The sequence below is a fragment of the Phycisphaerales bacterium genome (assembly GCA_016699835.1).
In the GTDB taxonomy this organism is placed as follows: domain Bacteria; phylum Planctomycetota; class Phycisphaerae; order Phycisphaerales; family UBA1924.
Genome location: CP064987.1, coordinates 230114 through 287784 on the forward strand (window position 1 = coordinate 230114; position 57671 = coordinate 287784).

46 protein-coding genes, 1 tRNA gene and 1 pseudogene (2 of these 48 running past the window's edge) are annotated in these 57671 nt (G+C 64.9%); 25 read left to right on the top strand and 23 right to left on the bottom strand.

Features of this window, described 5'->3' with window-relative positions:
* Nucleotides 1–1245 carry the 3' portion of a UDP-glucose/GDP-mannose dehydrogenase family protein gene (locus IPK69_01000; protein ID QQS09238.1) on the top strand. 123 nt of this gene lie to the left of the window's left edge, so only the last 1245 of its 1368 coding nucleotides appear in the window; the start codon falls outside the window, past its left edge; it ends in the stop codon at nt 1243–1245.
* 77 nt (nt 1246–1322) lie between these two features.
* Here IPK69_01000 and IPK69_01005 read toward each other — a convergent pair whose 3' ends face one another.
* On the bottom strand, nt 1323–1985 hold the full coding sequence (locus IPK69_01005; GenBank protein ID QQS09239.1) for a hypothetical protein: 663 nt from the start codon (nt 1983–1985) through the stop codon (nt 1323–1325).
* Between the two features lie 200 nt (nt 1986–2185).
* On the opposite strand from IPK69_01005, the gene IPK69_01010 reads away from it, so the two are divergent.
* The 4 genes from IPK69_01010 (at nt 2186) to IPK69_01025 (ending at nt 6697) form a co-directional block, all read left to right on the top strand.
* On the top strand, nt 2186–2986 hold the full coding sequence (locus IPK69_01010) for a site-specific DNA-methyltransferase (protein QQS09240.1): 801 nt from the start codon (nt 2186–2188) through the stop codon (nt 2984–2986).
* A 189-nt stretch (nt 2987–3175) separates the two neighbouring features.
* Complete coding sequence (locus tag IPK69_01015) at nt 3176–3766, top strand: hypothetical protein (protein QQS09241.1); 591 nt, start codon at nt 3176–3178, stop codon at nt 3764–3766.
* A complete protein-coding gene (locus IPK69_01020) occupies nt 3687–5759 on the top strand; it encodes a hypothetical protein (protein ID QQS09242.1) in 2073 nt (690 codons plus the stop codon). Before IPK69_01015 ends, IPK69_01020 begins: the two co-directional genes overlap by 80 nt.
* A gap of 86 nt (nt 5760–5845) precedes the next feature.
* Nucleotides 5846–6697 carry an N-acetylmuramoyl-L-alanine amidase gene (locus IPK69_01025; protein QQS09243.1) on the top strand — a complete coding sequence of 284 codons (852 nt, stop codon included), beginning with the start codon at nt 5846–5848 and terminating at the stop codon, nt 6695–6697.
* A 115-nt stretch (nt 6698–6812) separates the two neighbouring features.
* On the opposite strand, the gene IPK69_01030 is transcribed toward IPK69_01025, so the two are convergent.
* Nucleotides 6813–7676 (bottom strand): YggS family pyridoxal phosphate-dependent enzyme, encoded by an 864-nt coding sequence (locus tag IPK69_01030; protein ID QQS09244.1) that lies wholly within the window; start codon nt 7674–7676, stop codon nt 6813–6815.
* A gap of 258 nt (nt 7677–7934) precedes the next feature.
* On the opposite strand from IPK69_01030, the gene IPK69_01035 reads away from it, so the two are divergent.
* From IPK69_01035 to IPK69_01045, 3 genes are all read left to right on the top strand, one after another.
* Nucleotides 7935–8420 carry a redoxin domain-containing protein gene (locus IPK69_01035; GenBank protein ID QQS09245.1) on the top strand — a complete coding sequence of 162 codons (486 nt, stop codon included), beginning with the start codon at nt 7935–7937 and terminating at the stop codon, nt 8418–8420.
* A gap of 106 nt (nt 8421–8526) precedes the next feature.
* Nucleotides 8527–10233, top strand: coding sequence for a 2,3-bisphosphoglycerate-independent phosphoglycerate mutase (locus IPK69_01040; protein ID QQS09246.1), 1707 nt, complete (start codon nt 8527–8529; stop codon nt 10231–10233).
* Nucleotides 10234–10274: 41 nt separating this feature from the next.
* Complete coding sequence (locus IPK69_01045; GenBank protein ID QQS09247.1) at nt 10275–10955, top strand: acyloxyacyl hydrolase; 681 nt, start codon at nt 10275–10277, stop codon at nt 10953–10955.
* Between the two features lie 182 nt (nt 10956–11137).
* Here the strand turns inward: IPK69_01045 and IPK69_01050 are convergent, their stop codons facing one another.
* Both IPK69_01050 and IPK69_01055 read right to left on the bottom strand, forming a co-directional pair.
* Nucleotides 11138–12112 (bottom strand): diguanylate cyclase, encoded by a 975-nt coding sequence (locus IPK69_01050; GenBank protein ID QQS09248.1) that lies wholly within the window; start codon nt 12110–12112, stop codon nt 11138–11140.
* Nucleotides 12109–12450 (bottom strand): Hpt domain-containing protein, encoded by a 342-nt coding sequence (locus tag IPK69_01055; GenBank protein ID QQS09249.1) that lies wholly within the window; start codon nt 12448–12450, stop codon nt 12109–12111. Before IPK69_01055 ends, IPK69_01050 begins: the two co-directional genes overlap by 4 nt.
* Nucleotides 12451–12719: 269 nt before the next feature.
* On the opposite strand from IPK69_01055, the gene IPK69_01060 reads away from it, so the two are divergent.
* Both IPK69_01060 and IPK69_01065 read left to right on the top strand, forming a co-directional pair.
* Entirely contained in the window at nt 12720–13859 is a 1140-nt protein-coding gene (locus tag IPK69_01060) for an AAA family ATPase (GenBank protein ID QQS09250.1), read from the top strand.
* Nucleotides 13860–14175: 316 nt separating this feature from the next.
* Nucleotides 14176–15183 carry a type II secretion system protein gene (locus IPK69_01065; GenBank protein QQS09251.1) on the top strand — a complete coding sequence of 336 codons (1008 nt, stop codon included), beginning with the start codon at nt 14176–14178 and terminating at the stop codon, nt 15181–15183.
* A gap of 9 nt (nt 15184–15192) precedes the next feature.
* Here the strand turns inward: IPK69_01065 and IPK69_01070 are convergent, their stop codons facing one another.
* Nucleotides 15193–16056 carry a hypothetical protein gene (locus tag IPK69_01070; protein QQS09252.1) on the bottom strand — a complete coding sequence of 288 codons (864 nt, stop codon included), beginning with the start codon at nt 16054–16056 and terminating at the stop codon, nt 15193–15195.
* 77 nt (nt 16057–16133) lie between these two features.
* On the opposite strand from IPK69_01070, the gene thiS reads away from it, so the two are divergent.
* The 5 genes from thiS (at nt 16134) to IPK69_01095 (ending at nt 20155) form a co-directional block, all read left to right on the top strand.
* On the top strand, nt 16134–16334 hold the full coding sequence (thiS, locus tag IPK69_01075) for a sulfur carrier protein ThiS (protein QQS09253.1): 201 nt from the start codon (nt 16134–16136) through the stop codon (nt 16332–16334).
* 139 nt (nt 16335–16473) lie between these two features.
* Nucleotides 16474–17277: a thiazole synthase gene (locus IPK69_01080; protein ID QQS10382.1), complete on the top strand. Its 804-nt coding sequence runs from the start codon at nt 16474–16476 to the stop codon at nt 17275–17277.
* Nucleotides 17278–17432: 155 nt separating this feature from the next.
* Nucleotides 17433–17879, top strand: a complete 447-nt coding sequence (gene mscL, locus IPK69_01085; GenBank protein QQS09254.1) for a large conductance mechanosensitive channel protein MscL — start codon at nt 17433–17435, stop codon at nt 17877–17879.
* Nucleotides 17880–18103: 224 nt separating this feature from the next.
* Entirely contained in the window at nt 18104–18886 is a 783-nt protein-coding gene (locus IPK69_01090) for a hypothetical protein (protein QQS09255.1), read from the top strand.
* Nucleotides 18887–18976: 90 nt separating this feature from the next.
* Nucleotides 18977–20155: a citrate synthase gene (locus IPK69_01095; protein ID QQS09256.1), complete on the top strand. Its 1179-nt coding sequence runs from the start codon at nt 18977–18979 to the stop codon at nt 20153–20155.
* Nucleotides 20156–20171: 16 nt separating this feature from the next.
* On the opposite strand, the gene IPK69_01100 is transcribed toward IPK69_01095, so the two are convergent.
* The 3 genes from IPK69_01100 to IPK69_01110 form a co-directional block, all read right to left on the bottom strand.
* The gene (locus IPK69_01100; GenBank protein ID QQS09257.1) at nt 20172–21914 is read right to left on the bottom strand and encodes a glycosyltransferase; all 1743 of its coding nucleotides are present in this window, start codon (nt 21912–21914) and stop codon (nt 20172–20174) included.
* 34 nt (nt 21915–21948) lie between these two features.
* Nucleotides 21949–22563 carry an aminodeoxychorismate/anthranilate synthase component II gene (locus IPK69_01105; protein ID QQS09258.1) on the bottom strand — a complete coding sequence of 205 codons (615 nt, stop codon included), beginning with the start codon at nt 22561–22563 and terminating at the stop codon, nt 21949–21951.
* Nucleotides 22564–22742: 179 nt separating this feature from the next.
* Nucleotides 22743–23408, bottom strand: coding sequence for a DUF1579 domain-containing protein (locus IPK69_01110; protein QQS09259.1), 666 nt, complete (start codon nt 23406–23408; stop codon nt 22743–22745).
* 189 nt (nt 23409–23597) lie between these two features.
* Between IPK69_01110 and IPK69_01115 the strand changes: the two genes are divergently transcribed.
* From IPK69_01115 to iscX, 3 genes are all read left to right on the top strand, one after another.
* On the top strand, nt 23598–25418 hold the full coding sequence (locus tag IPK69_01115) for a glutamine--tRNA ligase/YqeY domain fusion protein (protein QQS09260.1): 1821 nt from the start codon (nt 23598–23600) through the stop codon (nt 25416–25418).
* 116 nt (nt 25419–25534) lie between these two features.
* The gene (locus IPK69_01120) at nt 25535–25741 is read left to right on the top strand and encodes a dodecin domain-containing protein (protein QQS09261.1); all 207 of its coding nucleotides are present in this window, start codon (nt 25535–25537) and stop codon (nt 25739–25741) included.
* A gap of 36 nt (nt 25742–25777) precedes the next feature.
* Complete coding sequence (gene iscX, locus IPK69_01125; GenBank protein ID QQS09262.1) at nt 25778–25990, top strand: Fe-S cluster assembly protein IscX; 213 nt, start codon at nt 25778–25780, stop codon at nt 25988–25990.
* A gap of 27 nt (nt 25991–26017) precedes the next feature.
* Here iscX and IPK69_01130 read toward each other — a convergent pair whose 3' ends face one another.
* Nucleotides 26018–27529, bottom strand: a complete 1512-nt coding sequence (locus IPK69_01130; protein ID QQS09263.1) for a deoxyribodipyrimidine photo-lyase — start codon at nt 27527–27529, stop codon at nt 26018–26020.
* Between the two features lie 68 nt (nt 27530–27597).
* Between IPK69_01130 and IPK69_01135 the strand changes: the two genes are divergently transcribed.
* Both IPK69_01135 and pdeM read left to right on the top strand, forming a co-directional pair.
* On the top strand, nt 27598–30333 hold the full coding sequence (locus IPK69_01135) for a ligase-associated DNA damage response DEXH box helicase (protein QQS09264.1): 2736 nt from the start codon (nt 27598–27600) through the stop codon (nt 30331–30333).
* Nucleotides 30234–30938, top strand: coding sequence for a ligase-associated DNA damage response endonuclease PdeM (pdeM, locus tag IPK69_01140; GenBank protein QQS09265.1), 705 nt, complete (start codon nt 30234–30236; stop codon nt 30936–30938). The genes IPK69_01135 and pdeM overlap by 100 nt, the downstream gene beginning before the upstream one ends.
* 103 nt (nt 30939–31041) lie before the next feature.
* Here the strand turns inward: pdeM and IPK69_01145 are convergent, their stop codons facing one another.
* The 7 genes and pseudogenes from IPK69_01145 to IPK69_01175 all read right to left on the bottom strand — a co-directional run bounded on the left by IPK69_01145 (nt 31042) and on the right by IPK69_01175 (nt 40891).
* Nucleotides 31042–32811 (bottom strand): cation:proton antiporter, encoded by a 1770-nt coding sequence (locus IPK69_01145; protein ID QQS09266.1) that lies wholly within the window; start codon nt 32809–32811, stop codon nt 31042–31044.
* Between the two features lie 65 nt (nt 32812–32876).
* Nucleotides 32877–34880: a tRNA uridine-5-carboxymethylaminomethyl(34) synthesis enzyme MnmG gene (gene mnmG, locus IPK69_01150; protein QQS09267.1), complete on the bottom strand. Its 2004-nt coding sequence runs from the start codon at nt 34878–34880 to the stop codon at nt 32877–32879.
* Nucleotides 34881–34985: 105 nt separating this feature from the next.
* A complete protein-coding gene (locus tag IPK69_01155) occupies nt 34986–36443 on the bottom strand; it encodes an undecaprenyl-phosphate glucose phosphotransferase (GenBank protein QQS09268.1) in 1458 nt (485 codons plus the stop codon).
* 144 nt (nt 36444–36587) lie between these two features.
* Nucleotides 36588–37550: a DnaJ domain-containing protein gene (locus IPK69_01160; GenBank protein QQS09269.1), complete on the bottom strand. Its 963-nt coding sequence runs from the start codon at nt 37548–37550 to the stop codon at nt 36588–36590.
* A 201-nt stretch (nt 37551–37751) separates the two neighbouring features.
* Nucleotides 37752–38183: pseudogene (locus IPK69_01165) on the bottom strand (FKBP-type peptidyl-prolyl cis-trans isomerase).
* 660 nt (nt 38184–38843) lie between these two features.
* Nucleotides 38844–39824, bottom strand: coding sequence for a malate dehydrogenase (gene mdh / locus IPK69_01170; GenBank protein ID QQS09270.1), 981 nt, complete (start codon nt 39822–39824; stop codon nt 38844–38846).
* A 365-nt stretch (nt 39825–40189) separates the two neighbouring features.
* Nucleotides 40190–40891, bottom strand: a complete 702-nt coding sequence (locus IPK69_01175; GenBank protein ID QQS09271.1) for a fibronectin type III domain-containing protein — start codon at nt 40889–40891, stop codon at nt 40190–40192.
* A 1027-nt stretch (nt 40892–41918) separates the two neighbouring features.
* On the opposite strand from IPK69_01175, the gene IPK69_01180 reads away from it, so the two are divergent.
* From IPK69_01180 to IPK69_01190, 3 genes are all read left to right on the top strand, one after another.
* Nucleotides 41919–42725 (top strand): hypothetical protein, encoded by an 807-nt coding sequence (locus tag IPK69_01180; GenBank protein ID QQS09272.1) that lies wholly within the window; start codon nt 41919–41921, stop codon nt 42723–42725.
* 219 nt (nt 42726–42944) lie between these two features.
* Nucleotides 42945–43619 carry a flavin reductase family protein gene (locus IPK69_01185; GenBank protein ID QQS09273.1) on the top strand — a complete coding sequence of 225 codons (675 nt, stop codon included), beginning with the start codon at nt 42945–42947 and terminating at the stop codon, nt 43617–43619.
* A 225-nt stretch (nt 43620–43844) separates the two neighbouring features.
* Nucleotides 43845–44174, top strand: a complete 330-nt coding sequence (locus tag IPK69_01190) for a hypothetical protein (protein ID QQS09274.1) — start codon at nt 43845–43847, stop codon at nt 44172–44174.
* Nucleotides 44175–44287: 113 nt separating this feature from the next.
* Here the strand turns inward: IPK69_01190 and IPK69_01195 are convergent, their stop codons facing one another.
* Nucleotides 44288–46156, bottom strand: a complete 1869-nt coding sequence (locus tag IPK69_01195; protein ID QQS09275.1) for a hypothetical protein — start codon at nt 46154–46156, stop codon at nt 44288–44290.
* Nucleotides 46157–46348: 192 nt separating this feature from the next.
* Here IPK69_01195 and IPK69_01200 point away from each other — a divergent pair.
* Nucleotides 46349–46439 (top strand) — tRNA-Ser (locus IPK69_01200).
* A 169-nt stretch (nt 46440–46608) separates the two neighbouring features.
* On the opposite strand, the gene IPK69_01205 is transcribed toward IPK69_01200, so the two are convergent.
* Both IPK69_01205 and IPK69_01210 read right to left on the bottom strand, forming a co-directional pair.
* Nucleotides 46609–47334, bottom strand: coding sequence for a hypothetical protein (locus tag IPK69_01205; protein ID QQS09276.1), 726 nt, complete (start codon nt 47332–47334; stop codon nt 46609–46611).
* A gap of 823 nt (nt 47335–48157) precedes the next feature.
* Nucleotides 48158–49300 carry a hypothetical protein gene (locus tag IPK69_01210; GenBank protein QQS09277.1) on the bottom strand — a complete coding sequence of 381 codons (1143 nt, stop codon included), beginning with the start codon at nt 49298–49300 and terminating at the stop codon, nt 48158–48160.
* Nucleotides 49301–49790: 490 nt separating this feature from the next.
* Between IPK69_01210 and IPK69_01215 the strand changes: the two genes are divergently transcribed.
* Nucleotides 49791–51458: a hypothetical protein gene (locus IPK69_01215; protein QQS09278.1), complete on the top strand. Its 1668-nt coding sequence runs from the start codon at nt 49791–49793 to the stop codon at nt 51456–51458.
* Between the two features lie 114 nt (nt 51459–51572).
* On the opposite strand, the gene clcA is transcribed toward IPK69_01215, so the two are convergent.
* The 4 genes from clcA to IPK69_01235 all read right to left on the bottom strand — a co-directional run.
* Nucleotides 51573–53255 (bottom strand): H(+)/Cl(-) exchange transporter ClcA, encoded by a 1683-nt coding sequence (clcA, locus tag IPK69_01220; GenBank protein ID QQS09279.1) that lies wholly within the window; start codon nt 53253–53255, stop codon nt 51573–51575.
* A gap of 60 nt (nt 53256–53315) precedes the next feature.
* Entirely contained in the window at nt 53316–55040 is a 1725-nt protein-coding gene (gltX, locus tag IPK69_01225; GenBank protein ID QQS09280.1) for a glutamate--tRNA ligase, read from the bottom strand.
* A gap of 54 nt (nt 55041–55094) precedes the next feature.
* On the bottom strand, nt 55095–57281 hold the full coding sequence (locus IPK69_01230) for a S9 family peptidase (GenBank protein ID QQS09281.1): 2187 nt from the start codon (nt 57279–57281) through the stop codon (nt 55095–55097).
* A gap of 128 nt (nt 57282–57409) precedes the next feature.
* Nucleotides 57410–57671, bottom strand: the end of a protein-coding gene (locus IPK69_01235; protein ID QQS10383.1) for an ABC transporter ATP-binding protein. Its footprint extends 722 nt past the window's final position; the window shows 262 of its 984 coding nt (coding positions 723–984); its start codon lies off the right edge, out of view; the stop codon is at nt 57410–57412.

A 57671-nucleotide genomic window follows, 5' to 3' on the forward strand; every position in this document is an offset into this window, starting at 1 on the left:
GGCGTCTGCCCCATCTATGAGCCCGGCCTCACCGAACTCATGGAGAAGAACCACAAGGCCGGACGACTCCACTACACCCTCGACAAGAAAGCCGCCTACACCAACGCCGACATGATCTTCATCTGCGTCGGCACCCCCACCGGCGAGCACGGCCAGACCGATCTCAAATACGTCAACGCTGCCGCCGACGACATCGCCGAAGTCCTAAAGGCCCTGGGACCCAACCAGAAGCCCAAGGTGGTCGTCATGAAGTCCACCGTCCCCGTCGGCACGACCCTCGCCGTCCGCGACCGCATCCGCGCCAAGGTCGGCCCCTCCATCCCCTTCAAGGTCGCCGATAACCCCGAGTTCCTCAAGGAAGGCGCCGCCATCGACGACTTCATGAAGCCCGATCGCGTCGTCGTCGGCATCGAGGACGAGACCGTCGGCGAGGCCTTCAAGGAACTCTACGACCCCTTCGTCCGAAACGGGCACCCCATCTATCTCATGGACGTCCCCAGCGCCGAGATGGTCAAGTACTGCGCCAACAACTTCCTCGCCACCAAGATCTCCTTCATCAACGAGATGGCCAACCTCTGCGAGGCCTACGGTGCCGACATCAACCGCGTCCGCGAGGGCATGTGCTCCGACAAACGCATCGGCCACGCCTTCCTCTATCCAGGCCTCGGCTACGGCGGCTCCTGCTTCCCCAAGGACACCCTCGCCTGCATCATGATGGGCGACAAGTGCGGCATCGAGGCCACGCTCAGCAAGAGCGTCCACGCCGTCAACCAGAAGCAACGTGACCGATTCTTCGACAAAATGATCGCCCATTTCGGCGGCAAGACCGGCATCGGCGGCGGCGCGGCCGGCATGCAGGGAAAGAAAATCGCCTTCTGGGGCGTCGCCTTCAAGCCCAAGACCGACGACATCCGAGAGGCCCCCGCCCTCACCCTCATCCGCAAAGCGAACGGCTACGGCGCCACCTGCGTCGCCTTCGACCCCGTCGCCAACGAGAACGCCAAAGCCGAACTCGGCCCCACCGCCACCATCGTCGACAATCTCTACGACGCCGTCAAGGGCGCCGACGCCCTCGTCGTCTCGACAGACTGGGACGAGTTCAAGAGCCCCGACTTCGACAAACTCAAGAGCCTCATGAACACCCCCGTCATCTTCGATGGGCGAAACCTCTACCGCTTGAGTGCGATGCGCGACGCCGGGTTCACCTACTACAGCGTCGGCCGGGCGGTCGTAAAGGCCAAGTAACTCATCCTCTCGAATCGAAATGAACAGGCCGGGCATCTCGCCCGGCCTGTTGTTCATTCACAGTGTTGCCGGCACACTCACCGAGCCGCCAGCACGCCGGACATCGTCCCGATCGTGATACGATCCCCGGCACGCATCATCGGCACGACGCCCTGGTTTGGGTCATCGCCACCCTGATGGACCTCGATCCGCCCGGTGCCGAGCGAGTTTGTCACAACGGTCCCGATCACCACGCCGTTGTGCCGGACCACGAACTGCGCGTTCGGGAGCGCCCGCGAGACCTCGGCCTGGAACTTCCGCCGATCCACTCGGTACTCAAAGGCCAGTTTCCCCTCGACGCGGCCGCTCCGCATCCGAGCCTCAAGTCGAATCCGAACCTCGCTCGTCGCCGACGTTCCGCCACCCGACGCGCTCCCACCCGACGAGGCCCCGCCCGAGTTGCTGGTCCCGCCGCCGCTCGAACCTGAATTGCTGGATCCCGAATTGCTCGAACCAGAACTGCTCGAACCCGAGTTGCTGGATCCGGAGTTGCTCGACCCCGAACTGCTCGAACCTGAGCTGCTGGACCCGGAGTTGCTCGAGCCCGAGTTACTCGAACCAGCGCTCGATGAACCAGAGTTCCCCACATTCCGGTGGAAGAACCGCCCCCGGGTGCCGGACACATGCCCATCCGCAACCTGAACCAGAACCATCCCCGTCGTGGCAAGCGCGAACATCAGCAGTACGATCTTCGACTTCATGGTGCTTCCTTTCATGGGCCGAACGGCACACGGCCTTCGGACTCCATGCGAAAACCCAATCCGCGGCATGTCACGATTTTTTAGACCGACCAGTGTTTTCCAATCGAGTTTCTCCCCGATCCAGTGGCGTGTGCCCCAGGCCCGATACTCAGGCTGCCCTCGCCCCAGGACGCGATCCGACCCTACGCGTACGTTTCGGGGTGAAACAGGTCGCCACTCCCGTCGATTGGCTCGCTGGCGTAAAGCCCCTCGCACCGGCCTCCATCGACTTCCTCTACGCCGACCCACCCTTCAACACCGGCGCCGCCAAACGCACACCCCCAAACGCCCATAAGCGCTCGCTCGTGCCTCATGCCCAATGCCTCGTGGCTTCTTCTTATCCCGACTCCTGGCCAACCATCCCCCACTACATCGCCTGGCTCCGTGAACGCCTCACCGCCACGCTCCCCGCCCTCAAGCCCACCGGCGTCATCGCCATCCACTGCGACTACCGCACCTCTCACCACATCCGCATCCTCCTCGACGAACTCCTCGGCGACGACCACTTCGTCAACCACCTCATCTGGCACTACGGTCTCGGCGGCTCCTCCCCTCGCCGATTCGCCCGCAAGCACGACGACATCCTCATCTACGCCATCGACCCCGATCGCTACTACTTCGAACCGCCGATGGTCCCCGCGACCAGCAACCGCCTCAAAGGGAAACTCAAGAAGGCAACCGATGTTGTTCGCGTCCCTCTCGATGCGATGATCGACATCCCATCCCTCAATAACATGGCCAGCGAACGCACCGGCTACCCGACACAAAAACCCCTCGCCCTCCTCGACCTCCTCATCCGCGCCTTCTGCCCACAGGGCGGCACCGTCCTCGACCCCTGCTGCGGCAGCGGCACCACCCTCGTCGCCGCCATCAGCGCAGGCCGAAACGCCATCGGATTCGACATCTCCAAGAACGCGATCAAGGTCACGAACCAGCGACTCTACAGTCTCGTGGAGTCATGAGGATCACGACGGCATCTGCGAATGCCGCCGACCGGCACACGACACGCTCGCAGTTTCACCGACCACCTCTCGCGGCACACACGTCCCGCTGTGTCTACTCCGCCTTCAGTACCACTCCATGGAAACTCGAAGTCTGCCATTGCCTATTGCCCATTCCCCATTGCCTCTTCCCCCTCTAGACTTGCCCGCATGACCTGGTTCATGCGCTGGTACGGCCGGCGCATCGTCAACGTGAACGTCAACATCCTCGTCGCGGGGGCGCTCGCGCTCGCCATCACCGTGGGTGTCATGCACCTCTTCCAGGAATACGGCCTCGACTGGCGAATCCACGACGAACTCGCCGAGAAACTCGGGCCCCGCTGGACGCTCAAGCAGACCGCCATCATCTCTGTGGTCACCATCGTCGTTGATCTCATCGCCGACGTCGCCGTGTACTACCTCCTCCACTGGCTCGCCAACCACCTCCCAAGAAAACTCCCCAGGATCATCGAGCCGGCCTACGCCAATCTCAGTTTCGTGAAGGATGCCACCATCGTCCAGGCCCAGCGCATGGTCCTCTCTCCCGTGCTCTACGTCATCGCCGTCGGGCTGCAGTGGATCATGCTCCACAAAGACGCGTCGGTTGGCGTCGCCACCGCCGTCGGCTACGGCACGGGAATCCTCACCACACGCACGCTCCACACGACCTGGATGCTCTGGGTTGAACGCCGAGCTCGCCAAGACGCCGCGAAGGCCGTCGAGGATCGCGCCCATCCGCCCGCCGCCGAGCCGCGCGACTAGCCTCCACCCATCCATGTGCGGCATCGCGGGCATCCTCCGAGTCACTCCTCCCGACGCGCCGGCGATCGATCACGCCAACGCCATACCAGAAACATGGCTCGACGCGCTCGACGCCCGCATCCGCCATCGCGGACCTGATGGCCACGGGCGGTTCCGCGATCGCGCGATCCACACCGATGGCTCGACGATCGATGTCGCGCTCGTCCATCGCCGACTCTCAATACTCGACCATGCGCTGGGTGCGCAGCCGATGCTCGCCGGGCATGGCCCGTTCGCGCCCGGCACCGGTGTCACGCACGCCACGCCGCCGATGTACGTGCCGCCGAATCGCGACGACGCCGGCGAGATCGCCGCGATCGCGTTCAACGGCTGCATCTACAACCACCGCGCGCTCCGCGCCGAACTCGAATCACGCGGCGAACGCTTCGCCTCGGCCCACAGCGATACCGAGGCGATCCTCCGCGGATTTCGCGTGTGGCGTGAGGATGTCGCGGCACGGCTCGATGGCATGTTCGCCGCACTGCTGTGGGATCGGCGATCGGCGACACTGACGGCAATGCACGACGTGGCGGGCGAGAAGCCGCTGTATCGGCTGGACGTGGCGGACAAGGGCATCACGGCGTTTGCGAGCACGGTGCCGGCGCTGGTGGCGGTTGCTCGGCAGATTGAGGGATGTTTCACGTGGAACATTGATGCGGCGATGGCTTGGCGGTGGTTGACGCATGGGTTTGGGTGTGTGTCGATGTCGCTTGGTGGCGCGCGTGTGGGTGAGGTTGAGTGCGGGACTTTGGAGTGTTGCGCGCGCGATCGTGTGGTTCGGCGATTCTGGCGGCGGCCTGCTCGCGGGAGTGTGGCGCGGGTTTCTGTCGGCGAACTGGGCGAGATGGTGGATGCGTCGGTGCGCGCGCGGCTGGATGCGGATGTGGACGTGGGGATTTTTCTTTCAGGGGGGATCGATTCGGGACTTGTGGCGGCCTCTGTGGCGCGCGCGGGCGTGCGGGCGACGGCGTACACGGTGTCGATGGGGACAGCGGATCTGGACGAGCGCGCGTTAGCGGCACGGACGGCGCGGCGTTGCGGGCTGGAGCATCGGGTGCTGGAGTGCTCGATCGCTATGGACTCGGCGGCGGAGGATGTGCGGGCGCTGGTCAAGCAACTTGGGCTGCCGCTGGGCGATTCGAGCGTGCTACCGACGACGTGGATCAGCCGGGCGGTTCGGGAGGAGTGCCGGGTGGTGCTGACGGGTGATGGCGGGGACGAGTTGTTTTTCGGGTACGACCGGTATCGCGGGTGCGCGTGGTTGCAGGAGTTTGGCGCGGTGCTTCGGCGCGTGCCTCGAGGAGTGGCGGCGCGGCTCCCGGGACGATTGGGCGAGCGGGGTGTTCGGCTGGTTGATGCGGCGCGATGGGGCGGGTACGACGATTTGCTCGCGGTCTTCCCGAGAGGGGAGTTGCGGCGATTGGGTGGGCGGGACGGCGGCTCGGAACGCGATGCGGATGGCGATGTGAGAGATCCAGCGGGTGTGGACTTTGGTTCGTATCTGCCTGGGGATCTGATGCGGAAGGTGGACACGGCAACGATGTCGGTGGCGCTGGAGTCTCGGTCGCCGATGCTGGCTGGGGCGATCCGGGAGGCCGGGCTTGGGATGTCTTTGGAGGATCTGGGGGGCGGCGGCGTGTGGGGCGGGACGAAGCGGCTGCTTCGGGAACTGGCGATGGAGCGGCTGGACCCTGGGGTCGCACGGGGGCGGAAGCGCGGGTTTGGGGTGGCGATTGACGGGTGGTACCGGCGTGGGGGGACGCTGCGGGGCCTGTTTGACGAGGCCGTGATGGGCGATCGTGAGCGTCTGGACGGGCTGATTGGGGAGGTGCTGCCCTGGAGTGGTGTGGAGCGGCTGGTCGCGGAGCACGACTCAGGGACCGGGCGGCATGGACAGCGTCTGTTTGTGCTGACGAGCCTGGCGTTGTGGCTGGATTGGCTCAGGGGCGGGTAACGGGGTCTACCCTTTCCTTTGCCGGTGGGTTGTTCGGGATGGACACTGGACGGACCTCGGCGTGGATGCCGATATTGGGCTTACTCATGGATCACGAGACCCTCGCCACCCCACATCCCCACTCCACCCCCATGCTCAGCACCGACTCCCAACCGGAGTCGGCTCGCATCGACCACGACGGCGGATTGCCTGTGGATCGTCGATCGATCCTGGGCGGCGGGATTCTGTTTGGACTTTCGGCCTTGATGGCGGCATGCAATCGCGGGTCGCAGTATGTGACGAACCTGCCGACGCCGGTGTGGCCTGATCAGCAGCCCTCGCCGGTGAGCGGGTCATCGGGGCCGGTGTGCACGAAGCCGACATTCGTGGAGAATACCACGCCGGTGCAGCAACTGCCGGGGAGCCTGCCGAGCGGGGTGATCTCGCGTTCGCGATGGGCGGGGAATGGGCCTGTGATGAGCCGATCGAACCCGATGAACGGGATCAACCGGATCACGGTGCACCACGACGCGATCTCGGCGGCGTCGGGGATGTCGTTCGACGAGGCGGCGAGGCGGCTGGAGTCGATCCGTCGCGGGCACGTCTCGGGGTCGCACGGTTGGGCGGACATCGGGTATCACTTCTCGATCGATCCGCAGGGACGGGTGTGGGAGTGTCGGCCTTTGAACCTGCAGGGCGCGCACGTGTCGGACAACAACGAGCACAACATCGGCGTGATGCTGATGGGGAACTTCAACCAGCACGGGGCGACGAACGCGCAGTTGGCGGCGCTGGATCGGTTTGTGTCGGATCAGAGCCGGGTGTTCCGGGTGCCGATTTCGCGGGTGTACACGCACCGGGAGTTGCGGCCGACGGAGTGCCCTGGGGATCGGCTGCAGCGGTATATGGAGGGGACGCGGTCGTTTGGCGGGGTGATGCGGAAGATGGCGTTTGCGTGAGCGGGGTCGGGAACACAACGGGAAGCACGCGGACGCCTCAAAGCCCTCCCTCACGGTCGGGCTACATGCCTGATTTGAGATGTGCTCGTGCTCCAGGTTGCTGATTGAGTATGTGTCAATCGTCTGTGTCGTCGGTGTCGGGTTGTTCGCGGCCTGGGCCGAAGATTGAGGTTCCGACTCGGACGATGTTGGCGCCCTCGGCGATGGCGTCCTCGAAATCGCCGGACATTCCCATGGAGAGGATGTTGAACTTGCCCTCGCTGAGGCGGAGTTTTCGCATTTCTTCGAAGAGTTCGCGGCATCGCTCGAAGACGATGCGGGGCTCTGGGCCTTGGCCCTGGATGGGAGCCATGGTCATGAGGCCGCGGACGCGGACGTGGGCCATGGTCTCGATCTGCTCGGCGAGTGGGATAGCGGCGGGGACGGGGCAGCCTTGCTTGGAGGCTTCGGCGGAGCAGTTGACCTCGATGAGGACCTCGATGACGTGGTCGCGTTTGAGGCCGATGGTCTGGAGTTCTTCGGCGAGACGGAGGGAATCGACGGAGTGGATGAGTCGGACGAGTTCGGCGGCCTTCTTGGCCTTATTGCGCTGGAGGTGGCCGATCATGTGCCAGCGGACGGGGGTTGGCTCGGCGGCGTCGAGGAGTGTCTTGGAGGGGAAGAGGGAGTCGCTGGCGTCGGCACGGCGGGCCTGGCGTGAGTTCTGGAGGACCCGGAGGCGCTGGAGGTATTCCTCGGCCATGGCGGCGCGCTGGATGAGTTGCTGGACTTTGTTCTCGCCGAAGTCGCGGTGGCCGAGTTGCATGAGTTCGCGGATGTCTTCGGGATCGGCGAACTTGGTGACGGCGACGAGGATGATGTCTTCGGGCTTTCGGCCGGCGCGTCGTGCGGCGTTGGCGACGCGGTCCTTGACGAGGGCGTAGCGCTTGTGGAGGGATTCGGGGAGGCTTTGGGCCGGGTCTGCGTGGGTTGTGGGCATTGAGGACCACCTCCGTGGATTTCAATCGAGGGGGTCCTTCCGATGGACCCCTGTTGGCGTTGGCATTACCGAACTAGAGTACACCGGTTGTCGCGTCGTTTCAGGGCGAGAGAACTTGAGGCGTCTTTGATGGGATTGACGGTCGATTCTGAATGCAGAGTTCGGAGTTGAAGGAGTAGGCACAGGCGGGACGCCTGCGCCACGAGACTGGGTAGGGACCTTGAACCGGTGCGTTTGTGCACTGTTGGGAGATTGAAGTTGGCACAGCAGACCTTGACCGCGCGGAATTCCCCGATTGGCGTTGGCGATGTGGCGCCGGACTTCACGCTTGTGGATCAGGATCGGAAGGAGTGGACGCTCTCGGAGGCGGTGAAAAAGGGGGACGTGGTGCTGGCGTTTGTGCCGTTCGCCTTTACGGGGGTGTGCACGACGGAGATGAAGTGCGTGACGAGCGACATGGCGAACTGGACGGGGAAGGGGATGTCTGTTGTGGGGATCTCGTGCGACAGTTTCGCGGCGAACAAGGCGTGGAGCGAGCAGGAGGGGTACACGCATCCGATTCTGAGTGATCTGAAGCGCGAGGTGTGCAAGGCGTATGGGTTGTATTGGGCGGACCTGAACGTGGCGCAGCGGGGGACGGTGGTGATCGGGAAGGACGCTTCGGGGCGGGGGAAAGTGAAGCATGTCGAGGCACGGGACCCGAGCGCGGCGATGAACTGGAAGCATGTTCTCGAGAAGATCTGAGACTGTGACGCCAAGCGACATGGGCGGGTCGATTCGATGTTCATCCTGGGGTTCAGGTCGGACGTTGGCCTGAGACTGGTTGGCGGCGGATCGCTACGCTGTGGCTATGTCCACACGTCCGACGTCGATTTCCAACACGCCGTTTGTCTTGATTATCCGTGATGGTTGGGGGTTGAACCCCAATGAGTCGCATGCGGCGTTTGATGCGGTGCGGATCGCGCGGGAGCGCGGGCTGACGCCGACGGCGGATCGATTGATGGTGGGGTGTCCGTGGACGCTGATCAAGACGAGCGGGGAGGATGTGGGGCTTCCTGAGGGGACGATGGGGAACAGCGAGGTCGGGCACCAGAACATCGGGGCGGGGCGGGTTGTGGATCAGGAGTCGGTGGCGATCACGAAGGCGTGCCGGGCGGGTCTTGAGACGAATGAGGCGGTGATCGGGGCGGTGAACGCGGCGAAGGATCGGAGCGGGCGGGTGCACCTGATGGGGATCTGCTCGGACGCGGGGGTGCACGGGCAGTTGTCGCACTTGTATGCGTTGCTGGCGGCGTGCAAGGCGTTGGGCTCGCCGAAGGTGTATGTGCATTTGTTTATGGATGGGCGGGATACGGGGCCTTTCACGGGGAAGGGGTATGCGGCGCAGGTTCAGGCGAAGTGTGAGGAACTCGGGGTTGGGGTGGTGGCGTCGGTCATCGGGCGGTACTACGCGATGGATCGGGACAACCGGTGGGAGCGGGTGGAGAGGGCGTATGCGTGCCTGACGGGGAAGGGGGAGAGCGCGGCGAAGACGGCGATCAAGGAGACGGCGGGCGAGGCGATCGAGGCGTATTACGCGTCGCCGATGACGCCCAGCCAGGCGGGGGATGAGTTTGTGTTGCCGACGATGATCGGGTCGAGCAAGGGGGACGCGGCGGCGGGGCGGATCCGGTCTGGGGATTCGGTGATTTTCTACAACTATCGGGGTGATCGGCCCCGGGAGATCATCCGGGCGTTTGTGTTCGACATGTTCGAAGGGGCGGTGGCGGCGTCGCCGGATTCGGGGAAGAAGGGGTTCGCGCGGGACGAGAAGTTGGACGTGCACTTTGTGACGATGACGTCGTATGAGGAGGCGCTCTTGCCGTATGTGCACGTGGCGTTTCCGAAGGCGGCGAAGATGAAGAACATCGCGGGGGAGTATCTGTCGGCGATGGGGCTTGGGCAGTTCCGGTGCGCGGAGACGGAGAAGTATCCGCACGTGACGTTCTTCTTCAATGACTATCGGGAGGAGGCGTTCGCGGGGGAGAGGCGGGAGATTGTGCAGAGTCCGAAGGTGGCGACGTATGACCTGCAGCCGGAGATGTCGGCGAACGGCGTGTGCGAGGCGGTGCTGCGGCGTGTGAATGCCACGGATGGGGAGGATGTGATCGTCGTGAACTTTGCGAACGGGGACATGGTCGGGCACACGGGGAATCTTGAGGCGGCGATCAAGGCGTGCGCGACGGTGGACGCGTGCGTGGGGAGGATCGTGGACGCGACGCTGGCTCGGGGTGGGAGCCTGATCGTGACGGCGGACCATGGGAACTGCGAGCAGATGTATGACCCGGAGACGAAGTCGCCGCATACTGCGCACACGGTGTATGACGTGCCTGTGATCGTGGTGGGCGAGAAGTGGCGTTCGGCGATGCTGCGCGGGGACCGGGAGGGGAAGGGGTGGTTTGATCCGACAGTGCGGGCGTCGCGCGGGTGCCTGGCGGATATCTTTCCGACGGCGCTGGAGATGATGGGGCTGGGGCAGCCGGCGGAGATGACGGGGCGGTCGCTGCTGAAGTCGTAGCGAGCGTGCGAGTGGGTCAGGATGACGATGGAGGCGTGGATATGCGACATGGGGCATGGATGCTTGGTGTGGCGGCGGGGATGGCTTCGATGGCGAGCGGCGCGTTTGGTGAGGCGGCGTTGCGGCTTGTGCCAGCGGCACCGGAAGAGGTTTTGAGACCCGTGGAGATCGAGCGTGCGGAGCATGTGCCTGCGTCATTGAGTCTGGATCGCGCGATTGGTGATGCTGATGCTGCGTCGGACAAGCCTGCCTATGGCGAGGAGGGTGGGCGGTTCTGGGCGATCGGGGCGGGGATCACGCACGACTTTGTCGACGCGACGGACACGAACATCTTTTTCAGTTACCACTACTTCCTTGCGGATGGTGTGGAGTTCGTGGGCGAGGTTGGGGCGTGGTACTACAACCAGCCCGGGGATGATGCGTTTGCGTTGAACCCGGCGATGGTGTTCCGCTGGCACTTTCTGCGGCAAGAGGACTGGACGCTCTACGCGGACATGGGGATCGGGCTGCTGTTTGCATCGGACAATGTGCCCGATGGCGGGACGTCGTTTGATTTCACGCCGAGGGTTGGCGTAGGGATGACGTACGAAATTGACTGGGACACACGGTTCCTAGTGGGGCTGCGGTGGGCGCATGTTAGCAATGCGCGGATCTATGGGAACGATCAGAATCCGTCGCGAGATGGGCCGATGCTGTATGCGGGGGTGATCATTCGGTTTTGAAGGATGCGTGGGATGGAGTCGGGCTTGATGGTGTCGTGTCGCACCTGGGCCCTCCCTTACGGTCGGGCTGCTTGCATGGACACCGCGCGGAGCGTGTGGTACTTGGGAATGCCCACCTCGCGGAGCGAGGTGGTATTCGAGAAGGCGCACCACGCGTAGCGTGGTGGTACCCGGAGGCCGTGCTAGGCGACTTTGAGTCTGGCTTTGAGGACTTCGTCGGCGTGGATGGCGACAACGCGGTTTCGGCCGCTGCGTTTGGCGGTGTAGAGGGCTTCGTCTGCCATCTGGACGAAGTCTTCTGCGGTACCGGCAAAGACGGAATCTGAGCCGCAGACGCCGATGGAGATGTTGACGTGGCGTTCGGGGTGTCGGGGCCAGACGGTCTCCTGGCAGGCGACGCGGAGTCGCTCGCAGGTGGCGCGGGCGTCCTCGATGCCGGTCTCATTCATGACGACGACGAACTCCTCTCCGCCGTAGCGGCATGCGATGTCGGTGTGCCTGAGTTCACGGTTGAGCATCTTGGCGATGCCCTGGAGGACGATGTCGCCGACGGGGTGGCCATAGGTGTCGTTAATGGATTTGAAGTTGTCGGCGTCGATCATGGCGACAGAGAAGGGCCGGTTGCTGCGGAGGGACCTGGCGAAGTCCTCCTCGACGCGGCGGTCGAAGTACTGGCGGTTCCAGAGTCCGGTGAGGCCGTCGACCTGGGCACGCTGGGCGAGCATGCTGATGAGGTTGTGCATGCGGAGCGAGGATCGCATGCGGACTCTGAGTTCGGAGATGTCGAAGGGCTTCATCACGTAATCGACGGCGCCGAGGTCGAAGGCGGTGACTTTGTCGGCGGCGGTGTTGAGGCCCGAGAGGACGATGACGGCGATGTCGCGGGTCTCGTGGCGGTCCTTGAGGAGTCGGAGGACCTGGAAGCCGTCGATGCCGGGCATGTCGAGATCGAGGAGGATGAGGGCGGGGGATCGGACGGCGGCGATCTGGAGTCCTTCTTCGCCGCTGGTGGCGCTGATGAACTCGACGTCCTCCTGGCGGAGTCTCGCCTTGAGGAGCCTATGGACATCGTGCGAGTCATCGATGATGAGCACGACGGGACGGATGTCCTCGGGCTGCTTGCTCGGGCCCATGATGGAGTCGTGGACGTGGCTCATGGCTCGACGATGGCCCTCCGGCAGAGTTCGACGAGTTCGTCGACCTGGGACGCGAGGGATCGGACGTGGTCCTCGGCGTTGGTGTTGAGGGCGAGGATCTGTGATTCGAGCGAGGCTGCGGCCTGTCCTATGGGCGCGAAGCCATATCCTGCGGAGGCGCCCTTGAGTTGATGGGCGAGTCGCTGGAGGGTGTCGAGGCTGCGCGACTGGTAGGCGTTGATGACAGAGTCGGCCCGGGCGGGGAGTTCCGAGACGAACAACTCGACGAGTTCCTTCATGTCCGGGTCGGCGGCGAGGTCGCTTCGCAGGGGAACTCTGGGCTGATCGGGGGTCGGCATGTTCACCTCCACGCGCGGCGTCGGCCCACCGGAGGCCCGACATCGGTTCTGCATCGACGCGTGGGGATTTCGGCTTTGTTATGCCGCTGGAGTGGATCGCGTGGGCGATGGCACAGGCGGCAATTTCGGCACAAGCACTCTGATCGCCCCACCAGTTGGAGTGGCGTCGCGGGACTTCTCGGACGAATCGGCTTCTTCAGGTTTGGGAGGCGTCGGGATGGCCCTAGGATCGACCCGTTCGGGTATTTTGGCCTCATCGGAGACCGGCGATGCGCACGATTGTGACGGGACAGATCGGTGTGGACAAGAAGCCTTATCTGGACGCGGCGGCGAAGTTCGCGGGTGGGCAGGGGGAGACGGTCTCGACGTATCACGTGGGCGACCTGATGTATCGCGAGGCGCGGGACGTGCGGCCTGGGCGGATCCTTGATCTGCCGATCTCGCGGCTGGATTCGTTGCGTCGGGCGGCGTTCAAGGACATCATCGCGGAGAGCCGGGACCAGAAGAACGTGGTGGTGAACACGCACGCGACGTTCCGCTGGCGGCACGGGTTGTTCTGCGCGTTCGACTATGACCAGATCCAGAAGTTTGAGCCAAGCACGTTCATCTGTCTGGTGGACAACATCGAGGTCGTGCACGATCGGCTGCACAAGGAGCACGAGATCGACGCGACCTTGAAGGACTGCATGGTGTGGCGTGAGGAGGAGATCCTGGCGACGGAGCTCATGAGCAGGGCAATACCTGAGAGCAAGTTCTACATCCTGTCGCGCGGACGGCACGAGCCGACGACGCGGACGATGTTCCGCCTGGTGTGCCGGCCGGAGATGCGGAAGGTGTATCCGAGTTTTCCGATGAGCCACGTGATGGACATGCCGGAGGTCTTGGCGGAGATTGATGCGTTCCGTGCGGCATTGGCGGAGCACTTCATCACGTTTGATCCGGGTGACGTGGACGAGAAGTTGCTGCTGGATCGGGGGATCGAGGCGGCGCGCGAGGGGAAGGAGTTCATCGAGGTGAAGCCGCACACGTTTGGCGGCGGGAAGAGCGCCGGTGACGATCCGATCCGGGTTCGCGTGCGTGAGATTCTGGATATTGCCGGGGATGTGGATGGGCAGATCTACATGCGTGACTTCAAGTTGATCGATCAGTCGGACATGATCGTGTCGTACATCCCGGAGTTGCCAGGCGTTGGGGGGAAGGACATCCCGGGGCTGTCGAGCGGGGTGGAGCGGGAGTTGCACCACGCGTTCGAGCACACGAAGGAGGTGTTCGTGGTGTGGAAGCCGAAGAAGGCGCCCAGCCCGTTCATCACGGAGACGGCGACGAAGATATTCGGGAGCACGGAGGAGGCGCTGAAGTACTTTGAGCAGAACGGGTACTTCACGCAGAAGAACCTGTTTGGGAACTGAATCGGGCCGGGACGTAGGGATGTGTGAGGGGATTGTTGGACGGGGCTTGGTATTGCCAACACGATATGTTTGTGCTTTGGCAGGGTGTGCGGGACGATATTTCGCTACGCATGGGTAATTTCTCCACGCTGGTTGCGGGGTTGGGCCGGGTCTGGTAGGGTGTGTTCGTCATTGTCTCGTTCGGGTCGGCCTTTAGGGGCTGTTGGCGGGTGTTCACGCGTTCTGCGGTGGGTGCCTGCGGTGGCGGATGTCTCGGAGCACCTCGGCGTTCTGCCGAGGAGAGTGGCTTGGAGTGTTCGCGAAGAAGGAGTGTCGTATGACTTTCTCCCAGAATCGTGCGTGGCGCGTTGGTCGCGGGTTCACCCTGATTGAACTTCTGGTGGTGATCGCGATTGTGGCGCTCCTGATCAGCCTGCTGTTGCCGGGTCTCTCGCACGCGAAGCGGCTGGCGAAGATGCTGGAGGAAGAGAATCTTGCGTCGCAGCAAATGAAGGCGATGGCGAGCTATATCACCGATTACAAGGATCGGACGCTGCCGGCGGCCCCGCACTGGAACTGGGTGCACGCGACGAACTATGAGAGCATGTATCCCGCGGACGTGTCTCGCGGGCAGAACGTTCGTGTGTTCATGTGGCACTCGATCGCGAAAGTGTGGCCCTGGCATTTCCTGTCGTCGACATACTACCGGTTGGACGCGTTTCAGTTCGACAAGGCGACATACCTGGAGTTCCGGTCCAGGCCGAGCAATGGTCCTTCGAGCGGATTCACGGATTACCCGTCGAGTTCATTCCAGGGAGCGATGGCGTATCACCCGAGCTTTGGGTACAACGGTGTGTATGTGGGCGGGGCGTACACACATGGGGGCTTCCGTTCGGGGCGTGCGGGACCGAATCCGCGGGTGTCTGGCGGGGACTTTTATCTGACCAAGGCGGCGGATGTGCGGTACACGGATAAGTTGATGATTTTCTCGTCGTCGCGAGGCGGCGATGTGCGAGATGGAGGGTTCTGGGGTTGGGGCGCGAGCAAGCCCGACAGCGGTGTGAAGCGTCCGGGATACTGGCTCGTGACGGCTCCAAAGCCACACCCGGTTGGTCGGGGCGCCGGCGCGTATACGTTGGGGTGGGGCTGGTCGTCTGCGAGCAACAAGTACAGCGATTCGGCGGTGCCGAGCACGTGGGGGATGCTGCACCCTCGGCACTTCCAGAAAGTCACGAGCGTGATGTTCGATGGACACGTGGAGATGCTGACGCTGGAGCAGTTGCGTGACATGCGTCGCTGGTCGAACTATGCGGACCGGGCGGACTGGAACTTCCAGCCGCGGTAATGCCGGCGACTACTTTGTATCCATGGGCGCCGGCTTGATGGCCGGCGCCTTTTTTCTTTCCTCGACGGCCTTGGTGTAGGCGTAGAAGACCATCGCGGCGGGCATGAAGGCCTTTTCGCCGGCGGTGCGGGCGAGGGCGTCGAGGTTGGTGATCTTGCCCTGCTCGATGTCGAGGCGGAGATCGACGATGAGGTTGTTTACCACGGCGACCATGCTGCGGAGGATCTGGTACTCGGCGGGGGTGCGGGGGGCGTACTTGGAGATGACGGGGAGATGGAGCGGGAGGACGAAGTACCAGTTGCCATCGGCGGCTTGTTTCAGGGAGATGCCGACGGGCGGGAGGATGGGCTGGTTGTCCCAGCGGAGGGAGACGGTCTCGTCATCGACGTAGGCGGTGGTGAGGCGGGTGTCGGCCTCTTCGAGCCAGCCGTAGGGATCGACGAAGAGGCGCTTGAAGGAGTCGTCGAAGTCCTGGCGCTGCTCGGAGCCTTCTTTGGGGGTAGGGCCACGGCGGGTATTGGACTGGGAGCGGGTGATCGCGGACATGAGTTTGGCGGCGCCGCCCGACTCTGCGTCCTGGCGGATCTTGTCCTTGAGCGTGGCGACCTCGGCGGGGAACTTCTGGTCGATGGCGAGAGTGAGTTTCTGGGTGTTCCTGAAGAAGATGCCGAGACGGTCGAGGACGAGGCGCATCTCGGGATCGTCGGTGTGGATGAGGGTGGCGAGTTTGTCGGCGTGGCCGTCACGGACCATGTCGCGAGCGGTGCGGAGGGTGGCCTCGGGGGTGGCCTGGCTGTAGATGGGCTCTTTCTCGCAGCCTGGGAGGATGGCGAGGATCGAGACGAGCAAGATCTGGAGCACTCGAGAACGCATGAAGGAATGGTACCGCGCGGCGGGGAATCGCCCAAGGTGAATCGGTGTGCGGGATGGGTGTGCCGTACGATTGCGGCATGCGGGTGATTGTGAATGGAACCGAGCGGGATGTGGCCGAGGGGATGACCGTGAAGGGGTTGATCACGGCGAGCGGGTTGGAGGGGAGGGCGTGTGCCGTGGAGGTGAACAAGCGGCTGGTCCCCCACCGCGAGCATGAGACTCGGGTGTTGGCGGCGGAGGATCGGGTGGAGTTGGTGACGCTGGTGGGTGGGGGTTAGTGAGTATGTAGAAGTATGTTGAGGCAGGCGGGCCGCCTGCCCCACGAGATTGGGTAGGGAGTTGAATGTGAGCGAATCGAAGGTGATTGTGGAGAGCAAGTGGAATGCGGCGACAGAGCCGGGCGCACAGGCGTGGACTCTGTCTGGGCGCACGCTGCACAGCCGTCTGTTTGTGGGGACGGGGAAGTATGCGACGGCGGAGTTGATGCGCGAGGCGTTGGCGGCGAGCGGGTGCGAGGTGGTGACGGTCGCTGTGCGGCGGGAGCGGCTGTACAACGAGCAGGGGAAGAGTCTGTTGGATTCTCTTGACCTTGATCGGTTGGTGGTGCTGCCGAATACGGCTGGGTGTTTCAGCGCTGAGGATGCGGTGCGTGTGGCCCGGCTGGGGCGGGATCTTCTTGAGCAACTGGGGAATCGTGGCGCCGACTGGGTGAAACTCGAGGTGCTTGGGGACAAGAAGACGCTGCTGCCGGACCCTGTGGGGACGATCGAGGCGACGCGTGAGTTGGTGGCCGATGGGTTCAAGGTTCTCGCGTACACGAGCGATGACCCGATCGCGGCGGTGCGGATCAAGGAGGCGGGTGCGGCGTGCGTGATGCCCGCGGGCAGCCCTATCGGGAGCGGGCAGGGCGTCTTGAATCGGGCGAACATCTCGCTCTGTATTGAACTGCTTCGGGAGGGCGATGCGACCTTCCCGGTGGTGGTTGATGCGGGGGTCGGGGCGGCGAGTGATGTGTCGGTGGCGATGGAGTTGGGGGCGGATGCGGTGCTGCTCAATACGGCAATTGCGCACGCGAAGGACCCGGTGCTGATGGCTCACGCGATGCGGCACGCGTGCCTGGCGGGGCGACAGGGGTTCAGTGCTGGGCGAATCCCGCGGAAGCGGTACGCGACTGCCAGCAGCCCCTGGGAGGGGTCGGTCGCGGCGATCCCCGGGGAGTAGGGGTCGCCTGGCGGACAATCCGGAGATGAGGTTGTCGGTGAAACGGCGAGTTTTGCAGGGTGACACCTGAGAGAGCCGATAACCATGTCGTGTCGGATCGATCCCCTGTTGTGGGGATGTCGGACACGGAACTACTTCATCAGCAAGGAGAGCGTATGGGTCTCATCAAGGAGTTTCGGGAGTTTGCGATCAAGGGGAACATGGTTGACATGGCGGTGGGCATCATCATCGGTGCCGCGTTCGGCGGGGTGGTGAACTCGCTGGTGAAGGACATCGCGATGCCGCTGGTGGGGACGCTGGGCTCGGTGGACTTCAGCAATGCGTACATCGGGCTGAATGACAAGGCCCGTGCGGCGATCGAGGCGACGCCGAACATGAAACTGGCCGATGCACAGACGCACGGGCCGATCCTGGCGTGGGGGAACTTTGTGACGCTGGCGATCAACTTCCTGATCCTGGCGTTCGTGGTGTTCATGGTGGTGAAGATGATCAACACGGCGAAGAAGAAGTTCGAGGCGGAGAAGGCCGCGCCGGCGCCGGCTGGGCCGACGAAGGACCAGCAGTTGCTGACGGAGATCCGTGACGCGCTGCGGTCACGCTGAGTGAATCACTTTCGGAGTTGATTCCACGCACGCCCCGGGGTTTTCCGGGGCGTTTTTTCGTTGGTGCGGAGTTGTTGCGCGGGCGCGGTGGAGTCTTGGTATCCTGATTGAGTTGCGAGTTGAAGTTGTTGCGAGAGATGGAGCGTGGTGTGAGTCACGGGAGTGAACATGGAGATGGGGTAGGAGTGGGAGCACCACGCGGAGCGTGGTGGTACGCGGGGAGGGTGCCCTGGTTCCGATTCGCGGCGTGTCTTGCGCTGGGGCTGGCGACGACGGCGGCGGTGGCGTGGGTTGGGGCGGTGCTGATTCCGTTGGAGCGGCTTGGTGGCGTGGTTTCGCTGGATGGAGATCATCTTGAGCCGTGGTGTCTGGAGGTGCGTGGGCCTTCGTTCTCTCGGTTTGTGTGGTTCGAGAAGGGGCGTGTATATAGCAAGCCCGGCGTGGGGCCGAGCGGGGCGAGTTCGGCGGCGGTGAGCAACTGGTCGTTCGCGACGAATACGAGGTCGAATCCGAGGTTCACCAGAGGGAAGGTGTCGATGCCCGGTGACGTTCGGAAGTTGCTGGAGCGCGGGCAGGACTCGTGGTGGGCGGTGGCGGAGGACCGGCGAGGGTGGCCGATGGCGGCGTTCAAGGGTCGTGTGTACGGGACGATGGATCGTGCATCGGCATCGGTGTATGTGGTGGAGGATGCGAGTCTGTGGGTGCCGAAGACTCCGTGGTCGGGGATTCCCTCGAGCACCGCATTGGCGACGATGCGGTTCATACCGCTACGGGTGTACTGGCCTGGGCTGGTTGTGGATGTGCTGGTGTTGGCGATGGCGTGGGGCGTGGTGTTTGCGGGCGTTCGCTGGGTGTGGCGGGTGACCTTGGGGAAGAAGCGGAGCGTGCAGGGGGCGTGTCCGAAGTGTGGGTATGACCTGCGCGGGGATCTGGAGGCGGGGTGTCCGGAGTGTGGATGGAATCGCGCGGGCTTGAGCGAGGAAGCACCTGAGTCCGGGCCGGCGTGAGGCGGGGGCATACAGTGCTTTTGGAACGGCGTCTCGATGTTGATGCCGAGTGATTTTTCAGAACTGCATGCAGGAATGAGGGGATTTTCGATGTCGACCGCCGCACAGAGCGCGTTCGCGAAGGGTCTTGAGGGGGTCATCGGTGGGCAGACGAGCATCTGCTCGATCGAGCAGAGCAAACTGATCTATCGCGGGTTTGAGATCCATGATCTCGCGGAGCACGCGACGTTCGAGCAGGTGGCGTTTTTGTTGCTTGAGGGTCACAAGCCGAGCAGCGATGAGTTGGCGCGGTTCACGAAGGAGATCGTGGCGGAGCGCGGGCTGCCGGCGTCTGTGGAGCAGTTTCTGGTGCATGCGGCGGCGCCCTTGAAGGAGGGGACGGCGGTGCCGATGGATGTGCTGCGGTCGGCGGTGTCGCTGCTGGCGCATGTGGATCGGGATTGCCAGGACAACTCGGCGGCGGCGAACCTTCGGAAGTCGAAGCGGCTCTTGGCGAAGATCCCGACGGTGATCGGGCACATGCAGAACGCGCTGGATGGGAAGGCGGCGGTGTCGCCGGACGCCTCGTTGGGACACGCGGCGAATCTCTTGTGGATGATGACGGGGGTGAAGCCGACGAAGGAGCAGGCTCGGGTGATCGACGTGTCGCTGATCTTGTATGCAGAGCACGAGTTCAATGCGTCGACGTTCACGAGCCGGGTTATTGCGGGGACGCTGTCGGACATGCACGGTGCGGTGACGGGGGCGATCGCGGCGCTGAAGGGTCCGTTGCACGGCGGTGCGAACGAGGCGGCGATGGAGATGCTCAAGGAGATCGTCGCGAGCGTGGGGAAGGATGGCATCGGGACGGGAAAGGTCGATGTGTGGATGGAACAGGCGTTCGCCAGCAAGCGGAAACTGATGGGGTTCGGGCATCGCGTGTACAAGAACGGCGACCATCGCGCGGGGATTCTGCACACCCTGGGCAAGAAGATGGCAGCGGGAGTCTCGGGGAATCCGGGCGGGATTCCGGCGGGGAAGTGGTTTGAACTTGGCGAGCAGGTGCAGAAGATCATGCTCACGAAGAAGAACATCCATCCGAACGTGGACTTCCCGTGCGGGATGACGTACTTCGTGATGGGGATCCCGGTGCCGCAGTACACGCCGATCTTTGTGGCGTCGCGGATCACGGGGTGGTGCGCGCACATCATGGAGCAGCACTCGGACAACCGGCTGATCCGGCCGTTGTCGATCTATACGGGTGAGGCGGAGAAGAAGTGGAACGGTTGAGTTCCGCGGCGTGATGCTATTGCGTGACGGCCGCCTCGGGCGCGGGTGTGAGCGGCTTGACCTCGACGCTTGATGCGCTTTCGTGGCCCAGAAGCGAGGCGTAGATGCGCTCGATGGCGGTCACGTGCTCTGTGTGCGTGGGGATGGAGAGACTCTCGCGGATCTGGTGGGGCGAGGGGAGGGTGAGGTGTCCCTGGATGATGCTGGTGATGGCGATTGCGAGGTCGTCGGGGTCGGCGGGGTTGACGAGGAGGCCGCTCTCTGAGGACTTGAGGAGATCGCGGCTCGCGCCGAGGCGAGAGGCGATGACGAATCGTCCTGCGGCGATGGACTCCAGGACGACGAAAGGGGAGTTCTCGAGGGCGCCGTTGGGGAAGATGCAAGCGTCGATGGCGCGGAGGGTGGCGATGAGGGAAGTGATGTCGTAGGCACCGAGGAAACGGACGGCGGTGGCGGCGTGCGCGTGTGCGGCGAGGCGACGGCGGAAGGGTGCGTCGTCACCCATGGCGTGGACGTCGAGGGTGAGGCGGGAGAGGACGCTCGGGTCGAGGCGTTCGATGGCGGCGATGAGAGTGGCGAGACCCTTGTGGGGGTAGGTGCTGCCGAAGAAGGCGAGGCGGAGGGGCGAGGGGGAATAGGGCGTCCAGCGGGCGAGATTATCGCGGTCGGGATCGAGGGTGTGCCGTCGGGCGAGGTCGAAGTGCGGCTGGCCTATGGGGAGGTGGCGTGTCTTCGCTGGGTCGGCACCGGCGGCGACGTGGACCTTGCGGAGGAAATCGCCCGGGCAGAGGATGGCGTCGGCGGCGTTGAGGGCGTCGATGGCGGCGCGGCGGCGGGTGCCGTAACGGTTGAGGACGCGGAGTTGGATGGTGCCGTCGAGCAGACGCTCGTGGACGTTGGGGTTCGGCGGGGTGAGGACGTGGGGAAGTGGAGGCCGTGTTTGTGAGATGGATGTGTGCGGGGTGAAAGACTCGCCGGCATGTTCGCGGATGGGGATGGGGTCGTTGGGCCAGGCGTCGGCGGCGCGGAGGCGTCTGCGGAGGGCGGCCTTGGCGGATTTGGCGGCCTGGCCTATGGAGGGGCCGAGCCAGCGGCGGGCGGTGAGTCTGGCTTTTCGGGCGAGTATCTCTCGTGAGACGGGCCTTTGGGGCATGCAGGTTTCGCAGCGCTGGCCGCCTTCGAAATCGTCGCAGACCTTGCGGACCTGGTGGAGCATGTCGACCTGGGGGCAGAGGAGGAAGTAGTTGTGTGGGGTGAAGACGACGCGTGTGCCGCTGGCCTTGATGGCGGGGATGAGATCGAATGGGAAGCCCTCGAGGGCGTGGACATGGACGACGTGGGGGCGGAAGGTGCTTAAAAAATCGAGGACGAGGGCGGTAAGGCGTGGCGAGGAGATCTGTGTTTCCGGGGAGGCGAAGTGCTCGTTGCCAGTGCTGAGGATTGGGCTGTTGAGGATGGAGAAGCAGGCGACGCCGCGCCAGATCTCGGTGGGCTGGATTCGGGTGACGGGGAGGAGGGAGTAGTCGATGCCGCTGCGGAGGAAGGCGACGAGGTGGCCCCGCTGTGCGAGTTCGCGGGCGAGTTCGGAGACGTAGAGGTTGTATCCCGAGCCTTCGCGTTCCTGGAGGGCGAGGCGTGCCCAGCCGAGCATGGCGATTCGGAGCGGTGGAGCGGGTGATTTCGCTGTGTTGGAGGTGGAGCGGCGCGAGACGGCCTCATGCTCGGCTTTGGTGATGCAATCACGGACTCGGCGGCTCATGGACACGCATGTAGGGTAGGGAGATTCGGCGTGGCTACCGAGCGTGGGCGTGGTAGGCGAGTCGGAGGGCGTTTTCGATGAGTATGGGGCCGAGGGGGGTCATGAAACTCTCGGGGTGGAACTGGACGGCCTCGATGGGGAGTTTGGTGTGGCGGATGGCCATGATCTCGTGGTCGTCGGCGCGGGCGGTGATGACGAGTTCGCGCGGGAGCGAGGGTTCGTCGATGGCGAGGGAGTGGTATCGGGCGACCTCGAGTGGCGAGGGGAGTCCCGCGAAGAGGCCCTGGTTGTCATGCGTGATGGTGGAGGTCTTGCCATGCATCAGGCGGCGGGCGGGGACGATGCGGCCTCCTGATTCGAGGACGATGGACTGCATGCCGAGGCAGACGCCCAGGAGCGGGTGGGAGCCGGTGGTGAGGATGTGGCGGACAATGGCGGGCGTGGTGTGGGCGTCTTCGGGGCGGCCTGGGCCTGGGGAGATCACAACGAGATCAGGGGCGAGTGTGCTGAGGTCAGCGATCGTGATGGCGTCGGCGCGGCGGACGAGGACTTCGGGCGCTTTGGCGATGCCCTCGATGTGTGCAGCGGCGAGGGCGTGGGCGAGGTTGTGAGTAAAAGAGTCGAAGTTGTCAATGAGGAGGATGCGCATCGCGTGATCGTTCTCTTCAGGTTGCTCGCACACAGAAGTTGAAGTTGGAGTAGTCACAGGCGGGATGTCTGTGCCACGAGAACAGGTAGAGATACTTGAAGTTCGCGTTGAGATTGTTGGACAAAAGCAACAGGCCCGCGGTGGCGCGGGCCTGTGGAAAAGACACGATTGAGTCGCGATTAGCGGGCGTGGCCGGCGGAAGCGGCCTTGCGGGTGTAGTTGATCTCCATGATCTTGTACTCCTTGCCCTCCATATCGGGGCCGAACATCTCGAGTTTGGAGTGGTTGTCATCGATGAAGGTCTGGACCTCGCGCATGGACTTGGGGCCGCCGGTCATGGGGCAGTTGAAGGTGTTGTTGTAGGAGAGGACCTTCTTGTCGGCGGAGAGTTCGCCCTTGCCGGTCATCATGCCGGTGCCCATGTTGTCGACCCAGATGGACTGGAAGGACTTGCTGACGTTGTCAAAGCCGTAGACGCCGAAGCCCTTGAACTCGCCCATGCCTTCCATCATGCCGTTGGTCTCGATCTTGATGAATCGGCCGTCCATCATGGGGGTCATGACGGTGGTGCAGGTGCTCTTGCTCTCGGGCATGCCGGGCATCATCCACATTGAGACATCGCCCTCCCAGGTGCCTGCGGATTTCGCGAGGAACTGGTGCATCTCACCGGGAGCGGCGGCCTGCATGCAGGCTTCCATCATCTTCTCCATACCCGGGGGCATGTCGGGCATGTCGTGCTTCGGGGGCTGGGGAACCTGGCCGACCTTGTCCTGGGCGATGGCAAGGGTGACTCCGATGCCGGCGGCGAAGGCGAGAGACAGCGCGATACCACTCTTGAGATTCATGTGCGGACCTTTCTTGTGTGTGTTTGGGCGTCGATGGCTCGCAACGCTGCGGCGGACGCCCTGTTCGCGAGAATACTAGTCCGGCCGAACAGGGAAGGGAAAGGGGCTTGGGAACGCTAGAATCACGCTTTCCTTGGCCAAACCGCACCCCGGACGCGAGAATCGTTCGCGTTCTTTGAGATTGTGGATATGTCTGACCACCACCCGGCAGGATCGCCTTCGCCCGAGACCGATCGTCCGTTGCACTTCATCGAGCAGATCGTGGAGGAGGACATCGCGTCGGGAAAGTGGGGCGCGTGGGCGGACGGGCGGGCGAGGGTGCACACGCGGTTTCCGCCCGAGCCGAACGGGTATCTGCACCTTGGGCACGCGAAATCGATCGCGCTGAACTATGGACTCGCGAAGAAGTATGGCGGGAAGTTCAACCTTCGCTTCGACGACACGAATCCCGCGAAGGAGGAGCGCGAGTATGTCGAGTCGATCATTCGCGACGTGAAGTGGCTGGGGGCGGACTTTGACGTTGGAGCGAACGCGGGCGGGTTGTTCTTTGCGAGCCACTACTTCGAGCAGATGTACGCTTGGGCGGAGGAGTTGATCGAGAAGGGGCGGGCGTATGTGTGCGGTCTGACCGCGGAAGAAGTGAGCGCGATGCGGGGCGATCTCAAGACGCCGGCGCGATCGCCGCATCGGGATCGATCGCCGGAGGAGAGTTTGAGGCTCTTTCGAGAGATGCGGGCGGGCAAGTTCCCGAACGGCTCGAAGACGCTGCGCGCGCGGATCGACTTAGCCAGCCCGAACTTTGTGATGCGCGACCCGGTGATGTATCGGATCGTGCACGAGCACCACCACAACACCGGAGACGCGTGGTGCCTGTATCCGATGTACGACTGGGCGCACTGCCTGGAGGACTCGATCGAGGGGATCACGCACTCGATCTGCACGCTGGAGTTCCGGAACAATCGGCCTTTGTATGACTGGTTCATCGACTCGATCAATATCGATCGGACGAGGGACGGGAGCGGCCGCTGGGGGAAGGTGATCCACCATCCGCAGCAGATCGAGTTTGCGCGGGGGAACATCACGTACACGCTGATGAGCAAGCGGTGGCTGCTGAAACTGGTGGACGAGGGGCATGTGCGCGGGTGGGACGACCCGCGCATGCCGACGATCTCGGCGGCGCGGCGTCGGGGCATCCCGGCGCGGTCGCTGGTTCGATTCTGGGAGGAGGCTGGCGTCACGACGCAAGTGTCGATGATGGACGTTTCGCGCCTGGAGCACACGGTGCGAGACGAGTTGAACCGGACGGCTCCGCGGGCGATGGGCGTGTTGCGCCCGCTCAAGGTCACGATCACGAACTGGCCGAAGGACGCGGCGGGGAAGTCGGTCGTGGATCACCTGGACTTTGTGGTGAACCCGGAGGATCCGGGCGCGGGGACGCGGAAGGTGCCTTTCTCGGGGACGCTGTACATCGAGCGTGAGGACTTTGAGGAGCACCCACCGAAGAAGTTCTTCCGGCTCGCCCCGGTCGGGAATGGCGGGCAGGAGGTGCGTCTGCGCTGGGCGTACTTTGTGAGGTGCACGGGCGTCGTGAAGAACGACGCGGGTGAGGTGGTTGAGATTCTGTGCACGTATGACCCGGAGACGCGTGGAGGCGATGCGCCGAAGAACGCGGACGGGACGCCGAGCCGAAAGGTGAAGGGGACGATCCACTGGGTGAGCGCCGACCACGCGATTGCGGCGGAGGTTCGGCTGTTCGATCGGTTGTACACTGCGGAAGAGCCTGGGGCGAGGACGGGGAACTCGATGGATGACCTCAATCCGAACTCGCTTGAGGTGGTGAAGGCGAGGCTGGAGCCTCACTTGGCCGGGGCGGGCGTGGGTGATGTCTTCCAGTTCGAGCGGCTTGGGTATTTTCGCGTGGACGAGGATTCGAGGGTGGGCGAGGCTGGCGGACTGGTGTTCAATCGGACGGTGACGCTGAAGGACACGTGGGCGAAGGAGAAGGCGTGAGCGACGTGAGTGGGCGTGGCCTGCAGGGGATGATAACCGGATTGGATTGGTGATTTGGCCGTAGTATTGGTTGATGTGGATCTGCTGTAGTGATTCTTGAACACCGAGGAGGCGCCATGAAGAGTGTCGCACGAGTGACGGAAATCATCGCGAGTTCGTCGAAGAGTTTTGAGGATGCGATCAAGAACGGCGTGACGAGAGCGAACAAGACGCTCGACAACGTGACGGGGGCATGGGTGCAGGACATGAAGGTGGACGTGAAGAACGGGAAGATCGCGGGGTATCGCGTGAACATGAAGGTCACGTTTGTGCTGAAGGACTAGCGATCGTGGTTGAAGGCGATTGATGGAGTTGCGGCGATGGGTGTGTCGTCGTTCGGGTGGCTGGATGTGCGGCGGATCGCCGAGGAGTTGGCGGATCGTCACGCGGACATCGATCCGCTCACGGTGAGTTTCCCGAGGCTGCGGGAGATGGTGGCGGGCCTCCCCGGCTTTGTGGCGGACCCGAAGCACAACGTGAACGAACGGATTCTGGAAGAGATCCAGCGGCTTTGGATTGAGGAACGCGAGTAGACGGGCGAACGATGAATTGGGCGAGGTTTATCGCGTCCGGAACGCCTCGATGGCTCGCGTGCGGGTGGTCGAGAGATCGACAATGGGGCGCGTGGGGTACTCTCGGGAATCGAAGAGTCCCCCACTGCTCGCGGATTTTGTCTTCCCACTCCATGGTTCGTGGATCGCGTCGCTAGTCACGCCACGGAGTTCGGGGATCCATCGCCTGATGTAGTCGCCCTCTGTATCGAATCTTCGGGACTGCGAGACGGGGTTGAAGATCCGGAAGTAGGGTGCGGCGTCGGTGCCTGTGCTGGCGGACCACTGCCAGCCGCCGTTGTTGCTGGCGAGGAAGCCATCGACGAGGTGGTTCATGAAGTGCTTCTCGCCGAGGCGCCAGTCGAGGAAGAGGTTTTTGGCGAGGAACATGGCGGTGACCATGCGGACGCGGTTGTGCATCCAGTTGGTGGCGCGGAGTTGTCGCATGCCGGCGTCGACGATGGGGACTCCGGTTCGGCCTTGTTTCCAGGCCTCGAGGAAGGCGGGGTTGTCGTCCCACTCGATGGCCTCGGTGGTGAGGTCGAAGGCGCGGTGCATGCAGACGCGGGGGAAGAGGCTCATGACATGGATGTAGAACTCGCGCCAGATGACCTCGGAGATCCAGGTCGAGGGGCCTGACTTTGAGGCAGTGGCGGAGGCGAGTGTCGCGACAGATGTGTTGCGGTTGAGACTCGCATCGATGGCGGCACGTATGCATGCATGTGGCGAGATCGTGCCGAGGGCGAGGTGCGGGCTGAGGCGACTGGTGGCGTCGAGGGATGGGATGTCGCGCGCGTCGGCGTAGTCGCGGACTCGATTGGCGACGAAGTGATCGAGCTGTGATCTCGCGGCTCGCTCACCGGCGGGGAAGGGGTGATACGCCGCATCGGTCGAGGAGAGTTGGAGTTCGTCGGGTGGTGTTGGGGTGAACTCGAAGCCGGCGATAGAGGTCGGGATCGGGTCCGGCGGCGTCGGCGTGGATGGTTGTTTCTTTGGGGCCTGAGTGGCCTCGATGAGTTCGGGGGAATCGGCGAGGCGGGCGATGAGGGCCTTCTTGAAGGGCGTGAAGACCTTGTAGGCCTCGCCGGCGCCGGTTCGGATCGTGCCCGGCTGGGCGAGGACGGCGTGGTTGTGGGCGCGGACCTCGCGGCCTGACTTTGTGAAGAGTGTCGTGACGATCTCATCGCGGCGTGATTCGTTGAGTTCGTACTCGGGTGTGAAGGCGAGACGATCGCACTCGTGCCTGGTGGCGATATCGAGGATCAGTCGCGGGATCTCGTCGGCGGAGGCGGCTGTACGGATGAGCAGCGGGATGTTCAGGCGTTCGAGGTCGCAAGAGAGTTCCACGAGGGTGCGGAGCATCAGGTCGATGCGGGACGGGGCGTAGTCGAAGGACTTCCACTCGGAGGGAGAGAAGACGTAGAGGGCGATGACGCCTTTGGACGAGGATCGTGTGGCCTCGGTGAGGGCGGGGTTGTCGTGGAGGCGGAGATCGGCGCGGAACCAGACGAGTGTTCGCATGGGGCATCGTTCGCCCGTCGGGGCACTCGGGATTCAACGTGTGTGGAGTGGACTGCTACGGTTTTGTCGTGACGACGGGACTCACGAGGATGGAGCGGTGGTTCGCGGAGCAGGGCTGGGAGCCATGGGCGTTCCAGCGGGCGGCGTGGGCGGCGCACGCGCGGGGCGAGAGCGGGATTGTGCAGGTGGGGACGGGGGCCGGGAAGACGTATGCGGCGTACATCGGGGCACTCGCGGAGTTGATCGATGAGATCGAGGGAGTTTCTTCGGGGGTGAGAGAGAGGAATACGAAGCGAGTAGGAGCGAATCTGGAAGATGGGGTTGGCACAGTCGGGACGCCTGTGCTACGAGGGCGTGGAGCTCGGACAACGAAGAGGCCGAAGGAATCTGGGATCGGGTTGCGGATTTTGTACTTGACCCCGCTGCGGGCGGTGGCGCGGGATATCGAGCAGGCGATGCGGCGGCCTGTGGATGATCTGGAGTTTGGGATTCGGGTCGAGTCACGCACGGGGGACACGTCGGCGTCGGTGCGAGCGCGGCAGCGGGAGGTGCTGCCCGAGGTGCTGGTGACAACGCCGGAGTCGTTGACGCTCATGCTGACGCGGGCGAACGCGCGCGAGCAGTTGCGAGACGTGCGATGCGTGATCGTGGACGAGTGGCACGAGTTGATCTCCACGAAGCGCGGGACGCAGACGGAGTTGGCGCTCGCGAGGCTGCGGCGTTTCTCTTGTGAGTCCGGCGACGGACGCGGGTTGCGTGTGTGGGGACTTTCGGCGACGCTCCCGAATCTGGAGGAAGCGGCTCGGGCGCTGGTCGGTGTGGGGGCGACGCCGACGATCGTGCGGGGCGACATGCCGCGGGAGGTGGTGATCGACTCGATCTTGCCCGGCGAGGGTCGGCGGTTGGCGTGGGCGGGGCATCTGGGGCTGACAATGCTGCCCGATGTTGCGGCGGCGCTCGACCCGGCGGTCTCCACGCTGGTTTTCACGAACACGCGATCGCAGGCGGAGCGGTGGTATCACGGGTTGTGCCTGCTGAGGCCCGAGTGGCAGGACGTGATGGCGCTGCACCACGGGTCAATCGATCGAGGAGAGCGCGAGCGCGTCGAGGCGGGGCTGAAGGACGGGAGCGTGCGGATCGTGGTGGCGACGAGTTCGCTGGATCTGGGGGTGGACTTCACGCCGGTGGAGCGGGTGCTGCAGATTGGGTCGCCCAAGGGGATTGCTCGAATCGTGCAACGTGCGGGGCGCTCGAGCCATCGGCCGCGGACGCCGTGCCGGATCACGTGCGTGCCGACGCACGCGCTGGAGTTGGTGGAGATCGCGGCGGTTCGGCTGGCGCTGTCGAAGGGCGATGTGGAGCCGCGCCAGCCTTTGGATAAGCCATTGGACGTGCTCGTGCAGCACCTGGTGACGTGCGCGATGGGCGGGGGGTTTGTCGAAGAGGAGATGTTCGAGGAGGTGCGGTCGGCGTGGAGTTATCGAGAGTTGACACGCGATGAGTTCGACTGGGCGATGGCGATCGTGCGGCATGGCGGGCCGGCGCTCACGGCGTATCCGGACTTTCAGCGCGTCGTGGAGATCAACGGACGTCTTGGCGTACAGAACTCGCGGATCGAGCGATTGCACCGCATGAATGTCGGCACGATCACGAGCGATGGGACGCTGGAGATTCGGTTCCTGGGCGGGCGGAGCCTGGGGAGGATCGAGGAGTCGTTCGTGGGTGGGCTGAAGGAGGGGGAGAAGTTCGTCTTTGCGGGGCGGGTGCTGGCGTTTGTGGGCGTGCGTGATCTGGTGGCGTTTGTCAGGCCGGCGTCGGGGAGGACGACGTACACGCCGATCTGGTCGGGGACGAAGTTACCGATCAGTGAGTCGCTCTCGAGCGCGATCCGGGAGATGATCGAGACCGCGAGAGAGACCTGCGAGGACAGCGTGGAGATGCGAGCGGCAGGGAAGGTCTTTGAGGTGCAGCGTCGGGAGTCGGTGGTGCCGTCACGTGATGAGGTGCTGATCGAGACGTGCGAGACTTCGGAGGGGCGGCACCTCTTTGTGTTTCCGTTCGAGGGGAGACTCGTGCACGCGGGGCTCGCGTCGCTGCTGACGCTTCGGCTTTCGCGGCGAACGCGAGCGAGCCTTGCCGCGGCGGTGAATGACTATGGATTCGAGATTCTGTCCGACGGAGACGAGGATCTCGGTGCGATGATTGATTCGTCGCTGTTCGATGCGTCCACGCTCGAGACGGACATCATCGAGGCGATCAACACGAGCCAGTTGGCGCGGCTGGCGTTCCGCGACGTGGCGCGGATCGCGGGGCTGGTGGTGCAGACGGTGCCGGGGATGCGGAAGTCGGCGAGCCAGATCCAGGCGAGCGCGGGGTTGATGTTTGACGTGCTGAGCGAGTTTGACCCTGAGAATCTGCTGCTCGCGCAAGCACGGCGTGAGGTGACACAGCGGCATTATGAGCAGAGTCGTCTGGGGCGGGCGCTCATGAGGCTCGAGTCGTCGAGGCTCCGTATCGTTGCGACGAGGCGGCCGACGCCGCTGAGTTTCCCGCTCCTGATCGAGCGGCAGTCGACACGATTGACGAGCGCGTCGATCGTGGAGCGGGTGGAACGGATGCGGGCGGCCTGGGAGAACGCGGAGTCATGGACGAGGGAATCGAGCGAGACGAAGTCGGGATCGAGGTCGTCCACGGGTTGGGCGTCGTGGGATCTCGGGCCGCCGCCGGCGCCCAAGGAGAGCACGCCGAGGCGTCGCGGGCGTCGGGCGTTCGGGTCCGGCTCGGGGCGTCGCCGGGGTGTGTGATGGAGTTGCTGGCGGGGCGTGCGGCGTATTGGGAGGCACGGCGGACGCTGATCGTCGCCGATGTCCATCTCGGCAAGTGCGCGACGTTCCGGTCGATGGGCGTGGCAGTGCCCGAGTTGTTAGGGGAGGATCTCACGCGATTGTCGACGTTGGTCGCACGGCACCGCGCGGAGCGATTGCTCGTGCTTGGTGATCTTCTCCACGCGTCACTGGGATTAACGGAACATGTGATCGAGCGAGTGCGGCTTTGGCGAGACGCACTCGGGGCTGAGGTTGAGGTCGTGCCGGGGAACCACGACCGGGCGCTCGAGCGTGTGGCTGGAGTCTGGGGGATGCGTGTGTTGGACGATGTGCATGTCGAGGAGCCATTTGTGTTTCGGCATGATCCGGCGCCGGATGATCGCGGGTATGTGCTTTGCGGGCATGTTCATCCGGCGGTGTCGCTCTCGAGCGGGAGCGACCGGATGAAACTGGCGTGCTACTGGCTCGGCGAGCGTGTGGGCGTGCTTCCGGCGTTCAGCCGGTTCACGAGCGGGGCGAGTGTGCGGCGGGGCGTGGGCGATCGGGTGTTTGCGATTGTGGAGGACCGGGTAATCGAGGTGTGAGGTCAGGACCGAAGGGCCTTGGTGCTATGCGATGATTGAATATGGAGATCGTCTGGAAAACGAAGCCCCACGCGGAGCGTGGGGGTACCCGGGGCGATTCTGCTCAGACCGCGGCGTCTGGAGCGATTGAACGCTCGCGGAGTTTGGCGAGGACCTCGTTCTCCATGGCCTGGGCGGTGGCGAGTTCTTCAACGATGACGTGGTCGGCGCCGAGATGGCGGGCGTGCATGGCCTGGCTGAGGAAGCCGGTGCGGACGGCGATGAAGATGTGTGGCGCAATCGAACGAACAACCTGGCAGGCGCGCATGGCGACTTCCTGATCGGGGATCGTGATGATGATGGCGTCGGCGTGGTGAACGCCAGCGGACTCGAGGACCTCGGGGTTGGTGACGTCGCCATAGATGGTGCGGCGGCCGATGTGGGTTTGTCTCTGGACGGTCTTGGGGTTGAGTTCGATGACGGTGAGGGGAATCTTGAGTCGTTCGAGTCGTTCGGCGAGGGCGCGGCCGACGGGGCCGAAGCCGGCGACGATAATGTGGCGCGGCTTGGGCTGGGAGTCGTCGTGGTCGCTAGGGGTTTGATGCGGCTCGGGGGTGTGGTCGGCGAGCGTTGAACCGGTGGTCCATGGGGCGGAGCGTATGCGGGAGAGTCGGCGGCCCTGGACATGGGCCGGGGCGGCGAGGAGTGGGCTGATGATGAGCGAGAGGATGACGATGGCGATGCCGACGCCGGCCTGGGTGTTTGTGAGGACGTTGGCGTCTTCGAAAGCGCCGAGAGCGATGAGGGAGAACTCGCCGGTGTTGGCGAGGTAGACGGCGGTCAGAAGAGCGGCGGGAGCGTGCATGCCGGCGGCCCAGGCGGAGGCGCCGATGGAGAGCGTCTTGATCGCGACGACGGCGAGGACACCGAGGACGATGATCCACCAGTGGGTGACGAAGACGGCGGGATCGATGGCGAGGCCGACGGTCGTGAAGAAGACGGCCATGAGGAGATCGCGGAGTGGGGCGATCTGGCCTGAGAGTTGGTAGCGAAAGGGTGTGGCGGCGAGGAGGAATCCAGCGAGGAAGGCGCCCATCTCGGCGCTGAGGCCGACGGCCTGGGTGGCGAGGCCCGCGCCGAGGGCGATCGCGCCGGAGACCACGAGGAGGAGTTCACCAGAGCCGAGTTTGGTGACGAGGGCGAGGAGGCGTGGGAGGATGAACCTGCCGACGAGGATGATGATGGCGCCGCCGCCGAGCGCGATGAGGCCGCGACGGAGGAGGTCAAAGACGGGCGAGACTTCGGCGGTGGATTGGGCGAGTGCGGCGTGGGCTTCTGCACCGGCCCATGTGGCGATGGGCGGAACGATGGCGAGGATGACGACGGAATAGAGATCCTGGACGATGTTGATGCCCAAGCCGACGCGGGCGTGCATCGTGCGGATTTCCTTGCGTGCGGTGACGATGCGGACGAAGACGGCGGTGGACGAGAGGGCGAGGGCCATCGCGAGGGCGAGGGCGTTGGGGGCCTTGATGCCGATGGCGAGAAGGATGGCCCAGAAGACGAGGGTGGAGAGGGCGCAGGAGGCGACGCCGGCGAGGACGATGTTGGTGAAACCCCGCTTGAGCGAGGTAAGGTCCATGTGGAGGCCGATGCCGAACATCAGGAGGGTGACGGCGAGATCGGAGATCTGGTCGACGGAGTCGGCATTCTTGACGAGGCCGGTGAGATTGGGGCTGGCGATGACGCCGGCGATAAGGAAGCCGGGGATGGTCTCGAGGCGGAGGGCGCGGAAGATGGTGGCGACGGCGGCGGCGAGACCAAGGATCACGGCGAGATCACGCGCGATGTCGGAGGCGTTGGCGAGAGTCGGGATGAGGTACAGCGTGGACATGCGTGTGGTGCGAGTGTATCGGCGTGAGTTGGATGCTCACGCGAATCGTCGGCACGCGACTTTGGTCAGATGGACGCGAGCGGTGGACGGCGTGAGCAGAGGACGGCGAGGAGCGTCAGGTCGGCGGGGGTGATGCCCTCGAGGCGGGAGGCCTGGCCGAAGGTGCGCGGGCGGAAACGGGCGAGGGATTGGCGTGCTTCTGTGCGGAGGTTGGGGAGCGATTCGAAGTCGATGGACTCGGGGATTTTCCGGTGCTCCAACTCGGCCTGGCGACGGATCTCGACTTCCTGGCGACGGATGTATGGCTCGTAGCGGCGATTGGCGTAGACGGTGAGCCGTGTAGAGCGCGGGGTTGTGGCGAGTGTCGCGGAGGATTCGATGATGGCGTCGAAGTCCTCGAACTCGAAGCGGTCGGTGCGGAGGAGATACTCGACCTTGCCGGCGGGCGTCGAGAGCGTGGGGATGGCGGCGTCGAGTGTGGCGATGTCGCGGGTGCGATTCTCGAACATCTCGCGGCGGAGTGTGCCGAGGTCGTGGTGGTCGAGCAGGCCGAGCGTTTGGGCGATGGGCGTCAGTCGGTCGGCGGCATTGTCGGCGCGAAGGAGGAGGCGGTGCTCGGCACGGCTGGTGAACATGCGATACGGCTCGACAGGCGTCTTGGTGACGAGGTCGTCCATGAGGACGCCGATGTACGCCTGGTCGCGAGAGAGCGTGAACTCGGGTTCGTTGCGGATGAGGCGTGCGGCGTTGATGCCGGCGATGAGTCCCTGGGCGGCGGCCTCTTCGTAGCCGCTGGTGCCGTTGATCTGGCCGGCGAGGAAGAGGCCGTGGACGTGGCGGGTCATCCCTGTGGGGAGGATCTGGTGGGGGCGGACCATGTCGTATTCGACGGCGTAACCATGGCGGAGGATCTCGGCGTTCTCGCAGCCTGGCATGGAGCGGACGATGGCGTCCTGGACATCGCTGGGGAGGCTGGTGGAGATGCCGTTGCAGTAGATCCAGTCGTCGTCGTGGGATTCTGGTTCCAGGAAGACGCCATGAGATTCTCGCTGGGCGAAGCGGACGACTTTGTCTTCGATGCTTGGGCAGTAGCGTGGGCCTGTGGATTCGATCTGGCCTGTGAACATGGGCGCGCGGTGGAGGTTGGCGCGAATGAGGTCGTGGGCTTGTGATGTGGTCGACGTCTGGCGGCACTCGAGTTGGGGGAGGACCGGGAAGGTGTGGAGCGAGGGGAAGGAGTCGGCAATCGTGATTCGTGATTCGTGATTCGTGGTTGTTGGCTTGTGTTGATTGTGAAGAAGGCATCGGGGCATTGGGGCATCGGGGCATCGAGTTGTGGAGAGGTCGCTGAAGGGAGTTGGTGTGGTGTCACCGTGCTGAGCGGGGAGGTCAGTCCAGCGGATGGTGGAGCGTTTGAGTCGGGGTGGCGTGCCGGTTTTGAGTCTGCCGAGTTCGAAGCCGAGATTGGTGAGGGAGGCGGAGATGGCGTTGGCGGCGGGCTCACCGTGGCGGCCTCCTTGGGTTCTGTATTCACCAGTGTGCATCAGACCGCGCATGAAGGTGCCGGTGGTCAGGACGACGGCATTGGAATGGAGTATGCGATCGCCGGTGGGCGTGTGGATGCGGACGCCCTGGATGCGATCGCGATCGACGAGGAGTGATTCGACACTTCCCTGGATGATGTCGATCTCGGGGCGCGTGGCGAGCATCGCCTGGACGGCGCGGGCGTAGGCGTGCTTGTCGCACTGGGCACGTGGGCCATGGACGGCGGGGCCTTTGCTGGTGTTGAGGACGCGGAACTGGATGCCTGTGGCGTCGGTTGCGAGGCCCATGAGGCCGGCGAGGGCGTCAATCTCGCGGACGAGTTGGCCTTTGGCAAGCCCGCCGATCGCGGGGTTGCAAGACATGACGCCGATCTTGGTGGGGTCGAGGGTGACGAGGGCAATGCTCCCCGCGCGGAGCGTTGGGGTACCCAGGAGATTCGCGGCGGCCCAGGCGGCCTCGACGCCGGCGTGGCCGCCGCCGATGACGATGACCTGGTAAGTGGATGTGGTGCTCGAGCCGCTCACCGAGAATCGTACGCGGCGGACGGTGTGCTCCTGCTTTGTAGAAGAGAGTAGAAACAGGCGGGACGCCTGTTCCACGAGTTTGGGGAGGGCCTAATTGAACGAGGCTTAGTGGGCGTTTCGGTGGAGGAAGCCGCGGAAGAGGGTGAGCCAGAGGATTTTGAGGTCGAAGCCGAGGCTCCAGTGTCGGATGTAGAAGAGGTCGAGTTGGAGGCGTTTGCGGAGGCTGGTGTCGCCGCGGAGGCCGTTGACCTGGGCCCAGCCGGTGATGCCGGCCTTGACGTGCTGGCGGAGGATGTAGCCGCGCCAATTGTCCTTGAATGAGGCGACGAGTTCGGGGCGTTCGGGGCGGGGGCCAACGAGGCTCATGTCGCCGAGGACAACGTTGAAGAGTTGGGGGAGTTCGTCGAGGCTGGTGCGGCGGAGCCATCGGCCGACGCGGGTGATGCGCGGGTCCTCGCGGCTGGTCCACGCGGCGGGGGTGCGCTCGTCCTCGGCGTGGGTCATGGTGCGGAACTTGTAGATATCGAAGACCTCGCCGCCGAGGCTGACGCGGGGCTGGGTAAAGATCGCCGGGCCGTCGCTGGTGGCGCGGATGATGGCAGCGATGGCGAGCATGAGCGGTGAGAAGAGGATGAGTGCGGCGAGGGCGCCGAGGAAGTCCAGTACCCGTTTGGTGGCGCCACCCAGGCCGTGGTGCGGGTTGTCGCGGTAACTGAGGATGGGCATGCCATCGAGTTCGCTGACGACCATGCCCAGGGGGAGATAGCGGGGCTGGACATCGGGGATGATGCGGACATCGACGGCGAAGCGCTCGAGTCGGCGAAGAAGATCGGGGACGCGCGCGGCGCCGGCGGTGGGAATCGCGAGATAGACCGCGTCGGGCTTGTGCTCCTCGAGGGTCTCTTCGAGATCGACGAGCCCCGAGTGCACGGGGCGGCCCATGCAGGACTCGCGGCGGGCACGATCGCGATGGGAGATGAAATAGGCGACGTGGATACCGGTCCAGGAGTTGCGCTCGAGCGTGCGGCAGGCGATTCGCCCGAGGCGGCCTGTGCCGATGACGGCGACGTGGCGGAGGTTTCGGCCTCGGCTACGAATCTCGCGGAGGATCACGCGGAAGACGATGCGGTGGATCGCGAGGAGCGTGAGTTCGAAGGCGGTCAAGAGGGCGAGTTGGAGGCGAGGGGCGTCGGTCTGGATTCCGGCGACGAGGGCGTGCTTGGTGGAGCCGAAGAGTGTTGCGGGATCGCCGGCGATCGCCCAGACTGTGGCGACAAGCACGAGTTTGGCGGCGATGGAGGCCTTGGCGACCTGCTTGACATCGGCGAGGACGGAGCGGTCGCGGCGCGGGCGATAGACACGGGCAAGCCACATGAGCAGGAGCGTGAGCGGAACGGAAACGAGGACGAGGGTTTCCTTCGCGATGGTGCGCGCATCGGTGGGCCAGGGCTCGCCCATGAGTGTGCGTCGCGCGGCCCAGGAGGCGAGGCAGGCGGCGGCGGCGATCGCGGCATCGCTTCCGGCGAGGATGGCGACGAAGAGTTGATGCTGCTGCTTGAGCACGCGGATGTGTTCCTGCGTTGGGGCGAGCGGCTCCGCCGCGGAAGCAATCCCATTCTGCGCCCGGTCACAGAAGTCGAATCGGTGCCGGCACGAGGGTTCAAGAACTTTCGCCCTTGATCGACTGGATGTCAACAGGCTGTTCGCTTATTGCCCCGCATCCACGGGACGGGGCCAGTAGGGTCCTGTGCGTGGTGAGCCCGGGATGGCTCGCATGGATTCGATGGCTTCGCGTTGGCGTGGGTCGAGGTCCTGGGGCTGGGGAACGACAATTTTGACAATCGCGTAGAGGTCGCCCTTGGAGCCGACCTCGTCGGAAAGGCCGTGGGCCTTGATGCGGAGCATCTTGCCGCTGCTGGTGGCGGGCGGGAGGCGGAGTTCGACGGCGGTGTCGAGCGTGGGCACGAGGACGGGACCGCCGAAGAGGGCTTCGGGGATGGTGATTGGCAGATCGAGATAGAGATCGAGGCCCTTGCCGCTCTCGATGAGTTCTCCCCGGCGGAAGAGCGGATGCGGATCAACGCGGACGGTAAGGATGACGTCGCTGCCATCGGCGACGCCTCGCATACGGAGTTGGGCGCCGTCGGAAGCGCCCTTGGGGATGCGCACCTCGATGGACTTGCTTGAGCCGTCCTGGACGAGGCGGACTTGCTCGGTGCCGCCGCGGGCGATGGTGGTGAAGGGGACGCGGACTTCGGCGCGGAGCGGCTCGCGTTCGGGTTCTTGTCGATGGGCACGGTGGCCGCGGCGCGAAGTCCTACCGGCGTCTCGTTTGTTGCCGTTGAAGATGGCCTCGAAGATGGAGCCGAGATCTTCGTCGAAGGGAGCGCCGCCCGGGGGCGCGCCCTGCCATGTGTAGGCGCGGCCGGAGGGCTGCGGGCCACGCGCCTGCTCGCGGTAGGTGCCATACTCGTCGTACATCTTCCGCTTTTGCTCGTCGGAGAGGACGTCGTAGGCCTCCTGGAGTTTCTTGAAACTCTCCTGGGCTTCGGCGGAGGGGTTCACGTCTGGATGGTACTTCCGCGCGAGTTTTCGATAGGCATTGCGGATCTCGTCCGCGGTGGCCTTCTTCGTGATGCCGAGAATGTCGTAGTAGTCCCCCTTTGGCATGATGGAGTTTATGGAGCATTCGCGAAAAGAAAAACGGCCCGTCACGAGGACGGGCCGAGTGTGTTTTCACGTCACGATTGGTTACTTGGGGTTCTTGGGGACGAAGGGCGGCGGGCCGTCCATCGGTTCGATCTTGATGCCGGGATCCTTGCCGACTGGCTGGGGCGGCGTGGGCTGGGGCGGCGGGGTCGCGCCCGGCGCTTCGACCGCGAGGACGTCGAGGTCATAGGTCAGCGTGGCGTTCGGCGGGATCTTGTTGCGGGGACGGCCCGCGGCTCCGTAGCCCATCTCCGGCGGGATGAAGACGCGGACGTGGTCGCCCTTGTGGAGGCCGATCGCGGCCTTGCTGAAGCCCTCGATGACGCCCTGGCCGAGGGTGAAGGTGAAGGGTGCACGCCCGATCGAGGTGTCGAAGACCGTGCCATCGGTGACGGCGCCGGTGTAGTTGACGGACATGCGTCCGCCCATCTCGCCGGCCTCGCCGTCGCGGTTGGTGTAGTTGATGACCACAAGCCCGTTCTCGTTGCGGATGCCGATCTCGGGCTTGAACTTGGTGAAGGTGTAGCTCTGTCCTTCGGCGGGGCCCCAGACCTGTGAGCCGTCGGCGCCGAAGCCGCGATCGGCGGTGGTCATGACATCGCCCGAGACGGTCATCTGGCTGGTCATCTCGACGGCGTTCGCGAGCCCGGTGGGGTATGGATAGGGCGTGCTCGCGGAGAAGCCCATGCCGCCGGGGCTGACGGCGAGGTCGAGCGTGCCGATGAGGTTGCGGTGCGGGAAGTCGCTGGGGAAGACCTCGGGCGCGGCCCAGGCGCCGATGGCGCCCTGCTGCACGCCGTTGGGGAGGCGGAACTCGAACGTGCGGAGACGGATCTGGCCCTTGTGGCGGTAGAGCTGCCAGATGGTCTGGCGGCTGGGGGACCACATCGCGTCGAGGCGGCCCGACTCGGCATAGAGCGCGTTGGGGAGGCCATCGATCACGACCGGGGCAACGGCGACGAACATGTCGGTGCTCTTGGTCGCGTCGTCGCCCTGGGTGACCGGGAGCTGGGTGCGCCAGGTGCCGACGAGGGCTTGGCCGATCCTGGCGAGTTCGTCATCGCTCCAGGCAAAGACCGGAGCCGGGGCCTTGGCAGCGACGGCTTCGACGACCTTGGCGGTCATGGTGTCCTGCGCATGGGCCGCGATGGGCGTCAGCGTGACGACCGACGTCGCCGCGAGCGAGAGAAGCATCCGTTTCGTGGGATTCATGGTTCTTCGTTCCTTGGTGAGTGCGAGTGCGATATCTGTGGATCAGGCGAGATCGGGGTACAACTTGCCCACGACCGAGACCAGCTCCTTCACGTGGCTGATGGACTCGTTCATGAACTTCTGCTCCTCGGCGTCGAGTTTGAAGGTGATGACCTTCTCGACGCCGCCCGTGCCCAGGACGCAGGGGACGCCGACGAAGTATCCCTTGCCCTTGGCCCCGGGCGCGACGCCGAACTGGTCCTCGCAGTACGCGGCACAGGCGATCACGCGCTTCTTGTCGCGGACGATCGCCTCGACCATCTCAACGGTTCCGGCGCTGGGCGCGTACCACGCGCTGGTGCCCATGAGTTTGACGACCTCGCCGCCGCCGACCTTGGCTCGGTCCACGCAGGCCTGGATCTTTTCCATGGGGAGCAGATCGGTGACGGGGATCCCGTTGACGCTGGTCCTTCGCGGGAGCGGCACCATGTCGTCTCCGTGCCCGCCGAGCAGGAGTCCCTGGATGTCCTCGGCGCTCACGCCGAGTTCCCACGCGAGGAAGGTCTTGTATCGTGCGACGTCGAGCGCCCCGGCCTGGCCGATGACGCGGCTGGGCGGGAATCCCGTGACCTTCCACATGACATAGACCATCGCGTCGAGGGGGTTGCTCACCACGATCACGACGGCGTTGGGGGCGTGCTTCTTGATGTTCTCGGCGACGCCCTTCACGATCCCCGCGTTGATCTGCACGAGGTCGTCGCGGCTCTGTCCGGGTTTGCGGGGCACGCCCGCGGTCACGATGACCACGTCGGAGCCTTCGATGTCCCTGGGCTCAAAGGTCCCGGTGATCTTCGAGTCAAAACTCTCCACCGGCCCGCAGCACGCGAGGTCGAGGGCCTTGCCCTTGGGCATGTGCAGGTCGGGCTTGTCCTTGATGGGGATGTCCACGAGCACGACATCGCCCAGTTCCTTCATGGCCAGGGCGCGAGCGCACTCGCCCCCGATGTTCCCGGCCCCGATGACGCTGATCTTCGCTCGACGCATGGACTCTCCGTTGATGTTCGACGCGGTCAAACCCGTCAAAGACTGGGCGAAAGGCCCCCAGCAGGTCTTTGGTCGGGGGTCAATGGTAGCGCGGGGGGCGAGAAGAAGGCATCGGGGATCGGGCATCGGGCATCCGTGCAGATGCGGCGGGATCTGGCCTCTCTCACGCCCAATCCCTCCTCATCCCCCCCTCCCCGCTCCGCGTCCCCCCCTCCCCGCTCCGCGTCCCCTCCTCTCTCCTCCGCGTCCTCTGCGTTCGCCTTCCTCACCCCCAACGACAAAGCCCCCGGCGGACCGTTCCACCGGGGGCGTCATTCACTCCTGTCGGGATCTCACGCGATCCCCCGCCGCGAAGCGGCGCTCGCTCACGCCGCCATCTGCAGCGTGGCGCTGGTCATGTTCCCCGCGGCGTCGAAGCCGAACTGCACGAGCACGACGTCGCTGGGCAGGCCCCAGTCCTCGCCGCGCCGGCCGCGGACGATGTACTGCGCGCCCGAGGCCGCGCTCGTCGAGGGGAGGCTCTGGTCGGTGAAGGCCATGCGCCGGTCGCGATTGGTCGCGCCGGGGGCGCCCCCGATCCCGACGAAGGCCGTCTGCCCCGGGAGTTTCCTCGTGACCTCGAAGAACGCCCCGCTGCTGGCCGCGGCGTTGTCGGCGGTCCACGAGAGCGTCACGGCCCCGCTCGGCTGCAAGGTAATGATGAAGTCCTCGGGCTTGCCCACGGCCGGCAGCGGCGACGGGGGGGACGGGAGCGGGATCTGCGCGAGGTTGTAGACGACCGCCGGGTTGGGCTGCTGGGCGGCGTGGGCCTTGATGAGATCGATGCACAGGGCGGCCTGGGTGCGCATGAGGGCGACGGCGTTGTAATACTCGCTGGTCGCGGTCTTGCTGGCGAGGCGCGCCTCGAGCGCGGCGTCGAGCGCCCCGCGCGCCGCCACGGTCCGCGCCTTCAGAAGCGTGACCATATCGGACGCCAATCCGATCGCGGCAAAGTTGGATTCCCACGTGTCGTTGTGGGTCTCGCAGAAGACGATCTGCTCTTCACGATTGTCAGGAAGGACGGCCATCACGGTCTCCATAGGAAAGAGGCTCTGAATCGGCCCCCGCGTCACGCGCGCGGGCGTCCCGATCCCGGCACACCCCTCCGGGATCACACGTCCCGGAGCCGCGCGCCGTGGGGTCGCGGCCACGAATGGCCCACGCCCACGCCCGACCATCGACGTCCCCAAAGCAAGTGTTCACGACGGACCGAGACATAGTCCATTCGCGCGGTCCATATGTGACGTCTGGACCGGGTACGAGGGGCACGGGCCCGCGATCCCTCCCACATCTCGTGGGGCAGGCGGCCCGCCTGCCCCTCCCTCTCCTCCTTCGCGCCCCTCTCACTCAATCCCCCCTCTTCCCCCCCCTCCCCGCTCCGCGTCCCCTCCTCTCCCCTCCGCGTCCCCCCCTCCCCACTCCGCGTCCCCCCCTCCCCACTCCGCGTCCCCCCCTCCCCACTCCGCGTCCCCCCCTCCCCACTCCGCGTCCCCCCCTCCCCGCTCCGCGTCCCCCCCTCCCCGCTCCGCGTCCCCCCCTCCCCACTCCGCGTCCCCCCCTCCCCACTCCGCGTCCCCCCCTCCCCGCTCCGCGTCCCCCCCTCCCCGCTCCGCGTCCCCCCCTCCCCGCTCCGCGAACTCTGTTCTTACCTCTGTGTCCTCTGCGTTCGTCTTGGCATGAAGAAGGCATCGGGGATCGGGCATCGGGCATCGGGGTGGGCGACCCGCGTTCTGGCACAGATAAACCGTGCGGACCCTCCAGATGACTCTGATCTGGCCCGGGATCGGAGCAATCTGGGCCGGGATCAGAGCACTCAGGCCCGGGATAGGAGCAATCGTGGACGGGATCGGAGCACTCTGACCCGGGATCGGAGTGATCTGGTCCCGGATCAAAGGAATCTGGGACGGGATCAGTGTGATCTGGGGCGGGATTGGTATCAAGGCGAAGACGAACACAGAGGACGCAGAGGAGTGAGGAGGGGGAAGAGGGGGGATTGGGTGAGAGGGGCGCGATGAAGAAGAGGGAGAGGCAGGCGGGCCGCCTGCCCCACGAGGTATGGAAGGGATCGCGGGCGTCTACCGTTCCCTCATGGCCGACACGCCCGAGAACACGGCGGCGTCAATGAACGAGAAGCCCGCCACGCCGCGGACGAGGTCCCTCTGGCGGCGGGTTCGCCGCGCGGCCCGCGTGGTCGCAGCGGTGGTGCTGGGGCTGGTGTGCGTGCTCGCGCTGGTGGCGTGGCCGCTTTCGTATGTTCGACGCGCGACGCTCACCGTGATACGGGATGTTTCGGTCGTTGCGAACTCGACGACCTCGTCGCTGTTGATGATGCCCTCGGGCCCGAATCCAAGCGGCTATGAAGCGAGCGGATGCCATGTTTCGGTGTTTGTGTTCCCGGGAATGTTTGGCATAAACGCTTGGATCCGTGATATCTCCAGGGATCACAGGTACCAGTATGAATCGCTCATCACCGATTGGAACGCTGAGGCGCACCTGACCCCGGCGATGGTGATGGACACCCCTAAAAATGTCGACCAGCAATGGGTGATCTCGCCGCTCTTGAACGCCGTCGGGATCACGTTGCGAACACAGTCAATGTCCTCGATCGGATTTCGGAGCACGGTGATCATCATTCCGCTCTGGATCATCATCCTCGCGAGCGGCATCCCGGCGTTCTTCCTCTCGCGCGGCGTCTTCTGGCGGCGGCGCGGGCCGGATGAGTGCGTGACGTGCGGCTACAGCCGGGTCGGGCTGCCAATTGGAGCCGCGTGTCCCGAGTGCGGGAGCGCGAGTGGGGAGAAGGTCAAGGCGAACGCCGAGGACGCGGAGGGGAGCACAGAGGTCGCGGAGGGGAAGGAGTGAGAGGGGCGGAGTGAAGAGGAGGTAGGGGCAGGCGGGCCGCCTGCCCCACGAGAGTGGGTCGGGGTCGCGGGCGCGACGCCGGGGATGGAGTGCCTTGCCCCAGTGCCTCGGCTCCCCACCCTCCACGAATGCCGAATCACGAATCACGAAGGCCGGGCCTTTGCTCTCGAATGCCGAATCACGAGTCACGAAGGCCGACGTGCAGCCGTAGCATCGCCCATGGACATCGATCCCGCGTCGCTCTCGCAGCCCGATCGGTACAAGTTGCTCATCGGCGGGATCGTCCCCAGGCCAATCGCGTGGGTCTCGACCGTGGCCCCTGATGGGAGCGGTCCCGCCGGGCGCACCAACCTCGCGCCCTTCTCCTTCTTTTCCGGCGTGGGGAGCAACCCCCTCTCGCTCCTGTTCTGTCCCGCCCTCAACGAGCGCGGCGAGGAGAAGGACACGCTGCGGAACGCGAAGCCCGTGGACGAGGGCGGCGTCGGCGAGTTCGTCGTCAGCGTCGCCACGCACGCCCTCGCGAGGAAGGTCGCCGCGACCGCCGAGGCGTTGCCCCATGGCGAGAGCGAGTTCGAGGCGTTCGGCCTGACGCCGGCGAAGAGCCGCGTGGTGAGGCCGCCGCGCGTGATGGAAAGCCCCTTGTCGTTCGAGTGCGTGACCGAGAGGGTGATCCGGTTGAACCCCGGCGCTCCCGCGGGGGGTGTCATCGTCATCGGCCGGATCGTGAGCGTGCACGCGGCGGAGGGAATCGTGAACGAGCGGCACCACATCGACCCGGCGGCCCTCGACGCCATCGGACGCATGGGCGGATTCGACTATTGCACGACCCGGGAAAGGTTCCAGATGCCCCCGGGGCGGAAGGCGTTGGACGCGTCATCGCCGATGGGCGGGTGATGTGGATCAAGGGCGCGGGCGAGCGCGGATGAGGGGCGTGGGCGCGACGGTCTCTGATCGTCGCGCGGCGTCGATGGGTCCTCGCGCGATGCGGTCTGGTCCTCGCGCGGAGCGGAGTGGGCACATCGCGCTTGCATTGCGGGCGATGATCCTGTAGATTCTGTCGTGAACGGCAAGGATCGCGGCGAGTGCCGCGTGCCGAGACACTCTTTGGGAGTCAAGGACATGGCCAAGAAGGCAAAGAAGAAGGCGAAGAAGAAGGCCGCGAAGAAGGCGGGAAAGAAGAAGGGCGCGAAGAAGTCAAAGAAGAAGGCGACCAGGAAGGCGGCGAAGAAGGCCGGGAAGAAGAAGTCCGCGAAGCGGGGAGGGGGGGGCGCGAAGAAGGCGTCCGGTCGCAAGAAGGCGAAGAAGAAGGCCCGGCGCACGGTCCTCTACAGCAGCAAGGGGAAGAAGTTGTACGCGGTCCGCTCCGCGGGCGGGCAGTTCAAGGACATCCAGTCCTATCAGAAGGCCCACTCGATGGACATGGCGCGCAACGCCGCCGACGAGCAGTAGATCGAGTCCGCATTTCGCGGACTTTGGCTCGTGGGAGACGCAAAGAAGCGGGCCTGGCCGAGTGGTCGGGCCCGTTGTTCTTTTGGGGTGGGCGTGCGCGGCATTGATGCGGGTCAGGGTGCCGTTGATTCGGCGGGGGTCGTTGTCGTGGCGTCGGCGTGCGACGCCTTTCGGTACAAGATCAACTGGCTCTCTGTCGTGTGCGTCGGGGCGTTGGTCTTTCCCCGGGCGTCGTTGACGTAGTCGTCGAGGATGTACTCGAGGTTGAGCGGGCGATCGGCGGCGAGGGCGTCCGTGACATCGACGATCCATGGACGCACGACGTCGCCCGGGGCCCACCCGGCCCGGTCGTACTTCCACGTGCCCCCCTGCGGGCGACACGGGTTCAGGTAGTTGTCCGTCTTCCACAGGGTGTTCGTGAACGCGTGGCCGTTGGCCTTGAGCGTGCGCCCGATCGACATGAACTCGGCGGCGTTGCCCGTGTTCGGCGACATGCCATGGCCGGAGACGACGAGTCGGACCTTGGCGGCGACCGTGTCCCTGGGAATCGCGATCTCCTTCGGCGTGTAGAACTCGCTGGGCGGGTGATCGGGGTCGCCGATGGTCGGATTGCCGCACCAGAGATTGATGACGCTCGTCGCGATGAGATTCTCGGGGGCCGGGCCGGGGTAGTACTCGAGATTCAGCGAGACGATCCAGCCCTCGCCATAGGTCGTGCACTCCTGGACGAAGCGCTTTCGGCCCATGAGGAGAGGTCGCAGGTCCGAGACATCGACGGACCACTCATAGCCGCGGTGGTACGGGGTGATGTAGCGGATCATCTCGGTGCGGTCGGTGCCGTCCTCGTTCTCGATGGAGATGTGGGCGATCCGGTCCCAGGGGTCGAAGCGTGATTCTGGCTTGTCGAGGCGCAGAGTGGCGATGATCCGGCCGACGCCGTCGAGGGACTGGGGGAGATCGACGACGCTGGTGTTCGTGGTGTGTTCCTTGTCGTTGAGGACATGGTCGAGGGCGACGATGCGCGTCGGCGGCGTGGGGCGAGTGACGAGATTCGACTCGACGATGGAGAGGTCATCGAGCAGGACATCGCCCGCGGTCTCGGCGTTTCTCGCGCCGAAGAACCCGCGGCCGCTGAAGGCGACCATGCCGGGTATGAAATATCGATCGAACACGGTCTCGTCGTCGAGGGTGAGCGTCACGTCGGCCCCGCCGGTCACGAACTCGATCGTCGCCCTGATGGCATGGGGCTTCTCATCACGGAACTCGGTCGCGGTCGTCTTCTTGATGATCTCCAGGCCGTCCCAATGCAGCGAGATCTCGTGCTGCGGGCGGTCCATGGCGTTGCCCGAGCCCTTGAAGGGGTCGCGATTGACGGGGTTGCTCGCATCGAGGCCGAGGCCGAAGGCGTGGCGGAGGTTTGGCGCTTCCCAACCCCACACGGGCCGCTCGAGCATGGCGTTGCCCCAGGGGTCCTTGCTCTCGTCGGGCTTCATCGGGACGGGGAGGAAGGGAGTCGTCGCAGCGTCGGCACCATCGCTCGCGTCTTTCGTGGTGGTGGGAGAAGGAATGTGATCGGCGTCGATCCACGCGAAGCCCATCCCTTCTGTTCCCGTGTTCATCACGACCGTCCAGCCGATCACGACGGTCGATGGGACGAATCCGACGCCGGCATTCACTCCTTCGAGCGACTCGTCATAGGGAATCGCGATCACCGCCGACGAGTTCGCCCAACTCTCGAGGAGGTAGAGTTTCCCGTCCTCGATCCGCGGGGCACCCATCCGCTTCTTCGCGTCGCCGCTGAGTTCGCTGGGCCAGTCCTTCAGGTTGACGGGCACGGCGTCGGCGTCGTCGAAGTGCCAGGTGCGCCCCTGGGCGTGCACCGGGGCGAATGGCGGCGGCTCGACCACCGGCGCAGGAGCCTCTGGAGAATCGACGTGGGGCGTTTGGGCGAGGAGGCCCGCGACGAGGAGGATCTCGATCATGCCGCATCCTATTGAGAGTCAGCGGGCGGCACCGCCGATGGGGATCGCCGACCAACGTGAACAGGCCCCACGAGAACGCCCTTGACCGGAGCGGGAGGCGGACCGTCGGGTCGTCGAGGTGGTTCCAAGTCGGGCTGGGCGATGGCGACTACAGTTGGCCCCGCTCCGCACGATGGCGTGCGTGCGACCCCTGGAGAGGTGGCCGAGCGGCTGAAGGCGACGGTTTGCTAAACCGTTATACGGGTTCAGGCCTGTATCGAGGGTTCGAATCCCTCCCTCTCCGCTTTTCTCTGGTGGACGCCCCGAGTGGCGGGCCCCGGCCTGACGGTTCCTACCCGCCTCACGAGGCCCATCGGACACGCCCACCAAAATACAGAAAAGCCCCGGAATCTCCGGGGCTTCGTTCCTTGGTTCTTCAACGTTGGGCCAATGGCCTTTGGCCGCGTCCGTCCTCACGCCGCCTTGGCCGACGGCATCGCGGGCTGGACGTAGCCGACGTTCGCCGACTCGCTCGTCGACGCGACCGTGGCCGACTCGCTCCCTGGCTCGGCGCCGAAGTTGATGGTCAGGATCTGGCTCGGCGGGCCGTACTCGCCGTTGCGCGAGGCCTGGACGACGTACTGCACGCTGTCGGGCCCCTGCACGAAGGTCTTGTCGACGAACGACCGATTCCCGCTCACGCCGATGAAGGCGAACGGCTGGCTCGACGACGACCGGCGCGTGATGATGTATGACGTGCCGCTCGTCCCCGGGGGGTTCTCGCACTTCCATTTGAGTTGCAGGGATCCGCTGGCGGGGTCGATCCCGACGGCGAAGTCCTTGGGGGTCCCCGGGGGGGGCGGGGTGGAGGGGGTCGCGGGGGCGGGGATCTGCGCCAGGGCATAGACGACGCTGGGGTCATTACTATTCTCGGCGAACATGCGGACCAGCCTTATAATGTCGGCCGCCGAGCGCCGCGCCTGGGCGATCGCCCCGTTCTGGGCCTCGGTCGCGGCCCGCGCCGCGGCCGCCGCGGTGAGGCGCGCCTCGAAGGCGACCTGGGCGCCCTCGGTCAGCGACTGGAACTGGGCGGCGACGGCGGGGCTGATCCCGATGGCCACCGCGTTATCGGCCCAGGTCGTGGAATGCACGAGGGCAAAGTTCAGAAACTCCTGATTTCCATCGGGCAAGACGGCCATGCGATGCTCCTTCTTCGGTTCGCGCCCCGGATCGGCGTCCTCCCGGTCACGCGCCGAAAGAAGAAACCGTCCCGGAGTGCGTCGAGGGCATCGGCGACTCGCCGCCGCGGATGAACCCCGATCCGCGCCGCGCACGAGCGAGCCCCCGCGCGATCCGTCCACAGCCGCGATCCGGATCATCCGGTCCAGTTCTTGCATTCGAGGCGACGCGTCGGATCCCCCCACACCATCCGACGCTTCCAACCCGCCGAGTCGCCCCAGAGCGCACGACGCTCTCGTCCTGTCGCCCGCCCGACGATCGTCGCGATCGCCCCTTCCCGCGCCTCCCCACCGTCCGACAATCCTTCTGTTCGGGTGCGGCGGACTTCCAATCGCCTCCGCGACGTCCACGCCGAACACGGCAAGGTCCGAATCGAAAACGGCGACGAGCAAAGCGTCCCGGTCAGGAACCAAAGCGGCCACGGCGACGACCAAAGCGTCCCGGTCGGGAACCAAAGCGGCCACGGCGACGACCAAAGCGGCCACGGCAACGACCAAAGCGGCCCGGTCGGGAACCAAAGCGGCCACGGCGACGACCAAAGCGGCCACGGCAACGACCAAAGCGGCCGCCGGGAGTGTTCCCGTGCCCGCCGCAAGACCTCCGGCGGGCGTGGGAAGAGTTCGCCCGCCCGCCCATCACGCGAACACCCCCACCCCGCGCGCGAGCACCCCCGCCCCGCGCGGACGAGCGAGGTCCGATCACGCCTGCGGGCCGGGCCGAGAACAATGGAAGATCGAACAACGAACCGGGGTGTCGGCGATCGACACCCACGCCGTGGGGTTCTTACCGTCGCCGCCGCGTGGTTGCGAGGGTTCCGGCCAGAATCAATGATACCATCGCTCCGGGGGTTGGGATCGTGACGAGTACCGGTCCTGACGCAAAGTGCAGTCCATCCCCGGAAACGATGAGTTGGCTGAAGAGTGTGAGATCCCCAGTGTCAACACCGTGATATTGGAAAAAATCAACCGCCCGCATCACACCGGTCTCTTGGGTCCAGATCCACGACCCGAAGCCATCCGGGGCACCAAGCGCGCCGACGAGCACACTTCCGTCATACGACGCCCCGCTCGGAAAGATCCCGGTGAAGGGAGCGCCATCGGTCCAGCCCACGGCGACTCCATCATGAATCGCAAATCCACTCGCATAGATCGTGCGTCCGTCCCCCGTGATGGCGGTCGCGTTTCCAAACAGAATCGGTTGCCCGCTCTGCGTGACCAGTGGTGTGAGGGCTGGCTGCGATGTGTCCCAAGCCCAGGGGCCACTAATAACCGTTGAGTTGAAAGCCCAGTCACCGACCACGATACTCCCATCGCTCGACATTCCATTGGCGTGGTTCCACGTGCTCCCGCCGGGGAAGGGGGGGATCTGGACTCCGCCGCTCTCGGTCCAGCGGTACGCCGTGCTCCGGCCGATGCTGTCCACGAAACTCGTGTTCAGCATCGCGATCGAGCCGTCGGTGTTCAGATGGGTCACGCGGCCCTGACGCGTCTGCCCCGCGAGCGAGACGTTGGGAAGATCGCGGAACGTGCCGTCGTCGTAGTACAGGCGGGGAGGAACATTGGGCGTGAACGAGTTGGAAAAGCCAACGACGAGGCCATCGCCCGAGATTCTCGGAAGATCGCCCGCGGCATACTCGGTGCGGGTGCCGCCAGGCGCGTACCGAAAGACAGGCCCGTTCGAGGAGCCGCCCAAGGTGTAGCTCCAACCAACGACAACGCCGTCGTGCGAGATTCCGGTCACGGTGGTAGACGTGAACCCAGGCGAGGGCTGGATGTACTCGATCGAGGGGGTCTGGGCGAGGGCGGATGTGGACGGCGTGGTCAGGCCCGCGAGGACGACCAAACCACCAACCGCCGCCCGAACCATGGCGGAGGTCTTCGCCCGGTTCGCCGACGGGCCCGTCCGATTTCGATGGTCGCTTCGCATCTGGCCGCCTCCGATCGCCCCACTACGGAGAATGTGCGCCATGTTTTCCAGAATGCCAACCAAAGTGGAGAGAGTATCTTGGGATTCTGCGAGGTCGGAGTCTGGAGTCGTCTTCTCTCCAGGATCCATTCGACTGGCACCGTGCTCATCTTCCCTCCCCCCCCCGCCGCCCCCCCGCCCCCGCCCTCCGCCTTCCTCGGCGTTCGGATTCCGACAGGACGTCCCATGCCGAGCGGCTCGGGAGTCGTTCTAGATTGCTTGTTTCTGGACGTTTCGGTAGCATTTGTGAAGATTGGCGCAAGATCGTGACGGAGACGCCGCCTTCTGTCGGTGGGTCGAGACGGCCGACGGGAGGCATGGGGTTGGGGGTGATGGGCGTGGTGGCGGCGAGAGCGGGCGCGTCGGGCCTCGTGGGTCCGGCGTCGAGGCGTGCACCCGGCTTCGCACCACGGCGGACGCCCGACGGCTTGCCCACTCGTGGAGGTTCAACATGAAGGTGTGGGAAACTCGTGGGCGGTCGCTCCTTTTGGTCGCGTGCGCCGGGATGGGCCTTGGGCTTGGGTTCGAGCGGGACGCCGCGGCCCAGTGCGTGGTGACGGACGTGTACTCGGGCGGGTTCCGCCATGTCGCGACGGGCGCGGCGACGCTCGAGCCGCTCGCCGGTCGCCGACTCGCGGTGCACAACCTCGGAAGCAGCGGGCAGGACGGCGTCGAGATCAAACTCCGCAGCGTCTGGGGCGGGGGCGTGAGCGTGGACGTGGATGAAGTCCTCGCCGCGGGAGGCTCGGGGCTTGCCACCGGGATCCGCATCAGACCCAAGGGCTGGGACGGCACGGTCAAGGGCAACCTGCGCGTCTCCGCGGGAGCTGTTCCGGGCGAGTTGATCATCGAGCACGCCGAGTCCACGATCGGAACCGACCATTTCGTGTACCGCTTGTACGACTCTACCGGGAATGTGCTCGACACCGGCACCGTCGCGTCGTCGATCGCCGCGTTCACGTGCACGCCGATCACGGGCGGCCTCCCCGGGGTGACGTCAACCGCCATGGCCATCGAACGCAAGGGCCCGCCCGGGCAGCACCGCTCCTCGATGCGGTTCACGGGCGGACCGGGCGCCGTCGCGCTCCAGTGCACGGTCTCCGGACTGGCCTCGGCGCCGGTCCCCGGCGTGCACACCATCGAGTTCGAGTCCATCGGCTCGACCGACGACGGGCGCACGCAATCCGTCGACATCGACGCGGACGACCTGACCGACCTGATCGTGGGCGACCCGCACATCGCCTCGCTGAACGTCCCCTGCCCGCCGTGGGACTGCGCCTCGTCGTTCGACGATCACGCGATCTCGGGCATCGGGGGCGCGACGATCAAGGATTTCTGCGCCGGCGAGGTCTGCGACGGCACCGATCCGGAAAAGCACATCGTCCTCGTGGACAACCTCGGCAGCAGCGGGCAGGACGGCGTGAGCGTGGACTTTGGGCCCGTGGGCGACGGCTCGGGGCTCCAACTGGGCCGCAGCGGCAACTGCTGCCGCGGGCACGTCATCATCATGAAACTTTATGATGATGCCAACACCGAGAACATGCGAGTGATCTGCTATTCAGTCAACGCCATCCCGTGGACTGAAAAACTCACCTGTGACGCCACGGCCACGCCAGGCGCGGTCGAAATGGAGGTCGTCGTGTATTCCTCCGGCAGCGGCGGGGGTGGTGGCGGATCGAGCATCTACGACCCAAACTTCGATTTCACCCCAACGGCCGTGCGAGTCTTCAGCGGGCTTACCATCGATGTCGATGTCCTCAATCCATGCTCGAACGGGAGTTGGGTCAAGGTCCCCGGCGGCACGGGCCAGTGGTGGCAGGACGCCGTCTATCGCTGCGAGAGCACGATGGATTTTCTCCTGCCCAGCGGCGAGATCCTGAGCGGGAACGCGATCGCCATCCGCCCGGTGCTCAACCCCGCCACGATCCCGCCGCGCGTGCGCCGCGTCGAGATGACCAGCGACTATGGCGGATCGCTCTATGTCGACGACATCCCCCTCGCCAGCCCGCCCCAGTGCGTCAGTGACGTGGACGACGGGACGTTCACGGGCACGCCCGACGGCGGAACCACCATCGACGACCTGCTCTACTTCCTCTCGCGATTCAATCTCGGGTGCTGATCGTGGATCTCTAACACGTATCAGCGGCACGACATCGATGATGTTGAATCACCACCGCCCGGGCGATGTTCGCTCGGGCGGTATTTTTGGTGCGAACTCCGTGAGCCACGTCCCCTAGTGCGCCCGGCACATGTCCACGACAGTGAGGGCCGATTCGGGCGTGTCGCCGGGCGTCAGGACCGTGACGTGATCCCCCGCCATCACGCGGGTCGAGCCGATGGCGACGATCTCCTTGCCGCGACGCTCGATGTGCACGACGTGGCACCCGACGGGGAACTTCGCGTCGCGGAGGAGGGCGCCGTCGAGGATCGAGCCGTGCTGCACGCCCATGACGACCGGCACCGGCTCGGCATGGACCACACCCAGTCCTCGGTGGCGCAGGTCCTCGTCGAGGAGGGCCTCATAGATCGGCTCGTCCTTCAATCGCTCGGCGGTCATGTACGACGCCAGGCACGCCACGGCGATTGGCAACAGTTGGTTGTAGTTCCCCGTCATCTCGAGGATCAGGACGATGCCCGTGAGCGGGGCGCGGACAGAGCCTGTGAACCAGGCCGCCATGCCGAGCATCGCCATCACGCGCGGGTCGAGATCGACGCCGGGGAAGAGCGCCTGGAAGGCCTTGCCATAGAGGAACCCCGCGAGCGCGCCCATAAGGAGCATCGGCGCGAAGATCCCGCCCGGTGCACCCGAGGCATACGACACCCAGGTGAGGAGCAGTTTCGCGGCGAGCAGCACCGCGATCCACCAGATAGCATGCGAGACGAAACTGTTGTTGAGCAGGTCGTTCGCGACCGAATGCCCGCCTCCGAGCGCCTCGGGAATCCACCACCCGACCAGCCCGACGATGAGGCCGGCGAGGCCCGTGAGCGACCACGAGGGGAGCCTGGGAAACCGCGACATCGTCGAACGCGCCACGCGGCTCGATCGCATCAGCCCCTTGTTGAAGAGCACACCCGCTGCACCGCCCACGATGCCGAGCACCGCCACCGCCGGGATCGCCACCAGCGGCGTCATGGAGTCCTGCAGAACCCGGTCCACGATGTGGAACGACGGCAGTGAGCCGGTGAGGAATCTCGCGACGATGTCGGCGCAGACCGCGGCGAGCAACGCGCCGGCGTAGGTGATCGGCGACATCTCGCGACGGAGTTCCTCGATCACGAAGATGAACCCCGCGAGTGGCGCGTTGAAGGCCGCCGCCAGCCCCGCCCCCGCGCCGCAGGACACGAGTTGGCCCGTGACGCGGGGTTTGAGTTTCAGGAGATCGCCCATGGCGCGACCGACCGTCGCGCCCAACTGCACCGTCGGACCTTCGCGACCGAGCGACAACCCCATCCCGACGCCGAGCACGCCGCCGATGAACTTCACGGGGAGGAGCCGCTTCCATCGGATCTCCCGGAGTTCGAGCAGAGACCCCTTGATGTGCGGAATACCGGAGCCCGAAGAATCCGGCTCGAACTTGCGGACCATCGCGCCGACGATCGACCCGACCACCAGTCCCACAGCGGGCAGGATCATCCAACCCCAAGCGGCACGCCCGTCGGCATGGAGCCACGCGAGAAGTTCCATGCGCCAGTTCTCGGATTCGTGAAGGCACCACTGGAAGGCCACGGCGATTAAACCCGCGATCACACCCAGCACGCCGACGCGGATGAAGTGCGCCGAGCGCCCGGGTCCATCGCGCCCGACCCGTAACTCTTCCAAGGGCTCACGGCTCGTGTTCGTTGAGGGGCTCTTCTCGACGACGGTGGCGGTTTGGGTACTCTCGTCGATGTCCTGGGCCGGTTCGGTCTCGCTCACCTCGGTCTTCCTTTGCGTGTGCTCGAATGACTGACTTCATTGACTCAACGATGGAGTTTGTCACTGGAAGGTCAAGAGGCATCGATCGATCCTCGCCAGCGTGTGGTCGCGCCCGAGGACGCCGAGCGTCTCGCCCAGGCCCGGGCTGACGCCGGCGCCCGTGACGGCGACCCGCAGCGGCTGAGCCACCTGCCCCATGCCCAGGTCCTTCTCGCTCGCGTACCCCTCGATGACGGCATGGATGCTCTCGGGCGTAAAGGTCCCGATGTCGTGCAGTCGCTCGCGCAGATCCTTGAGAACGCCCAGGCCTTGCTTGTCGTTGGCGAGAAGATTCTTCTTCACGGCCGCGTCGTCAAACGGGTACGCGTCGTCCTTTATGACCGCCCACCACGCGTTCTTCACCGCGTCGGCGAAGGTCTTGGCCCGGGGCTGGAGGCCTCGCGCGAGGATCGACCAGCGATCCTCGACGATCGCCGCGGCGAACTCCGGCTCATACTCCTTCGCCCACGCCCGCCAGCGACTCGCGAACTCCTCCGCCGGGAGCGACTGGATCGCCGAGGCGTTGAAGGCCATGAGTTTCACGCGGTCGAACTTGGAACTGGTCTTGCCGATGCGCTCGACAGAGAAGTGACTCGCGAGGAAGGCGGCGTCGAACTTCTCGAGGTCCTTCCCGTCTTCGGTCTTCATCCCCGGGTTCCAGCCCAATAGCGAAAGGAAGTTGACGATCGCCTCGGGGAGATAGCCGCTTCGCCGGAAGTCGTCGACCTCGATCTCGGGAAGGACGACGCCCAGCGTGCCCGCGATCCTTGACGCCGTCGCGACCGAATCGTTCTCCGCGTCCATGAACGCCTGGAGTTCGCCAGCCTCGACGCCAATGCGAGCGGCGAGCGTCGCGAGCCCTCCCGGCGAGGTGTCCTTCTTCACCTCGGCCTTGAGCGCCACACGGGCGACTTTCGCCTTGTCGCGCTTGCTCATCTTGCTGCCATCCATGTTGCTGATGATCGGCATGTGGGCGTAGACCGGCGTCCGAAACCCAAGCGCCCGCTGGAGCGCCACGTGCCGCGGCGTGTTGTTCAGGTGCTCCTGCGCCCGCATCACGTGCGTCACGCCCATCGTCTCATCATCGACGACGACCGCGAAGTGGTACGTTGGCATGCCGTCGGCCTTGCGGATCACGAAGTCGTCGAGTTCGCCCGCCGCATACTTGACCTCGCCCAGGACCTCATCGACGACGACGATCTCGCCCGCAGGGGCGGCCAGCCGAATCACGCACGCCTCGCCTGCACGCCGCCGTCGCTCGCGCTCGCCTTTGGGGATCGCCATCGCCCGCGATCGGTCGTAGCGGAAGGTCTGCTTCTTCGCCGTCACCTCGCGCCGCATCGAATCGAGTTCCTCGGTCGTGTCGAAGGCGGCATAGGCCATGTCCTGCTCGATGAGCCGCTCGAGGTGGGTGTTATAGAGGTGCAGCCGCTGGGCCTGGAAGAACGGGCCAATGCCGCGCGGATCGCCGCCGACGGGCTTGGTTCGACCGTCGCCGGCCTCGAGCACCGGCCCCTCGTTCCAGTCGATCCCCAGCCAGGCGAGATCCTCCATGATGCCACGCGCCGACTCGACTGACGACCGGGCGAGGTCGGTGTCCTCGATGCGCAGGATGAACCGACCGCCATATCGGCGAGCAAAGGCCCAGCAGAACAGGGCGGTGCGAGCGCCACCGACGTGCAGGTGTCCGGTTGGCGACGGGGCAAAGCGCGTGATCGGCGCGGTCGACGAATCGGTGGAAACCATGGGCCATAGCCTAGGTTCGCCGGATCGCCGAGGTCTGTTTTCCCGTCTCGCGGGCTATGGCTTGGCGTCGTGCATGTCGAGCGCCCGCACGAGGAATGTCCAGCGATCCGCCGAATCCTCGATGATCTTCGCCGTGGGCTTGCCCGCGCCGTGCCCGGCCTTGCTCTCGATGCGGATCAGCACCGGACTCGGGCACGTGGGCGACTGGGCCCACTGGAGCGCCGCCGCAAACTTGAAACTGTGCGCGGGCACGACGCGATCGTCGTGGTCCGCCGTCATCACCATCGTCGGCGGATAGCACGTCCCCTTCTTCACGTTGTGCAGCGGCGAATAGGCAAAGAGCGCCTTGAACTGGGAATCCGTGCTCCCCTCGCCGTCGGCGGCGCCGTAATCGCTCCGCCACGCGTGCCCGATCGTGAACTTGTGGAACCGCAGCATGTCGAGCACGCCAACGATGGGCAGGCACGCGCCGAAGAGATCCGGGCGCTGCGTCATACACGCCCCGACGAGCAGCCCGCCGTTGCTCCCGCCCATGATCGCGAGTTTCTTGGGCGTCGTGTACTTCCGCGAGATCAGATATTCACCCGCGCCGATGAAGTCGTCGAAGACGTTTTGCTTTTGCTCTTTCGTGCCGGCCTGGTGCCAGTCCTCGCCATACTCGCCCCCGCCGCGGATGTTGGCGACGACGTACACCCCGCCCATCTCCATCCACACGAGATTCGATACAGAGAAACTGGGCGTGATCGAGATGTTGAACCCGCCGTATCCATAGAGCAGCGTCGGATTCGTCCCATCGAGTTTCACGCCCTTCATGTGGACGATGAACATGGGAACTCGCGTGCCGTCCTTGCTGGCGAAGAACTCCTGCTTTGTCTCGAAGTCGTTGGGATTGAAATCGACCTTGGCCTGCTTGTAAATTGTGCTCTCGCCGGTCGTCGTGTCATAGCGATAGATCGTCGGCGGCGCAGTGAACGACGTGAACGTGTAGAACGTCTCGGTGTCGGTGGACTTGCCACCAAACCCGCCGGCCGTGCCCACGCCAGGCAGATCCACATTCCGCACGAACGCGCCATCGGTGCCGAAGACCTTGATCTCGGATCGCGCATCGCGCAGGTAGTTCGCATGGAGTTTCCCGCCGACATATCCCACGCCCGTGAGCGTCGCGTCGCTCTGGGGGACGATCTCCTTCCAGTCCGCCCGTGCCGGATGATTCAGATTGATCGAGATGACGCGGCCGCGCGGCGCATCAAGATCCGTCTTGAAGTAGAACGTCGGCCCGTCGTTCCCGATGAAGTCATAACTCGCATCGAACGCGTCGAGGAGTTTGTTCACCTTCAGATCGCCCAACGTGGCCCTCGCGCCGTCGCCCGATCCGAGTTCCTTGACATAAATCCGGTTCTTCGGGTCGGTCCCGATGGAGACGTGGATGACGAGATAGTTCCCGTCGTCGGTCACGCCGCCATAGAACCCCCAGTCCTTCTTTGCCTCGCTCGGCTCGTGATACACGAGCACGTCCCTGGACTGCTCCGTCCCCATCGCGTGGAAGTACAACTTCTGGTAGAAGTTGCTCGAACGAAGGGCCTCGCCCTCCTTGGGCTCGTCGAACCGCGAGTAGAAAAACCCGCGACCGTCCTTCGTCCACGACGCGCCGGAGAACTTCACCCAGTGAACCTCGTCGCTCGTGTCCATTCCCGTGGCGATATCTCGAATGCGCCACGTGTTCCAGTCCGAGCCGGCCTCCGCGACGCCATACGCGAGATACTTCGCGTCGTCGCTCACGGCCGTTCCCGCGAGGGCGACCGTTCCGTCGGCGCTCAGCGTGTTGGGATCGAGCAGCACCCGCCCCTTCTCCCCAAGCGAATCGGCGACGTACAGCACCGACTGATTCTGCAGCCCCGAGTTGTACGAGTAGAAATATTTGCCGCCATCCTTCGACGGGCTGCCGAACTTCTCGAAGTCCCACAACTTCGTCAGGCGCTCGATGATCTGCGACCGCTGGGGCACGGCGTCCAGATACGCGTGCGTCACGGCGTTCTCCGCCTCGATCCACGCCTGTGATTCCGCCGAATCGGGATCTTCCAGCCAGCGGTACGGATCGGCGACCTTCACGCCGTGGTACTCGTCGACCTGCTCGCCGCGCGGCGCGGGCGGATACGTCCACGCCGTCTGCGCTCCCGCGCAGCCGACCAGTCCAACGACACCGAGCGAGGCAACAAGCGATCCGAGCAACCGGCGATTCATGCGAGCGTCTCCGTGGGCCGGCGTCACGCGTCGATCACGCGCACTCGCGGCCACGAAGGATAGTGCGTGCCTCGCACCCGCGCATTTCCATCAGAGAATCGCGGCGCAACAGTCGTGTCACGCCAAATCTACTGCACCAGTCCCTTCGTCAGTCGCATGAACGCCGTCTCCAGGTTCACCGGCTCCTCCGTGAACTTGGTGATCCGGAAGCCCTGGTTTACGAGCACGCTGGGAATGTCCGACACGGCCGCCCCGGGGCTTTCCTCGTAACTCACGTGGATCAGGCGTGCCGGCGGCGCCTTGCCCACCAGCCGCGAGTTCGTCGCCGCCGGGTTCTCGTCGACGGCGATCGCGACCTTCTTCACCCCCGCCATCTTTCCGAGCATCTCC

Bases quoted from the DNA above. Each gene is read 5' to 3' on its own strand.
- IPK69_01005 (QQS09239.1), bottom strand. From the start codon at position 1,985: ATGAAGTCGAAGATCGTACTGCTGATGTTCGCGCTTGCCACGACGGGG.
- IPK69_01015 (QQS09241.1), top strand. From the start codon at position 3,176: ATGACCTGGTTCATGCGCTGGTACGGCCGGCGCATCGTCAACGTGAAC.
- IPK69_01025 (QQS09243.1), top strand. From the start codon at position 5,846: ATGGATCACGAGACCCTCGCCACCCCACATCCCCACTCCACCCCCATG.
- IPK69_01030 (QQS09244.1), bottom strand. From the start codon at position 7,676: ATGCCCACAACCCACGCAGACCCGGCCCAAAGCCTCCCCGAATCCCTC.
- IPK69_01040 (QQS09246.1), top strand. From the start codon at position 8,527: ATGTCCACACGTCCGACGTCGATTTCCAACACGCCGTTTGTCTTGATT.
- IPK69_01045 (QQS09247.1), top strand. From the start codon at position 10,275: ATGCGACATGGGGCATGGATGCTTGGTGTGGCGGCGGGGATGGCTTCG.
- IPK69_01050 (QQS09248.1), bottom strand. From the start codon at position 12,112: ATGAGCCACGTCCACGACTCCATCATGGGCCCGAGCAAGCAGCCCGAG.
- IPK69_01055 (QQS09249.1), bottom strand. From the start codon at position 12,450: ATGCCGACCCCCGATCAGCCCAGAGTTCCCCTGCGAAGCGACCTCGCC.
- IPK69_01060 (QQS09250.1), top strand. From the start codon at position 12,720: ATGCGCACGATTGTGACGGGACAGATCGGTGTGGACAAGAAGCCTTAT.
- IPK69_01065 (QQS09251.1), top strand. From the start codon at position 14,176: ATGACTTTCTCCCAGAATCGTGCGTGGCGCGTTGGTCGCGGGTTCACC.
- IPK69_01070 (QQS09252.1), bottom strand. From the start codon at position 16,056: ATGCGTTCTCGAGTGCTCCAGATCTTGCTCGTCTCGATCCTCGCCATC.
- thiS (QQS09253.1), top strand. From the start codon at position 16,134: ATGCGGGTGATTGTGAATGGAACCGAGCGGGATGTGGCCGAGGGGATG.
- mscL (QQS09254.1), top strand. From the start codon at position 17,433: ATGGGTCTCATCAAGGAGTTTCGGGAGTTTGCGATCAAGGGGAACATG.
- IPK69_01095 (QQS09256.1), top strand. From the start codon at position 18,977: ATGTCGACCGCCGCACAGAGCGCGTTCGCGAAGGGTCTTGAGGGGGTC.
- IPK69_01100 (QQS09257.1), bottom strand. From the start codon at position 21,914: ATGAGCCGCCGAGTCCGTGATTGCATCACCAAAGCCGAGCATGAGGCC.
- IPK69_01105 (QQS09258.1), bottom strand. From the start codon at position 22,563: ATGCGCATCCTCCTCATTGACAACTTCGACTCTTTTACTCACAACCTC.
- IPK69_01110 (QQS09259.1), bottom strand. From the start codon at position 23,408: ATGAATCTCAAGAGTGGTATCGCGCTGTCTCTCGCCTTCGCCGCCGGC.
- IPK69_01115 (QQS09260.1), top strand. From the start codon at position 23,598: ATGTCTGACCACCACCCGGCAGGATCGCCTTCGCCCGAGACCGATCGT.
- IPK69_01120 (QQS09261.1), top strand. From the start codon at position 25,535: ATGAAGAGTGTCGCACGAGTGACGGAAATCATCGCGAGTTCGTCGAAG.
- iscX (QQS09262.1), top strand. From the start codon at position 25,778: ATGGGTGTGTCGTCGTTCGGGTGGCTGGATGTGCGGCGGATCGCCGAG.
- IPK69_01130 (QQS09263.1), bottom strand. From the start codon at position 27,529: ATGCGAACACTCGTCTGGTTCCGCGCCGATCTCCGCCTCCACGACAAC.
- IPK69_01145 (QQS09266.1), bottom strand. From the start codon at position 32,811: ATGTCCACGCTGTACCTCATCCCGACTCTCGCCAACGCCTCCGACATC.
- IPK69_01160 (QQS09269.1), bottom strand. From the start codon at position 37,550: ATGCCAAAGGGGGACTACTACGACATTCTCGGCATCACGAAGAAGGCC.
- mdh (QQS09270.1), bottom strand. From the start codon at position 39,824: ATGCGTCGAGCGAAGATCAGCGTCATCGGGGCCGGGAACATCGGGGGC.
- IPK69_01175 (QQS09271.1), bottom strand. From the start codon at position 40,891: ATGGCCGTCCTTCCTGACAATCGTGAAGAGCAGATCGTCTTCTGCGAG.
- IPK69_01180 (QQS09272.1), top strand. From the start codon at position 41,919: ATGGAAGGGATCGCGGGCGTCTACCGTTCCCTCATGGCCGACACGCCC.
- IPK69_01185 (QQS09273.1), top strand. From the start codon at position 42,945: ATGGACATCGATCCCGCGTCGCTCTCGCAGCCCGATCGGTACAAGTTG.
- IPK69_01190 (QQS09274.1), top strand. From the start codon at position 43,845: ATGGCCAAGAAGGCAAAGAAGAAGGCGAAGAAGAAGGCCGCGAAGAAG.
- IPK69_01195 (QQS09275.1), bottom strand. From the start codon at position 46,156: ATGATCGAGATCCTCCTCGTCGCGGGCCTCCTCGCCCAAACGCCCCAC.
- IPK69_01205 (QQS09276.1), bottom strand. From the start codon at position 47,334: ATGGCCGTCTTGCCCGATGGAAATCAGGAGTTTCTGAACTTTGCCCTC.
- IPK69_01210 (QQS09277.1), bottom strand. From the start codon at position 49,300: ATGCGAAGCGACCATCGAAATCGGACGGGCCCGTCGGCGAACCGGGCG.
- IPK69_01215 (QQS09278.1), top strand. From the start codon at position 49,791: ATGAAGGTGTGGGAAACTCGTGGGCGGTCGCTCCTTTTGGTCGCGTGC.
- gltX (QQS09280.1), bottom strand. From the start codon at position 55,040: ATGGTTTCCACCGATTCGTCGACCGCGCCGATCACGCGCTTTGCCCCG.
- IPK69_01230 (QQS09281.1), bottom strand. From the start codon at position 57,281: ATGAATCGCCGGTTGCTCGGATCGCTTGTTGCCTCGCTCGGTGTCGTT.